Origin of the sequence: Bacillus altitudinis 41KF2b (assembly GCF_000691145.1) — a bacterium.
Taxonomy (GTDB): Bacteria; Bacillota; Bacilli; order Bacillales; family Bacillaceae; genus Bacillus; species Bacillus altitudinis.
The window spans coordinates 517,780-575,450 of the sequence record NZ_ASJC01000001.1; the positions used below are offsets into that span (position 1 = coordinate 517,780).

Consider the following 57,671-nt stretch of genomic DNA (forward strand, 5'->3'; position numbering starts at 1 on the left):
GAGCAAAAGAAATGTATCATCTGACGCTATCGCCGGATGAAGCAAGAAAACGCGTGAAATTGATCAAACTAGCCATTGAAGAGCTTGGAACAGTGAACTTAGGCAGCATTGACGAGTATGAACGTGTGAATGAACGTTTTCTCTTCTTAACTGAACAGCGCAATGATCTGACAGAAGCGAAAAATACGTTATTCCAAGTCATTGAAGAAATGGATCAGGAGATGACGAAACGTTTCTCTGAGACATTCTCTCAAATCCGCGGGCATTTTGAATCTGTTTTCCAAGCATTATTTGGCGGAGGAAGAGCAGACCTTAAGCTCACAGATCCAAACGATTTACTAAACTCAGGTGTCGATATTGTGGCGCAGCCGCCGGGGAAAAAGCTGCAAAATCTAAGCCTGCTTTCAGGCGGAGAAAGAGCATTAACAGCCATTGCTTTATTATTCTCGATCTTAAAAGTGAGACCAGTTCCATTCTGTGTGCTAGATGAGGTAGAAGCAGCGCTTGATGAAGCAAATGTGTTCCGCTTTGCCCAGTATTTAAAGAAATATAGCCAAGAAACACAGTTTATTGTTATTACACACCGAAAAGGAACCATGGAAGAAGCAGATGTTCTGTACGGTGTCACGATGCAGGAGTCAGGTGTCTCAAAACTGGTATCTGTCAAACTAGAGGAAACGAAAGAGCTTGTCCAGTAATTAAAGGAGGTTTTTGAACCAATGAGCTTTTTTAAGAAATTAAAAGAAAAATTTACGCAGCAAACCGATTCAGTATCAGAAAAGTTTAAAGATGGACTTGAAAAAACGAGAAATTCGTTTCAGGGAAAAGTAAATGAACTCATTTCTCGCTATCGTAAAGTGGATGAAGACTTTTTTGAAGAACTAGAAGAAGTGTTAATCGGTGCTGATGTTGGTTTCACGACTGTGATGGAACTGATTGATGAGCTGAAAAAAGAAGTGAAATTAAGAAACATTCAAGACCCAAGTGAAGTACAAGCAGTCATCTCTGAAAAACTCGTGGAGATTTACAATAGCGGTGAGGAACAAATCTCTGAACTGAACATTGAAGACGGCCGTTTAAATATTATTTTATTCGTAGGCGTGAACGGTGTCGGTAAAACCACAACCATTGGTAAGCTGGCAAACAAGCTAAAAAATGAAGGGAAATCCGTCATTTTAGCAGCAGGTGATACGTTCCGTGCGGGGGCGATTGAGCAGCTTGAAGTATGGGGCGAGCGCTCTGGTGTTCCTGTCGTTAAACAAACAGCAGGCTCTGACCCGGCAGCGGTCATCTATGATGCCGTTCAATCAGCTAAAGCCAAAAAAGCAGATGTCTTGATCTGTGATACAGCAGGCAGACTGCAAAACAAAGTCAACTTGATGAAAGAGCTAGAGAAGGTCAAGAGAGTCATTGAACGCGAAGTGCCCGATGCACCGCACGAAGTACTGCTTGCCCTTGATGCGACAACGGGTCAAAATGCGATGGCGCAAGCGAAGGAATTTTCTAAAGCGACAAACGTGACAGGTATCGCTTTAACAAAGCTTGACGGTACTGCAAAAGGCGGGATTGTTCTTGCCATTCGCAATGAGCTCAACATCCCTGTAAAACTTGTCGGATTAGGTGAAAAAGTAGACGATCTGCAAGAGTTCGATGCTGAATCGTATGTGTACGGATTATTCTCAGACATCATTGATCAAGAAGACTAATCAAGATGCCGACAAAACTGCCGGCATTCAGCGTGTAGACAAACCCTTGCATTCTTTGTCAGTCCTGCGTGCTGGTGCTCACGAATGTGACATTCGCTCCGCGCCAGTACTCGTCCTTCCTAGACTTCAAAGGTTTTCTATCACGCTGAAAAGAAGACAAAGTGCTAAAATCAAGTTCATTTTAGCCCTTTGTCAACAATCTGGGGATGCCGGCAAAATTGCCGGCATTTTTATTTATATATCGCCGCAGGAAGTGACAAGATAAAAACTTGACACATAGATCAGAACCGTGTAAACTTAGTTGTTGTAAAGGGAATGAACTTAACAAAGGGGAGAGAGCCCATGACGCTTGAAAAGACAACGAGAATGAACTACTTGTTTGATTTCTATCAATCGTTGTTGACCGCAAAACAAAAGAGCTACATGTCGCTTTACTACCTAGACGATTTTTCCCTCGGTGAAATTGCGGATGAATATGAAGTATCAAGACAGGCTGTTTATGATAATATTAAACGGACTGAAGCGATGCTTGAACAATATGAAGAAAAGCTGCTCTTGTTTAAGAAATTTAAAGAGCGTAAAGAACTTCTCACAAAAATGAGAGAGCTTGTAGCAGATTCCGCGCAAAAGGAAGAAGCAGAAGCTTTAATTGAATCGCTTGAGAAATTAGATTAGGAGGCGGCACAGTATGGCATTTGAAGGATTAGCCGACCGACTGCAGCAGACGATTTCAAAAATCCGCGGCAAAGGAAAAGTGTCAGAGCAAGATGTAAAAGAAATGATGCGCGAGGTACGCCTTGCCCTTCTTGAAGCTGACGTCAATTTTAAAGTAGTCAAAGACTTTGTGAAAAAAGTAAGCGAGCGGGCAGTTGGACAAGAGGTCATGCAAAGTCTTACCCCAGGACAACAGGTCATTAAAGTTGTAAAAGAAGAACTCACTGAATTAATGGGCGGGGAAGAGAGTAAAATCGCTGTAGCGAAAAAATCTCCAACTGTCATTATGATGGTTGGTCTTCAAGGGGCAGGTAAAACGACCACAACTGGAAAGCTTGCCAACTTACTTCGCAAAAAACATAATCGCAAGCCGATGATGGTGGCCGCTGATATTTACAGACCAGCAGCGATCCAGCAGCTTCAAACGCTTGGGAAACAGCTTGATATGCCCGTATTCTCATTAGGTGATCAAGTTAGTCCTGTCGAAATTGCCAAACAGGCAATTGAAAAAGCGAAAGAAGAACATCATGATTATGTCATTTTAGATACAGCAGGACGTCTTCATATTGATGAAGACTTAATGGATGAACTTCAGAAAGTAAAAGAAGTCGCAAATCCAGAAGAGATTTTCCTCGTTGTTGACTCGATGACTGGTCAAGATGCTGTCAATGTCGCAAAAAGCTTTAATGAACAGCTTGGTTTAACAGGTGTCATTCTGACAAAACTAGACGGTGATACGCGAGGCGGGGCAGCACTTTCAATTCGTGCAGTCACAAATACGCCGATTAAATTCGCCGCACTAGGTGAAAAGCTTGATGCAATTGAACCATTCCATCCAGAGCGGATGGCATCAAGAATTCTTGGCATGGGAGATGTGCTCACGCTTATTGAAAAAGCACAAGCAAACGTTGACCAAGATAAAGCGAAAGAGCTTGAACAAAAAATGCGGACAATGAGCTTCACGCTCGATGATTTCCTCGAGCAACTTGGGCAGGTTCGCAACATGGGTCCACTTGATGAACTGATCCAAATGATGCCGGGAGCCGGTAAAATGAAAGGGCTCAAAAACGTCCAAGTAGACGAAAAGCAGCTCAATCACATCGAAGCGATCATTAAATCAATGACGACCGAAGAAAAAGAACAGCCAGAGGTCATCAATGCAAGCCGAAGAAAACGGATTGCAAAAGGAAGCGGAACATCTGTACAGGAAGTCAATCGCCTTTTAAAACAATTTGACGAAATGAAAAAGATGATGAAGCAAATGACCAACATGTCCAAAGGAAAGAAAAAAGGCGGCTTTAAATTACCATTTATGTAATTGGTTATACATGATAAAACCGTTGTTAAGAAAAAACACTTTACAAACCCTTTTATCATTGTTAATATACTATCTTGTTGAAATATTTTCGGAGGTGCTAGTAAAATGGCAGTAAAAATTCGTTTAAAACGTATGGGAGCAAAAAAATCTCCTTTCTATCGTATTGTTGTAGCAGATTCTCGTTCACCACGTGACGGTCGTTTCATCGAAACAGTTGGAACTTACAACCCAGTGGTATCACCAGCTGAGGTGAAAATCAACGAAGAATTAGCGCTTAAATGGCTTCAAAATGGTGCGAAACCATCTGATACAGTTCGTAACCTTTTCTCAAGCCAAGGAATTCTTGAAAAATTTCATAATGCGAAAAACAGCAAATAATGAATGAGCTGTCCTTGGAAGAATTGATTGTGTCCATCGTCGAGCCACTTGTTGATTTCCCTGAAGATATTCACGTATCTTCATTAGAAAAAGATGAGCAGGTCATTTACACACTGTCTGTCAATGCTGAAGATACCGGAAAAGTGATCGGAAAGCAGGGACGTACAGCTAAAGCGATACGAACAGTCATGTTTGCAGCAAGTGCAGAGTCTTCTAAGAAAGTTCAACTTGAGATTGCTGACTAAAAAGGGAGAGGGCTTAGGACCTCCCCTTTTTTTACACGTTTAAATCTATTTTTCGTTATACTGTAGAGGACAAATGCCTTCGGATAGGGGGACAAAAAGGAAGATGCAGATCATTCAACATGTCACCGTCATGCAAGTATTAACTGAAAGCAGTAAGGACAAACTGTTAACGACTTTTTTGGAGAAAAAAGAAAGACTAGAACGTGAATGCAATCAACTATATTTTCAACTAAAAAAGCATGAAAAAGAACCACATCAGCAAGAAGCCATCCCTCAATTTCAAAAAGCCATTGAAAAAAGACAAGAGAAAATGAGGCAAATTGATTTTCAAGTCGAGCAGCTGCATATCTTGCCTCTTGGCAGTGAAATGAAAGAAACAGAAGTGGATGCGCTGATTGAAGTAAAAATAGGTGATAAATGGGATGACAAAATGCAAGACAATGTCATCGTCGTGAAAGACGGCACCATTGTGGAAATACGTCAGGGGTGATTGAGAACATGGAGCTAGAATGGTTGAATGTCGGAAAGATCGTCAATACACATGGAGTGCGCGGAGAAGTACGTGTTGTGTCAAAGACTGATTTCCCAGAAGAACGCTACAAAAAAGGCAGCGTCCTTTATATTTTCAAACAAAATCAAAAAGAACCGCTAAAAGTGACTGTCGCATCACATAGACAGCACAAACAATTTGATTTACTGACATTTGAAGAAGTCGGCTCGTTAAATGAAGCTGAGCAATTAAAAGAGTCGATTTTAAAAGTAGAAAAAGAACATCTTGGTTCATTAGATGAAGGGGAATTCTATTTCCACGAAATCATCGGCTGTGAAGTATACGATGAAGAGGACAAACTGATTGGTCAAATCAAAGAAATTTTAACGCCAGGGGCAAATGATGTATGGGTGGTTGGAAGAAAAGGCAAAAAAGATGCCCTCATCCCTTATATTCCATCTGTCGTCAAAACAGTTGATATTTCATCCAAGAAAGTACACATTGAAGTGATGGAAGGACTCATTGACGAATGAAAATTGACTTTTTAACACTGTTTCCTGAAATGTTCGAAGGAGTGCTTCACTCATCGATCTTAAAAAAAGCTCAGGAAAAAGATGCGGTCTCATTTGATGTCGTGAATTTTAGGGAGTATTCCGATCATAAACATAAAACAGTGGATGACTATCCGTATGGCGGCGGTGCTGGCATGGTTCTGAAAGCACAGCCTGTATTTGATGCGGTAGAAGATTTAACGAAAAAAGCAAACAAGAAGCCCCGCATTATTCTTGTTTGTCCTCAAGGAGAAAGATATACACAAAAGAAAGCAGAAGAGCTTGCAAAAGAAGAGCATCTTATGTTCATTTGCGGCCACTATGAAGGCTACGATGAGCGCATCAGGGAGCATCTTGTCACAGATGAAATTTCAATCGGAGATTTCGTTCTCACAGGCGGAGAGCTGCCGGCGATGATGATTGCAGACAGTGTGGTCAGGCTTTTGCCTCATGTGCTTGGAAAAGAAGCGTCTCATATCGAAGATTCATTTAGTACAGGTCTGCTTGAGCATCCGCACTATACAAGACCAGCTGATTATAAAGGATTGAAAGTACCAGATGTGCTTCTCTCTGGAAATCATGCCAAAATTGAAGAGTGGCGGCGTAAAGAATCGTTGAAGCGAACCTATACAAGACGGCCAGATTTGATCGATTCTTGCAAAACATTAACGGATGAAGAAAAAAGATGGCTTTGGCAGCTTCATAATGACTAGATTGTATTGCACAAGGTATACAGGTGTGGTATGATACTACTTGTGACTTGGACGGCTTGCCGATTCAAGTTTGAAAACGATGTTCCGCTGCAATGAAGAAAGAGGACATGAGCATCTGTTGGAAGGAGTTGAAAACGATGCAACAATTGATTGAAGAAATCACAAAAGAACAATTACGCACTGATCTTCCTGCGTTCCGTCCTGGTGACACTTTACGTGTACACGTGAAAGTTGTCGAGGGTACTCGTGAGCGTATCCAGATCTTTGAAGGTGTTGTAATTAAGCGTCGTGGTGGTGGAATCAGCGAAACTTTCACAGTTCGTAAGATCTCTTACGGTGTAGGCGTTGAGCGTACATTCCCTGTACACACACCAAAAATCGCTAAGATCGAAGTTGTACGTCACGGTAAGGTACGTCGTGCGAAACTTTACTACCTACGTGAACTTCGCGGTAAAGCGGCTCGTATCAAAGAAATCAGACGATAATGATATCAAAGGAAAGAGCTTGTTACCTGTAACAGGCTCTTTTTTTGTACAATGTATAGAGAGACAACCGTTAGAAGAGAGAAGGTGCACATATGACAATTCAATGGTTTCCAGGCCATATGGCAAAAGCAAGACGGGAAGTCACAGAAAAATTAAAGCTCATCGACATCGTATTTGAATTAACCGATGCAAGGATTCCGATGTCCTCTAGAAACCCAATGATTGAAGAAATCCTCCAAAACAAACCGAAAATTATGCTTTTGAACAAAGCAGATAAAGCAGATCCTCGTATGACAAAAGAGTGGCAGGCACACTTTGAAGCGCAAGGTGTACGGTCGCTTGCCATTAATTCTGTCGATGGACAAGGGTTAAATCAAATCATTACGACATCAAAAGAAATCTTAAAAGAAAAGTTCGATCGAATGAAAGCAAAAGGTGTTAAGCCGCGTGCCATTCGAGCTTTGATTATCGGAATTCCCAATGTCGGCAAATCAACGCTGATCAATCGGTTGGCAAAGAAAAATATTGCGAAAACAGGAGATCGACCTGGTATTACGACGTCACAGCAATGGGTGAAGGTAGGAAAAGAACTTGAACTGCTCGATACCCCCGGAATTCTCTGGCCGAAATTTGAAGATGAACAAGTAGGTCTTAGGCTGGCCGTCACCGGAGCGATTAAAGACTCAATCATCAACTTGCAGGATGTCGCCGTTTATGCGCTACGCTTTTTAGAAGAGCACTATCCAGAGCGATTAAAAAAACGCTATGATCTAGCAGAAATACCTGAAGATACAGTTGAGCTGTTTGATGCCATTGGCACAAAACGCGGCTGTCTGATGAGTGGAGGATTCATTAATTACGACAAAACGACCGAAATCATCATTCGGGATATTCGAACGGAAAAATTTGGTCCCCTCACTTTTGAGAAGCCTGAAAGCTAAAAGACACGCAGCTCATGCGGGTCTTTATTTTTTGCGAAAAACTGCCGATATAAAGAAGGAGGCTGCGGAAAAGCCAATGTACACGGTCAAACAAATAAAAGCATTAATAGAACAACATGCTGACGACGAGTCATACATTCGTGAACTATTGAAAGACGATACAAGAAAAAGTGTCCAGAAGCTGATGGACAAATGGAACAAAGAGAGAGAAAAGCAGCAAGAACTACATGCAGCATGGAAGCAAATGCTGCAATTTGAAACCAAAGCAAGAGCGCAAGGATACACTTATATTGCGGGCATAGATGAAGCAGGAAGAGGACCACTCGCTGGTCCAGTTGTTGCGGCAGCTGTGATATTAAAAGAAGATACCATCCTACTCGGTTTAAATGATTCAAAACAGCTATCTGAGAAAAAAAGAATGACCTATTATGAGCTCATTCAAAAGGAAGCACTCGATATCGGCATCGGCATTGTTGATGCGGCAACGATTGACGAAATCAATATATACGAAGCATCAAGACTGGCGATGGTGAGGGCTGTAAAGCAGCTCACTCACACACCTGATTATCTACTCATAGATGCGATGACGCTCCCGCTTCCTACTCAACAGGAGAATATCATCAAAGGAGATGCTAAAAGCGCATCCATCGCAGCTGGTGCATGTATTGCCAAAGTGACAAGGGACCAAATGATGGAAGAGTATGGACGCCAGTACCCTGAGTATCAATTTGAAAAACATAAAGGGTATGGAACGAAAGAGCACCTTGCTGCCATTCAAACACATGGCGCCACACCTATCCACCGGTTATCATTTGCACCAGTGAAATCTGTTATTTCATAAATATTTTGACACAAGGAGGCTGCCTGTGATGACAAGAGTTGAAGATATACATACTGCACTGAATAGTCGGCTGAATACGGCAGAATCTGTTCCGCTTAACACGGAAGGAAAGGAAAATATTCACCGGCTCATACTTGGCAAAGTACTAAAAATGCTTGGTGATGATACAGCGCTTGTTCAAATAGGCGCTACCAAAATAAAAGCGCAGCTAGCGGCTCAGCTCAAAGCCGATTCTTTCTACTGGTTCCAGTTAGAACAAGAAGGTGGAGACAGTCTGAGTAAATTAAGACCTGTTCAGCAATTTGACCAAGATCCAAAAACATTAAAAGATGCCGCAGCTAAACTACTAGAAGGTCTGTCGCTTAAAAATGGACTTGAACAAATGTTAACAGCTACAGCCTTTTTAAAAGAAAAACCGGTCATCAACGAAGCAGAGTTAAAAACGGCAGTAAAATGGATTGAACAACTTCAAGGCGCGGATATCAAAAAAGGTCTGCAAGCACTTCTTTTTGCTTTAAAGAAAGATTTGCCGATTCAACAAGGAGTGCTCCAATCAATATTAGCGATGAAATCCCCCTCTGCACTTCATCAGGATGTGACAGCACTGCTAGATCGATTAACACAGCTTCCGAAGCAATCAGAAGCCACACAGGCTCTTACACAGGCCGTTCGTACGGTTGTAAATGCTGAGACAACTGTTCATGCAGAAAAGCTCTTATCGGTGCTTCTAGGAGCAAAAGAAGGTCAAACGAAGCAAGGAGAAAGCTTGCAGCTGGTGCAGCCTCATGTCAATCCGGCTCAGCAAACAAAGCAGAGCCAGCCCGCCGCTATACAAGGGCGACAGGCGGATACAGTGAATCAGAACAGCGTGCAGCAATTATTAAGTCCAAAACAGCTCCCGCTTCAGCAAATAGAACGCATTCTGACAAGCATCACAAAGCAAGGCACAGACGGACAGCAGCTTGATGTAAAACAACTCACATCACTGGTTCAAGCAGTCCAGCAGGCAGGGCCACAGGCTGACGCAAAGGCAGCCGTGCTTCAAAGGGAATTTCCGTTTCTTTCAAAAACAGAGGCGAACGCATTGGCAAAGGTCATTCAGCAGACTGAACCAGCATTAAGCAATAAAACCGATGTACTCGATTTACTGATGACGATGAAAAAAGCGATAGGTGTACGAGATGAAATTGGGATGCTGAAATTACTGGAAAAGGGCAGCCAAGATGTCAAAAGCCAAGAGCTTCACCAATTAAAGATGGTTTTAAATGATGCAAGGCAAGCTGATGTTCCCGAGCCCGTAAAAAAAGAAGTGGATCAATTATTCCATAGATTAAATGGGCAGTTACTAGTGCATCAGGAAAACCAAACAGTTAGTCAAATGATGGTTTCTTACCCGCTTTTCTCAAAACATAGTGTTCAAGATTTAACCTTTATTCTAAAAGGGCATAAGAAAAAAGATGGCTCTATCGATATTTCTCAGTGCCGTTTAATGTTTTATTTAAACATGGAAAACTTAGAAGAAACGTTAATAGACTGTACGATTCAGCAAAAAGTGATGTCAATTACAGTCGAGACGGCTCACGAACTGCAAGGGACCATTAATCCAATGATTCCAGCTGTTCGAGAGAATTTAAATGCCCTAGGGTATAGTTTGACGGGGATTACAGCGAAAAAGAGAGAAGAGCCAATTGATCCGTCTGACTTTCTAGATGAACACTTTCATAAAATCAGCGAGAAAGGGCTGGACTTACGAGTATGAAAGATTCAAAACCGCTTAGAAGAGCGGTCGCTCTACACTATGATGAAGAAAAACAAAAAGCGCCAAAAGTCGTTGCAACAGGCAGCGGCTATGTGGCTGATCATATTATTGAAGAAGCTCAAAAAGCTGGCGTCCCTATCCAAGAAGACCGTAATTTAGTAGAACTGATGCGCCACTTAACGCTCGATGAGGAAATCCCAGAAGCGTTATACGATACTGTAGCAGAAATATTTTCATTTATCTATCGGTTGGATCAAAAAATGAAAAAATAAGGTAAAATAAGTGTTTTGACTGAAAAATTTATATTTTTAATAAAATAAAAGTTTGAATGTTTAGAAGGATTTTACGATTTTACATAGAACCCTAGACATTCTCTTTTTTATTCTTTAAAATGAAAGCGCAGTCTATTTTATAATTTTTGTTTCTACATATGTTGGGAGGATGGGAAATGAATATCCATGAGTACCAAGGAAAAGAAATCCTAAGAAAATATGGGGTTTCAGTTCCAAATGGTAAAGTAGCATTTACACCTGATGAAGCAGTGAAAGCATCAGAAGAGCTAGGAAGCTCTGTATATGTCGTAAAAGCACAGATTCATGCAGGCGGCCGTGGTAAAGCAGGTGGGGTAAAAATTGCAAAAACAAAAGATGAAGTGAAAGGGTTTGCAGAGGAATTGCTCGGCAAGACACTTGTCACACATCAAACAGGGCCTGAAGGGCGCGAAATAAAACGCTTACTTATTGAAGAAGGCTGCGATATTCAAAAAGAGTACTATGTAGGACTCGTTTTGGATAGAGCGACATCAAGAATTGTTTTGATGGCTTCTGAAGAAGGCGGTACTGAAATTGAAGAAGTAGCAGAAAAAACGCCAGAAAAAATCGTGAAAGTGGTCATCGACCCAGCGATTGGTCTCCAAGCCTATCAGGCGAGAGAAGTTGCGTTTAAAATTAATATTCCAACAAAATTAGTTGGTCAAGCTGTTAAGTTTATGACAAGCCTTTACAATGCGTTTATTGAAAAGGATTGTTCAATTGCCGAGATAAATCCTCTTGTTGTAACAGGTGATGGAAAAGTCATGGCACTTGACGCAAAATTAAACTTTGATAGCAATGCCTTATATAGACAAAAAGATATATTAGAATACCGTGACCTTGATGAAGAAGATCCAAAAGAGATTGAAGCATCTAAATATGACCTAAGCTACATTTCTCTAGACGGGAATATTGGCTGTATGGTGAATGGAGCAGGCCTTGCGATGTCTACAATGGATATCATCAAGCATTACGGCGGTGACCCTGCAAACTTCCTTGATGTTGGCGGCGGTGCAACTGCTGAAAAAGTAACGGAAGCATTTAAAATCATCTTATCTGATCAAAATGTCAAAGGGATTTTCGTGAACATTTTTGGCGGCATCATGAAATGTGATGTCATCGCAGAAGGTGTTGTTGAAGCGACGAAACAAGTCGGCTTAACATTACCACTCGTTGTTCGTCTTGAAGGAACAAACGTTGAATTAGGGAAGAAAATTCTGAGTGATTCAGGCTTAAATATCACTTCTGCTGAGTCTATGGCTGACGGGGCAGAAAAGATTGTATCTTTAGTCAAGTAGAGCAGAAAGGCAGGGAACCTAAATGAGTGTATTTATTAATAAAAATACGAGAGTAATTGTTCAGGGGATTACCGGTTCAACCGCATTATTCCATACAAAACAAATGATTGAGTATGGAACAAATATCGTTGGCGGTGTCACACCTGGAAAAGGTGGAACTGAAGTAGAGGGAGTTCCTGTATTTAATACTGTATCTGAAGCAGTACAGACAACTGGAGCAAATGCTTCTGTTATCTATGTACCAGCACCATTTGCAGCAGACGCCATTTTAGAGGCTGTTGATGCGGAAGTGGATCTAGTGATTTGTATCACAGAACACATTCCAGTTCTGGATATGGTTAAAGTGAAACGCTATATGGAAGGTAAGAAGACAAGACTTGTTGGACCGAACTGTCCTGGTGTGATTACACCTGAAGAATGTAAAATTGGCATCATGCCTGGCTACATTCATAAAAAAGGTCATGTTGGTGTTGTGTCTCGTTCTGGAACGCTTACATATGAAGCGGTACATCAGCTTTCAGAGGCTGGTGTTGGTCAATCAACAGCTGTAGGAATTGGCGGAGACCCTGTCAATGGCACGAACTTTATTGATGTATTAAAAGCCTTCAATGAAGATCCTGAAACGCATGCTGTGATCATGATTGGTGAAATCGGTGGTACTGCTGAAGAAGAAGCAGCTGAATGGGTAAAAGCAAATATGACCAAGCCGGTTGTTGGCTTTATTGGCGGTAAAACAGCGCCTCCAGGAAAACGTATGGGACATGCTGGTGCCATTATTTCTGGTGGTAAAGGAACTGCTGATGAAAAAGTAAAAACAATGCGTGAATGTGGAATTGAAGTGGCAGAGACACCATCTGTCATGGGAGAAACCTTAATTAAAGTGTTAAAAGAGAAGAATCTCTTCGAAGCTTGTAAAACGCATTAATGACACAAGAAGACTTGTTCTTTGACAAGTCTTCTTCTTTCTATCTTAAACTGGAGGAATGGTATGTACAACGTGTCCGAAAGAATGATTTTTCACCGCTTAAAAGGCCTCATCTCACCCTCTTTGTTAACAAAATGGTGGAAAGTCGATCCTGAGCTATATATAAATGAAGAAACACATCATTTCAAACAGGATCGATCATTACAAAAGATCGACTTTACCCGCTTACAACAAGCTGAAGAAAATGAATTCCCCATTTTTCAACACATCGTTCAAGCCTATTTAAAGCAAAATATTCACATGGTTCCCATCACATCACCTTTATATCCCAGCTCACTAAAACACATTTATGATCCTCCCCCAGTATTATTCCTAAAAGGAAACGTTACCTATTTAAATGAAGAAAAAAGTTTAGGTGTAGTAGGTACACGAGTGCCATCCTCTTATGGAGAAGCGTGCGTGAAGAAAATTGTTGGAGAACTTGTAGAGGAAGATTGGATGATTGTGAGTGGTTTAGCAAAAGGAATTGATGGACTTGCACACAAAGAGTGCATAAGAAAAAAAGGAAAAACGATTGGTGTTGTAGCTGGCGGCTTTCAACATGTATATCCAAAAGAACATGTGCAAATGGCTCAATATATGGGAGAACATCATTTACTGTTGTCAGAGCATCCGCCTTATATCAAACCAGAAAAATGGCATTTTCCAATGAGAAACCGATTAATTAGTGCCCTGACAAGAGGAACCATCGTGGTCCAGTGCAAAGAAAAGAGCGGTTCGCTTATTACAGCCTACCAGGCATTAGAGCAAGGAAAAGAAGTGTTTGCTGTTGCAGGATCGATCTTTGATTCTAATTCTATAGGTCCAGCTAGACTGATTCAGCAAGGTGCCAAGCTTGTTCATTCAACGAAGGATATTTTAGAGGAATTCTCCTTGAGTGGTGTTCAATATACTGAACTCCCATAAAAATATCGTTTGACAAAAGACATCGGAATATTTAATAATAGTGAGGATTTAAGTTTACACTTTGTTTTTCGTGTTTATAATGATGTTCATCATAAAGAATTTTTAACGATTGCCTGTTAGATAGGTGCAATTAACATAAATATAAATTTGTGAAATGGATAAAGAGAGAACACCTCTTAAGGGGGATTTTGAGTATGGCTGATTATTTAGTCATCGTTGAGTCGCCAGCAAAGGCGAAAACGATTGAGCGTTATTTAGGAAAAAAGTATAAAGTAAAGGCTTCAATGGGGCATGTAAGGGATTTACCGAAAAGTCAGCTTGGTGTTGACACTGATCATGACTTCGAACCGAGATATATTACGATTCGAGGAAAAGGTCCAGTCTTAAAAGAATTAAAAACAGCAGCGAAGAAAGCAAAAAAAGTATATCTCGCAGCTGACCCCGACAGAGAGGGAGAAGCGATTGCTTGGCATTTAGCCCACAGCCTTGACCTTGACCTCTCTTCAGATTGCCGGGTTGTCTTTAACGAGATTACAAAAGATGCAATTAAAGATTCCTTTAAACATCCACGTATGATCGATATGGACTTGGTTGATGCGCAGCAGGCAAGACGAATCTTAGATCGTCTCGTTGGATATAAAATCAGCCCAATTTTATGGAAGAAAGTCAAAAAGGGCTTAAGCGCCGGTCGTGTTCAATCAGTTGCACTCCGCCTGATTATTGACCGCGAGAATGAAATTAATGAATTCAAACCAGAAGAATACTGGACAATTGATGGTACCTTCCTAAAAGGGAAAGAAAGCTTTGAAGCGAGTTTCTTTGGCGTAAATGGCAAAAAACATCCGCTAAAAACAAAAGAAGATGTAAAAGAAATCCTTTCGAAATTAAAAGGAAGCAAATTTTCTGTTGAAAAAGTGACGAAAAAAGAACGTAAACGCAACCCAGCTGTTCCGTTTACAACATCTACCTTACAACAAGAGGCAGCGAGAAAACTAAACTTCCGTGCGAAGAAAACGATGATGATTGCACAGCAATTATATGAAGGGATTGATCTTGGTAAAGAAGGTACAGTAGGTCTCATTACATATATGAGAACGGACTCAACACGTATTTCCAATACGGCAATTGAAGAAGTATCTGCTTTCATTGATCAAACGTATGGCAAGAATTTCTTGAATACAACAAAACGAACTGCCAAAAAGAACGAAAATGCACAGGATGCTCACGAAGCCATCCGTCCGACTTCTACGCTAAGAAAACCAGCAGATGTCAAACACGTGCTAAGCAGAGATCAGCTTCGTCTTTATAAATTGATCTGGGAACGTTTTGTGGCAAGCCAAATGGCACCAGCTGTTCTTGATACAATGAGTGTGGATCTTGAAAATAACGGGCTTACTTTCCGTGCAAATGGAAGTAAGGTGAAATTCCCTGGATTTATGAAAGTATATGTTGAAGGGAAGGACGACCAGTTAGAAGAAAAGGACAAAATGCTTCCTGATCTGAAAGAGGGGGATACCGTTCTTTCAAAAGATATTGAACCAGAGCAGCACTTCACGCAGCCGCCTCCACGTTACACTGAGGCAAGACTTGTCAAAACCCTTGAAGAGCTAGGTATCGGCCGCCCATCGACGTATGCACCAACATTAGATACTATTCAAAAGCGCGGCTACGTGGCACTTGATAACAAACGGTTTATTCCAACAGAGCTTGGAGAGATTGTGCTCAACTTAATTATTGAATTCTTCCCTGAAATCATTAACGTAGAATTTACTGCGAAAATGGAAAAAGAACTTGATAGCGTTGAAGAAGGTACAATTGAATGGGTACGCATTATCGACAGTTTCTATCAAGATTTTGCAAAACGGGTAGAAAAAGCAGAAGCAGAGATGCAGGAAGTTGAGATCGAGCCTGAATACGCCGGAGTTGATTGCGAAGAGTGTGGTCATCCAATGGTGTACAAAATGGGGAGATACGGTAAGTTCATGGCATGCTCTAATTTCCCTGACTGCCGTAACACAAAACCAATTGTCAAAGATATTGGTGTCAAATGCCCGACTTGTCACGAAGGAAATATCGTTGAACGGAAATCTAAGAAGCGCCGCATTTTTTACGGTTGCGATCGTTTTCCAGAGTGTGAATTCGTCTCTTGGGACAAACCAATTGAAAGAAAGTGTCCAAAATGCGAAAATATGCTTGTAGAGAAAAAGCTGAAAAAAGGCATTCAAGTTCAATGTGTGAACTGTGATTATAAAGAGGAACAACAAAAATAGCGGTGAGCAGCCTTGTTCACCTGCTTTTTTATGTCATCAAATAGAACTTACGAAATAGGAGAGTTGTACAATGAGTCAATTTGTAAATGTGATCGGAGCAGGTTTAGCAGGAAGTGAAGCGGCATGGCAAATTGCCAAGCGCGGAATTAAAGTCCATCTGTATGAAATGAGACCTGTCAAACAAACACCAGCTCACCACACTGATAAATTTGCGGAGCTCGTATGCAGTAACTCATTGCGTGCGAACGCTTTAACAAACGCAGTAGGTGTACTAAAGGAAGAAATGCGTCATTTAGACTCAGCAATCATCGCAGCAGCAGATGAAAGCTCGGTTCCTGCTGGTGGAGCGCTTGCAGTAGATCGTCATGAATTTGCAGCGAACGTCACAGACCGCGTGAAAAATCACCCGAATGTGACGGTCTTTCAAGAAGAAGTGCAAAGCATTCCAGAAGGTCCGACGATTATCGCAACGGGTCCTCTTACATCAGAAGCACTTTCAAAAGAATTGAAATCCTTAACAGGTGAAGAGTATTTATATTTCTACGATGCAGCAGCGCCGATCCTCGAGAAAGACAGCATCGATATGGATAAAGTGTACTTGAAATCACGTTATGATAAAGGGGAAGCGGCTTATTTAAACTGTCCGATGACAGAAGAAGAATTCGATCGTTTTTATGAGGCGCTCATTTCGGCTGAAACTGTGCCGTTAAAAGAGTTTGAAAAAGAAATCTTCTTCGAAGGCTGTATGCCCATTGAAGTCATGGCCAAAAGAGGGAAAAAAACCATGCTCTTTGGACCGATGAAACCAGTTGGACTTGAAGATCCGAAAACAGGAAAAAGACCTTACGCTGTTGTTCAATTAAGACAGGATGATGCAGCAGGTACTTTATATAATATTGTTGGTTTCCAAACACATCTAAAATGGGGCGATCAAAAGGAAGTATTCCGTTTGATCCCAGGTCTTGAAGAGGCAGAGATTGTTCGTTATGGTGTGATGCACCGTAATACATTTATTAACTCGCCAAGCCTTCTAAAACCGACGTATCAATTTAAAAATAGAGACGACTTATTCTTTGCTGGACAAATGACTGGTGTTGAAGGATATGTTGAGTCTGCGGCTTCAGGATTAGTGGCTGGAATCAATGCAGCTCGTTTTGTTAAAGGAGAAGAGCTTGTGACACTTCCAGAAGAAACAGCGATTGGCAGTATGGCTTACTACATCACATCAACAAATAAGAAAAGCTTCCAGCCGATGAATGCAAACTTTGGCTTGCTGAAAGATCTTGGTGTTCGAATTAAAAACAAACAAGAGCGCTATGCAGAGTACGCTAAACGCGCAATCGAAACTATTCAAACTATTTCGAAATCTCTGTAGTAAAACATTGCACGGGAAGCAAGATATGTGATACCATTTAAAAGCCTTAAAGAGGTGTAAAAATGACAGATAAACAGCGTCTTGTCCACTTATTCATTGAATATTTGCAGATTGAAAAGAACTATTCAGCTTTAACGATCTCAGGTTATACTGAGGCGATTGAAGAGTTTGTCAGATTTATGAACATTCAAGGAATAGACGGTTTTGAAGAGGTATCCTATCAAGATACGAGAATTTATTTAACAGAAGCTTATGAAAAAGGCCTTACAAGAAGAACGATTAGTAAGAAAGTCTCTGCACTTCGCAGCTTTTATAAATTTTTATTAAGAGAACAGCTTGTGAAAGAAAATCCTTTTTTACTCGTTAGCTTACCAAAGCAGGATAAGCGAATTCCTTCATTTTTGTATGAAGAGGAACTAAAAGAGCTATTTACAGTTTCTGATGTAAATACACCGCTTGGTCAAAGAAATCAAGCCATTTTAGAACTTCTTTATGCAACAGGTATGAGGGTTAGTGAGTTATGTTCATTAAAAGAATCTGATCTTGATTTATCGATGGATACAGTGCTTGTTCATGGGAAAGGCAGCAAACAGCGGTATGTACCTTTCGGCTCTTATGCACATGAAGCGCTCTCCACATATTTAGAGGATGGAAGGCAGAAGCTGAAAGTGAAGGGAAAGGATCGTGCTGATTCACATGTGTTTTTGAATCAGCGCGGAGCTCCTCTTACAGATAGAGGCGTTCGATTCATTCTCACTGAATTAATGAAAAAGGCGTCTGGCACATTACATATCCATCCACACATGTTAAGGCACACCTTTGCTACGCATCTTTTAAACGAGGGAGCGGATTTAAGAAGTGTTCAAGAACTTCTCGGTCACTCAAATTTATCATCAACACAGGTGTACACGCATGTATCAAAAGATTCTTTAAGAAAAACGTACATGTCTCATCACCCAAGGGCTTTTAAACGATCCTAAAAGGAGGTTTTTTCATGTCATCATTTCATGCAACCACAATCTTTGCCGTTCAACATAAAGGAAAAAGTGCGATGGCTGGAGACGGTCAAGTCACTTTTGGGCAGGCTGTCGTCATGAAACACACAGCAAAAAAAGTGCGCCGTCTTTTCGGAGGCAAAGTACTCGCAGGTTTTGCTGGTTCAGTTGCAGATGCATTTACACTCTTTGAGAAGTTTGAAACGAAGCTTGAAGAATACGGTGGTAACCTAAAACGAGCAGCTGTAGAACTGGCGAAAGAATGGCGGAGTGACAAGATGCTCAGACAGCTTGAGGCCATGCTTATCGTCATGAATAAAGAAAGCATCCTGCTCGTATCTGGAACAGGAGAGGTCATCGAGCCAGACGATGGCATTTTGGCTATCGGGTCAGGCGGCAACTACGCGCTTAGCGCCGGGAGAGCACTCAAAAAACATGCAGGTGACCATCTCTCAGCTCGAGAGATTGCAAAGGCGGCTCTTGAAACGGCCGGAGAAATCTGTGTCTACACGAACGATCAAATCACTTTAGAAGAGCTTGAATAGAAAGGACATGAGACGTATGGAGAAAAAGCCGTTCACCCCAAGAGAGATAGTTGAAAAGCTCGATCAGTACATTATTGGTCAGCTTGATGCGAAAAAAGCAGTGGCGGTGGCTTTAAGAAACCGTTACAGAAGAAGTCTTTTACATGATAAGCTAAAGGATGAAGTCGTTCCTAAAAACATCTTAATGATTGGTCCGACAGGTGTGGGGAAAACAGAAATTGCCCGCAGAATTGCAAGGATTTCTGGTGCACCTTTCATTAAAGTGGAAGCGACGAAGTTTACTGAAGTTGGATATGTCGGACGTGACGTAGAATCAATGGTCAGAGATTTAGTGGAAACAGCAATCAGACTAGTCAAAGAAGAAAAAATGAAGGATGTTCAAGAAGAAGCGGAAAAACAAGCAAACAAACGGCTTGTTCATCTACTTGTTCCTGGAAAGAAAAAAAGTCAGTCTGTGAAAAATCCTTTTGAGATGCTGTTTGGTGGTTCTGATGCTGATGAAAGTGATCGAGATCACTCAAGTGAAGAAGTAGAGCTTGAGTCGACGAGAAAACGCATTGCGCACCAGCTGGCGATGGGTGAACTTGAAGACCATTACGTCACGATTGAAGTTGAAGAGCAGCAGCCTTCCATGTTTGATATGCTTCAAGGCTCGGGTATGGAGCAAATGGGTATGAACATGCAGGATGCGCTTAGCAATCTCATGCCTAAAAAGAAAAAACGCAGAAAGCTGACCGTCAGAGAAGCGAGAAAAGCGTTAACTGCTGAGGAAGCTTCAAAACTGATTGATATGGATGAAGTCGGTCAGGAAGCCGTGCAAAAAGCAGAGCAGCAAGGAATCATCTTTATCGATGAAATCGATAAAATTGCCAAAAGCGGTGGTGCATCGTCTGCAGATGTTTCTCGTGAAGGGGTTCAACGTGATATTTTACCGATTGTAGAAGGTTCCACTGTGATGACGAAGTATGGGGCTGTGAAAACAGATCATGTTCTATTTGTAGCAGCAGGCGCTTTTCATATGGCAAAACCCTCGGATTTGATTCCAGAGCTTCAAGGGCGCTTCCCAATCCGTGTAGAATTAGATAAATTAAGTATAGAAGACTTTGTGAAAATCTTAACGGAACCAGATAACGCGTTATTAAAGCAATATAAGGCTTTACTTGAAACAGAAGGTATATCTCTTGAATTTTCTGACGATGCTATTCATAAGATTGCCGAAGTGGCTTATCATGTCAATCAGGAGACGGATAACATCGGTGCAAGAAGGCTTCACACCATACTTGAGAAGCTGCTAGAAGAGCTCTCATTTGAGGCGCCTGATATTACAATGGAAACAGTGACCATTACCCCTCAGTATGTAGAAGAGAAGCTAGGAAAGATTGCAAATAACAAAGACTTAAGTCAATTTATACTTTAACAAATGAATAAAGTAATCTAGGAGGATCATTATTATGGCGTTACTACAAAAAACAAGGATTATTAACTCGATGCTGCAAGATGCAGCGGGGAAACCGGTTAATTTTAAAGAAATGGCAGAAACATTGAGAGATGTCATTGATTCAAACATTTTCGTATTAAGCAGAAGAGGGAAGCTTCTTGGCTACTCCATTAACCAGCAGATTGAAAATGCACGTATGAAAAAAATGCTGGAAGATCGTCAGTTCCCTGAAGAATATACAAAAAGCTTATTCAATGTCCCTGAAACATCTTCAAACCTTGACATCAACAGTGAGTACACAGCTTTCCCGATTGAGAACCGTGATTTATTCCAATCAGGTTTGACAACGATTGTGCCAATCATCGGAGGCGGGGACCGCTTAGGGACGTTAATCCTTTCTCGTTTGCAAGATACATTCACAGATGATGATTTAATTCTTGCTGAATACGGCGCAACAGTTGTTGGAATGGAGATTCTTCGCGAGAAAGCGGAAGAAATTGAAGAAGAAGCAAGAAGTAAAGCGGTTGTTCAAATGGCGATCAGCTCTCTTTCATACAGTGAACTTGAAGCGATTGAACATATCTTTGAAGAACTTGATGGAAACGAAGGGCTGCTTGTGGCAAGTAAGATTGCTGACCGTGTAGGAATCACTCGTTCAGTGATCGTAAACGCACTTCGTAAATTAGAAAGTGCAGGCGTTATTGAATCTCGTTCTCTTGGAATGAAGGGAACATACATTAAAGTATTAAACAACAAATTTTTAATTGAACTTGAAAATTTAAAATCTCACTAATCAAAAAACCCTTTTCGGCCGAAATAAACGCTGAAAAGGGTTTTTTTGTATAAAAAAAGAGGATTTGTCCGAAAAATGACACTCTTTTTTCCAAGAAACCCCTTACAATTCTGTAGTGCTTTGAATCTAGGTCTTTATACCTATTCGTAAAATAGATATATATTACGAGTTTTTTTTACAATTACATCATAGACTTTAATCCTATTATTTCTTACAATGAACATATGGTTTTACAAATCTCGACATGATTAAATGGAATGAAATACATATGATTGGAGGTATATGGTTTTGGATATATTTTCTGGAACGATAAGCAACCTTGAGAATGCCTTGGGCAGAGCGAATGTTAAGCAAAAAGTCATAAGCAATAATATCGCGAATATAGACACACCGAACTACAAGTCTAAAAAAGTTGCATTCCACGACATGCTAAATGATGCGTCAATCAAATTAGATGCTAAAAAAACATACCAAGGTCACATTGATTTTTCTAAAACAGGGTCTAATTATTCAGTTGTTTCGAGTAACCGTACTTCTTATCAAGAAAACGGAAATAATGTCGATATTGATCAAGAGATGAGTGAACTCGCTAAAAACCAAATTCAGTATAATGCGTTGGTTGAAAGAATGAGCGGAAAGTTCAATTCTCTTAAAACAGTTTTGACAGGAGGTAAGTGATGTCGATTTTTTCAGGCGTTAACGCTTCGGCCTCAGCATTAACAGCACAGAGGCTCAGAATGGACGTTGTATCCTCTAACCTTGCGAATATGGATACAACAAGAGCTAAACAGGTTGATGGCGAGTGGGAGCCTTATAGACGCAAGCTCGTCACATTACAGCCGTCAGGTGAATCATTTTCATCTATATTGAACTCAAGCATGAATTCGAGCGGCAAATTAGGAAACGGCGTCAAAGTAACGAAAATTACTGAAGACGAAACTCCATTCAACCTTCAATATGATCCTACAAATCCCGATGCCAATGAAAATGGATATGTTCAAACACCAAACGTTGATCCATTAAAGGAAATGGTTGATCTCATCAGCAGCTCAAGATCATATGAAGCAAACGTGACTGCGCTGAATGCGAATAAAAGCATGCTGATGAAAGCTTTAGAAATAGGAAAGTAAGGTGAAAAGAATTGGTTAACGCAATATCTCCTTTCCAGCTTCAAACCGCTCAGCAAGCAAGTGAATTGACGAATGCATTGTCTGTGCAGGCGGCTGCACCTAAAAGTCAAACGAATTTCTCTGATGTGCTGAAGAATTCCATTGAGGCATTAAATCAATCACAGCTGAAATCAGACCAGTATACGAATGCTCTCGCACAAGGGAAAGATGTCAATCTCGATGAAGTCATGATTGCTTCACAAAAAGCGAGTGTGACACTCACAGCTGCAACCGAGTTTCGGAATAAAGCAGTCGAAGCGTACCAAGAGATTATGAGAATGCAGATGTAGGAGGTGCTGGTGGACAAAAAATAGACTGAATGGAATGACCGGGGGTTAAGATGAATCGTACTTTAATGCAATTAAGAACAAAAACAGTTGAGTTTTGGCGAAATCGATCAAAATTACAAAAAATACTCATGATTGGCGGCGTAGCTGCCCTAGCAATCATTATTACGGTTGTTAGCATCTTTGCTTCTTCTGAAAAAATGGTTCCGTTGTTTAGAGATTTGTCCGAGGCAGAAGCAGGACAAATCAAACAGGAACTGGATGGCAAAAACGTTAAATCGGAACTTGCAAATAACGGAACGACGATTTTAGTTCCAGAAAAGCAAGCGGACACTTTAAAAGTAACACTTGCATCAGAAGGACTTCCTAAAACGGGGAATATTGACTATTCCTTCTTTGCGAACAATTCCGGCTTCGGTTTAACAGATAATGAATTTGATGTTCTGAAAGTAGACGCAACTCAGACAGAACTATCCAATCTGATCAACACGATTGATGGGATTAAAGATTCAAAGGTTATGATTAACCTGCCAAAAGATTCCGTTTTTGTTGGAGAAGAGCAAAGTAATGCATCAGCATCAATTGTGCTGCAAGTTCAACCAGGCTACACGCTTACTCAGCAACAAGTAAAAGGCCTTTATCATCTTATTTCAAAAAGTGTGCCGAATTTAAAAACAGAAAACATTGTCATTATGGACCAAGATTCCAACTACTATGACTTAAACAGCAGCTCAGATTCCTATGCAAGTGGAATGGATGCACAGCAGCAGAAAAAAGAGGAGATTGAAAAGAATCTTCAACGAAAAATTCAACAGCTGCTTGGAACGATGATGGGTCAAGAGAAAGTTGCCGTATCGGTCACTACAGACATTGATTTTACTGAAGAAAAAAGAAAAGAAGATCTTGTCGAACCAGTTGATCAAGAAAACATGCAAGGAATTGCTGTCAGCGCTGAAAAGATTGCTGAAACTTATTCAGGTAATGGCGCAGCAGCTGGAGGCACCGCTGGAACAGGTGACGATGATGTCACAAATTATCAAGGTGCCGATGGAACGAATGGAAGCGGAGATTACGAAAAGAGCGAAGATCGTATCAATTATGAAGTCAACCGCATTCATAAAGATATCAAAGAAAGTCCTTATAAAATCAGAGACGTTGGCATTCAGGCACTGGTTGAACCGCCTACTGCAAACGATCCGAACTCATTAACTGCTGAAAGGCAGGATGATATCAAAAAAATTCTTTCAACCATCATCAGTACATCGATTGATAAAGAATACACAAACGGTCAAGCGCTCACTCAAGCTGACTTAGATAACAAAATCGTTTTATCTGTATCAAAATTAGACGGTAAACAGCAAACGGCAGCAGAAAACCCTTCAAACAATATTCCGATTTGGGTTTATATTGTTGGCGGTGTGCTACTACTTGCCATTATCGCTCTCATTATCCTTCTCGTACGTAAGCGAAGAAAAGATGAGGAAGAAGAGTTTGAGTTTGATGAACGTACACCAATTCATGTTCCTGATATCGATACTGAGCCAGAAACAGAAGAAATGGTGAGAAAAAATCAGCTTGAAAAAATGGCAAAAGATAAACCAGAAGACTTTGCTAAATTGCTACGCAGCTGGCTGTCCGAGGATTAGGAGGAATACACATGTCGAGAAAAGATCCAAATCGACTAACAGGCAGACAAAAAGCAGCAATCCTAATGATTTCCTTAGGGCTAGACGTGTCAGCATCTGTATACAAACATCTGTCTGAAGACGAAATAGAAAAATTAACATTAGAAATTTCAAATGTAAGAAGTGTAGATACTGCTAAAAAAGATGAGATCATTGAAGAATTTCACAGCATTGCCATCGCGCAGGACTACATATCACAAGGCGGCCTTATGTACGCAAGACAAGTGCTTGAAAAAGCGCTTGGTGAGGACAAAGCGGACAGCATCTTAAATCGCTTAACATCCTCACTTCAAGTGAAACCATTTGATTTTGCTAGAAAGGCTGACCCAGAGCAAATTTTAAACTTTATCCAGCATGAGCATCCACAAACCATTGCGCTCATTCTTTCCTACCTAGATCCAGTACAGGCTGGACAGATTTTATCTGAGTTAGGCGAGGAAGTACAAACTGAGGTTGCAAGAAGAATTGCTTTAATGGACCGCACATCTCCAGAGATCATCAATGAGGTGGAACGTATTCTTGAACAAAAGCTCTCTTCAACCTTTACGCAAGATTATACCCAAACGGGCGGAGTCGAAGCGGTAGTCGAAGTCCTGAATGGTGTAGACCGTGCAACGGAGAAAACCATTTTAGATACACTAGAAATTCAAGATCCTGAGCTTGCTGATGAAATTAAGAAACGTATGTTTGTCTTTGAAGACATTGTCACTCTTGATAGCAGAGCCATTCAGCGCGTGATTCGAGATGTTGAAAATGACGATTTACTACTTGCACTCAAAGTGGCAAGCGAAGAAGTCAAAGAAATTGTCTTCCGCAACATGTCGCAGCGTATGGTCGAAACGTTCAAAGAAGAAATGGAGTTTATGGGACCTGTCCGGCTTAGAGATGTCGAGGAAGCACAGACTCGTATTGTCAGCATCGTAAGACGACTTGAAGAGGCTGGAGAAATCGTCATAGCTCGAGGTGGAGGAGACGATATCATTGTCTAGGATTATCAAACATGAAACATCTGTTATTCCTGAACAAGGCCGTCAAACCATTCCCTTGCAGCAAGTGGAATTCAAAAGAGAACATCACGAAGAAGAGCTTGTCAACGAAACAGAAGCATCTCAACTTGTATTAAGTGATGCACAAGATGAAGCAAGCCGTATTTTAGAACAAGCAAATCGTGAGCTGGAACAAACAATGGCTGAAATCAATCAGCGGCGAGCTGATTTTGAAGCAGAAAGAGTACAGCTCATTGAAGAAGCGAAACAAACAGGATATCAAGATGGTTTTCAAAAGGGCGAAGCAGATGCGACTTTACAGTATCAATCGATTCTTGATCAAGCGAATGACATTGTCAGCCTTGCAAAGCAGGACTATGAAGCAAAAATTGAAAGCTCTGCTGAAGAAATTGTCGAACTTGCCTTTGAGCTCGCTAAACGAGTATGGAATGCAGCTGAGGACACAAAAGAACAATTTTTAACGCTAGTCAAGCAGGTCATTTCAGAAGTGAAAGAATATGACGATATTTCCATCTATGTCGACCCTGCACATTACGAACATGTGATGGAATATAAAGATGAATTAAATAGAATCCTTCAAAAGAATACACATCTTGCCATTTACTCGGATGAAAAAGCACCAAAAGGTACTTGTTACGTCGAAACAAGCTTTGGAAAAGTGGAAGCGAGTGTTGATACCCAAATGAATCAGTTAAAAGAAAAGTTATTAGAAGTCATTGATTCAGGTGATCACAAATGAACATAGATGTGCTAAAAGAAACGATTGAAACCGCCGATCCTTATAAACGTTTTGGTAAAGTCAATCGAGTTGTTGGACTGATGATCGAGTCGAAGGGGCCAGAAAGCTCAATCGGTGATGTATGTCTGATTCACAAAAAAGGGAGTAAGAATCATCCGATCAAAGCAGAAGTCGTTGGTTTTAAAGATGAAAACATTCTGCTCATGCCCTATGTAGAAGCCTCTAACATCTCACCAGGCAGTCTTGTTGAAGCAACAGGTGAGTCGTTAAAGGTCAAAGTAGGAACTGGTTTAATCGGGCAGGTTGTTGATGCCTTCGGTGATCCACTGGATGGCAGCATGCTTCCTAAAGGACTTGCACCTGTCTCAACAGAACAATCTCCTCCAAACCCGATGGACAGACCGCCTATTCGTGAAAAAATGGGCGTTGGTGTCAGAGTGATCGACAGCTTACTCACAGTCGGCACTGGTCAAAGAATTGGCATATTCGCAGGAAGCGGTGTTGGTAAAAGTACCTTGATGGGGATGATTGCCAAACAGACAGAAGCGGATCTCAATGTCATTGCACTTGTTGGAGAGCGTGGACGTGAAGTTCGCGAGTTTATCGAAAAAGATTTAGGAGCTGAAGGACTGAAGCGTTCGATTGTTGTTGTCGCAACTTCAGATCAGCCCGCACTGACAAGATTAAAAGCAGCCTATACTGCAACAGCTATTGCCGAATATTTCAGAGACAGAGGCAAAAATGTCATGTTTATGATGGATTCTGTCACAAGGGTCGCCATGGCACAGCGGGAAATAGGACTTGCAACCGGTGAACCGCCAACAACAAAAGGATATACGCCTTCAGTGTTCGCTATACTGCCAAAATTGCTAGAACGAACTGGTACAAATCAACTTGGTTCCATCACAGCGTTTTACACAGTGCTTGTTGATGGTGACGATATGAATGAGCCGATCGCTGATACAGTGCGGGGGATTTTAGATGGCCACATAGTACTTGATCGTGCATTGGCCAACAAAGGACAGTTTCCAGCTGTCAATATTCTGAAAAGTATCAGTCGTGTCATGAGTAATATCGCAAGTCATGATCACAAGGAAGCGGCTAACCGGTTCCGCCAGCTTTTATCCACATATCAAAACGCTGAAGACCTCATTAACATTGGAGCATATAAAAAAGGCTCCTCTAAAGATATTGATGAGGCCATGCAAGCTTACCCACAACTAATTTCATTTTTGAAGCAGGACGTTGAAGAGGCTGTATCGATTGAAGACAGCGTGAGGATATTGCTCAGTTTGATGAATAGAGAGGATTGACAAAAACAGTGAGATATCAATACAAATTTCAAAAGCTCTTAGAATTGAAAGAAAGTGAAAAAGACAAATCACTCGCAGCGTATCAACAATCCGTTTCAGCATTTGAGCAAGCCGCTGAAAAACTCTATGAAAATATGAGTAAAAAAGAGCTAATGGAAAAGAGCAAAGAAGAAAAGCTGAGAAGTGGGATGAGTGTTCAAGAAATGCGTCATTATCAGCAATTTGTGACGAACTTAGATAACACCATTCATCATTATCAGCAGCTTGTGATCATGAAACGCCATCAAATGAATGAAAAACAATCTGATTTAACAGAAAAAAATATTGAGTTTAAAAAGTTTGAAAAAATGAAAGAAAAGCAATTTGAAAAGTTCTCCCTTGAACATAAGGCAATTGAAATGAAAGAAATGGATGATATCTCTATCAGCCAATTCATGTTTCAAGGACATTAGGAGTCGAGATGAATGCCTAAGAAGGAAAAAACAAAGGAATCAAGCGGCGGCGGTAAATTTCAATGGATCTTGTTTATTGTCATTATCCCATTGGTTGTGCTTGTGATTGTAACGGGCACAATCCTTTATATGGCAGGTTATGATCTAAAGAAACCGCTCCAAAACATTCCGGGGATTAGCAGCTTGGTTGGATCAGATGACACATCAAAAACGTCATCTTCAAATAACGATCAACGTGATACAGAGTTGAAAGCGTTGAAAAAGACGATTAAAGAACAAGAGAATGAACTTGAAATTGCTCAAAAAGACTTGAAGACAAGTGATGAAGAGATTAAACGATTGAATCAAAAAATCAATTCACTTGAAAAAACATCTGATAAAGAGAACACGTCAGCAAGTGACAGTTCATCAAACAGTACATCATCAAGTAATAACGCATCAGGATCTTCAACTGATTCGTCAGCATCTTCTAATCAGCAATCAAAAGGAAAGGTCGCCAGCATTTATGAAAGCATGGATGCAGGGAAATCTGCCAAAATTCTATCAGAGCTAAGTGATAAAGAAGCTTTGAAGATCCTTGAAGAGCTGAGTAAAAATAAGCTGACGGACATATTAGCAAAACTGACACCTCAGAAGGCAGCAACGTTCACGAAGGAGCTTGCCAAAAAAGAAGAAAGTGAAAATGGAGGTGGACAATAAGTGAAGCTATTGGACATTGGAGCCTTACAGCAATCTTCCCAAGGTCTCTCGGGACTAAAGGTAGAGGGGGCAGTATCTGCTCGCGGCCTGTTTAAACAATTGTTAAATGGCGCAGGTATTCAAAGTGGTCCAGCTATTTCTCAGCCGGCGGAAACCAATCTATCCATGAATGATGCGATGCAAATCATTGAAAAATGGATGCAATCACCTGAAGAAGGAATAGATGGAGATCTTCTTGCTGCACTTCAGGCGCTGCAAGGTCAAAAGCTTGAGGGGGCTGACTTAAAGTCACTTGAAGAGCTATTTCAAAAGATGGAATCGGTTATCTATGGCGATCAGGATGAGAAGCCAGTTGCTGAACATAGTGAACAGCTCATACAAGTCCACTTTTTCTTATATCAAATACTGAATCAGCAGCCGGTGAGCTTTGATGCAAAACTTGTACAGGATATTCAAGCAAAAGGTGAAGATTTCATCAAGTTTCTAACGAAAAACGGAGCAGATGAAAAGCTCATTCAACAAGTAAAAGAGCAGTTCTTCTCGCAAGGATCGGCACCTAAGCTGAATAATATGTCGCAAAGCGAGCTGAAACACTTTAATCAGTTAATCGATCATATGATGGCGAATGCGAAAGGGTCAGATAAAGAATGGAAAATTTCCTTAGGAGAGTTAAAAGAAATGGTTGCTCCAAGGCAAGAATCTTCCTTCTCATCTCCAGCAAAAGGTGCTGCCTCACTTGAATGGCTTATGAAGAAAGAAGTCATCAAAGGTCAAGGCACTGCGGCACCTGCTTCTGAAAAAACAATCACCCATACGCTGCTTCCAGGGCATAAACAGTTTTTCCAACTGCAATCAGCTGCTCCTATGCAGCAGACGCAAACAACTGACGAAAAGCCAGGCACGGTTGATCAGCAGATTTTAAATACGTGGAAACAAATGAAGTTCACACCATTTGGCAATTCAAGCGGACGGTTTACCGTACGATTAAATCCAGAAAATCTCGGGTTTATTACCATCCAGCTAACGAAACAAAACGGGATGTATGCGAGTAAAATTACAGCTTCAACGCAAGCAGCTAAAGAGCTGCTCGAGCATCATCTGCCGCAACTCAAGCAGGCGCTACCGAATATGTCGGTTCAAGTTGACCGTTTCCATATACCGCTTCAGTCAAATGAGCAGCCGTCTTTTGGACAATTTAATGAGGAAGGCAAGCAGCAGCCATCAAAAGGACAAAGTTTCCAGCAGCCTGATGAACAGGAAGCTGAATTCCAAGATGTACTAGATGCGCTTGTTGGATCAGAAGAAGAAGAAGAGGAGGAGATCTAATGGCAACTGTTGATGCGACGAATAGAACAGCCGCACAAGCGGACACTTCTTCAAACGCAGCAAAGAAAACAGATACACTTGGCCGAGATCAGTTCTTGAAAATCTTGCTTACGCAGCTTCAAAACCAAGATCCGACAAACCCGATTGATGACCGTGAGTTTGTCACACAGCTTGCAACATTTTCTTCTTTAGAACAGCAAATGAATATGAATGAATCAATCACCAAAATGAATCAGATCATGTCTACATTTGTTGCACACCAAGATCCATTTACGACATATGTAGGCTGGATTGGTAAAGAAGTAGCGGGTAAACAAGATGATAAAGACATATCTGGCACTGTGAAGTCTGTGAAAAACATAAACAATGAATACTTCCTATATTTAGAAGATGGAACGAAAATCAGCCCTTGGGACGTTACAACTGTTGGAGAAAAATCGTAAGCAAATCGAGGAGGAAAATAAATGTTACGCTCACTTTACTCAGGAATTAGTGGAATGAAAAACTTCCAATCAAAATTAGATGTTGTAGCCAACAACGTAGCCAACGTCAACACACACGGATACAAAAAAAGCCGTATCACTTTTAAAGATATGGTCAGCCAAACCATTGGAAGTTCTGGTGGGCCAACGAACAACTCTGGTTCAATCAACTCAAAGCAAATTGGTTTAGGGTCATCTTTTTCTTCAATCGATAAAATCATGTCAGCGGGATCTTCTCAAAATACAAATGAACCTTACGACTTCTATATCAATGGAGATGGGTTTTTCCGTATTGAAGTTCAAGGAGAAGTTCTTTATACAAGAACAGGAAATTTCGACACTGATTCAGAGGGAAGCTTAGTCACCCCTGATGGAAATTATCTACTTGGAATGAATGGACAAAAGATAACGATTCCAGACGGTGTTTCAAGTGTAAGTGTTGGTCCAGATGGAACGATTTCGGTTGTTGAAAACAATGTATCAAGAACCGTTGGTCAAATATCACTCGTATCTTTCCGTAACGCAGGAGGGCTAGACAAAGTTGGTGACAACCTTTACCGCCAAACGTTAAGCTCAGGTGCTCCAAGTAATCCAATCGTACCAGGTGAACAAGGAACGGGCGTCGTCCAAACAGGTAAACTTGAAATGTCAAACGTTGATTTAACAGATGAGTTTACAGAAATGATTATCGCACAGCGTGGATTCCAATCGAATGCAAAGACGATCACAACATCTGATGAAATTCTGCAAGAACTTGTGAATCTGAAACGATAGGAGGTAGGAGGAGCGGTTTATCGCTTCTCTGCTTAATATGATTGAAGTGACAAGATTAAATGGCAAAGGATTTATGCTCAACGCTCTCCATATCGAGCAAATCGAAAGCTTTCCAGACACGACCATTACACTCGCCAATGGAAAGAAATTCGTTGTGAAAGAAGATGAAGAGCAGCTTCAGGAGAAAATCATTTCTTTCTATAGAAAAATCCAAGTCATTTCATTGAATCAAGGAATAGAGGAGTTTGAATGAAGAAGAAATTAGTCGTAGTAATGCTAATCATGATTATTGCTATCGTCGGAATTGGAGCAGGTATTGTCTTTCTGGTGAATGGGTCAGACGAAGCAAAAGCAGAAAAAGAGCCAACAGCAGATGAAGTCGTAAAAGCTTCTGTTGAAATTCCTGAGATTGTGACCAATTTAAAATCTGAAGGAAATGCGGTCAAACTTGTACTAAATATTGAAACAGATTCAGAAAAAGCCAAAGAAGAGCTTGAAAAAAGAAGCTTCCAAGTGAAAGATGCTGTGATCGACATTTTATCAGACACGAATGCAGATGAACTTGATGGCAAAAAAGGCAGAGAACATTTTAAAACACAGGTCAAAAACAAAGTGAATAACTATTTGCAAGATGGCAAGGTGAAAGAAGTTTATATAACCTCCTTTAATCTGCAATAGAGGCGATTAATTGACACGATGGAGGTGAAGAAATGTCAGGAGAAGTGCTTTCCCAGAATGAGATCGATGCATTATTATCCGCCATATCAACAGGCGAAATGGATGCAGAAGAGCTGAAAAAAGAAGAAACGACGAAAAAAGTGAAAGTGTACGACTTTAAACGTGCACTGCGCTTTTCAAAAGACCAGATTCGAAGTTTAACAAGAATTCATGATAACTTCGCTAGACTGCTTACCACACACTTTTCAGCGCAGCTAAGATCATATATTCAAATTTCTGTCAGCTCGGTTGACCAAGTGCCATATGAAGAATTTATTCGTTCGATTCCTAATATGACATTATTAAACTTATTTTACGTCAGCCCGCTTGAAGGAAGAATCATGCTTGAAGTGAACCCAACGATTGGCTATGCCATGATGGATAGGCTGATGGGTGGGATTGGCATTAGTCATAATAAGACAGAATCACTGACAGAAATCGAAACAAAGATTATCTCAAACATGTTTGAGGGAGCTTTGGAAAACTACAGAGAAGCGTGGCAGTCCATAACCGACATCGAGCCAGAAATGGCAGATTTCGAGGTAAATCCCCAGTTTGTTCAAATGGTGTCACCAAACGAAACAGTTGTCGTCATTTCTCTTAATACACAAATTGGTGAGGTAAGCGGGGTTATTAACCTCTGTATTCCTCACGTAGTATTAGAGCCTATTATTCCGAAGCTGTCTGTACACTACTGGATGCAATCGGAACGAAATGAACCGAAACAAGAAGAAACAAAGGCCATTGAAAAACGGATTATGACGGCGAAAATACCGGTAGTCGCAGAGCTTGGACAATCGGAAATGACGGTGGAAGAGTTTTTGAATTTGGAAATTGGTGATTGTATTGCCTTGGACAAACCAGTAAATGCGCCTCTTACTGTTATGGTCGGAAATAAACCGAAATTCTTGGGACAGGCCGGCCGCGTGAATCGGAAACAGGCGATTCAAATTCTAGATCACGACATAAGAGGTGAAGAAGATGGAGAATAACGGAAGTAAATTATCACAAGATGAAATCGATGCGCTCCTTAAAGGAGGCAGCAATGACGATATAGAGCCTGATACACTCCTTTCTGCAATGGAACAAGATGCCATTGGGGAAATCGGAAATATATCATTTGGAAGCTCTGCAACAGCACTTTCAACCCTATTAAGTCAAAAAGTGGAGATTACAACTCCAACTGTCACAGTGATTCAAAAAAGCAAGCTGAATGAGGAATTTCCTCATCCGTATGTCGCGATTGAAGTGAATTATACGGAAGGCTTCAGCGCTAGTAACCTGCTTGTCATCCAACAAACCGATGCGGCAGTCATTGCGGATTTAATGATGGGCGGAGATGGAACAAATGCTGACCCGTCGTTAAGTGAAATTCACTTAAGTGCAGTACAAGAAGCGATGAACCAAATGATGGGTTCAGCCGCGACGTCCATGTCAACAGTCTTTAATAAAAAGATTGATATTTCTCCGCCTCGCGTTGAGCTGCTTGATGTGAAAGAAGGAGAAGGCACAGACCGCATTCCAGCTGAAGAGATGCTTGTTAAAGTGTCCTTTAGATTAACGATAGGTGAACTCATAGATTCAAATATTATGCAGCTTTACCCTATTACGTTTGCGAAAGATTTGATTGCAGAATTAACAGACCCAGCGGAAGAAGAGCCGGTTCAAGAAGCACCTCAGAGTGCACTTGAACCACAGCAGGCTGCTCCGCAAGCACAATCTGCTCCTATGCAGCAATCGGCACCGCCGAAAAGACAGGCGAAGCCAAAGCCGGCAGAACCTGTCAATGTGGCGCCAGTTGAATTTGAGGCATTCAGTGAGCCTCAGCATACAACAAGTCAGCTCGGTAATCTTGATATGCTGATGGATATTCCACTTTCCATTACAGTGGAGCTTGGAAGAACGCAGCGCAGTGTGAAAGAAGTACTTGAACTTTCCGCTGGAAGTATCATTGAACTGGACAAACTTGCAGGTGAGCCAGTCGACATTCTGGTCAACAAACGAATCGTCGCCAAAGGAGAAGTTGTTGTCATTGATGAGAACTTTGGTGTACGTGTGACTGACATTTTAAGTCAGTCTGAAAGACTTTCTAATTTAAAATAAACAAACATATAGGGAGAGAATAAGTAAATGGCTACTAAGGTATTAATCGTAGATGATGCAGCATTCATGAGAATGATGATTAAGGATATTCTTGTAAAAAATGGATTTGATGTAGTAGGAGAAGCAGAAAACGGCGCACAAGCTGTTGAAAAATATAAAGAAACATCTCCTGATCTAGTCACAATGGATATCACAATGCCAGAAATGGACGGGATCACAGCATTAAAAGAAATTAAACAAATCGATGCTTCGGCAAAAATCATTATGTGCTCAGCGATGGGACAACAATCAATGGTTATTGATGCCATTCAAGCAGGTGCAAAAGACTTTATCGTGAAGCCATTCCAGGCAGACCGTGTACTTGAAGCAATTAATAAAACGTTAGGCTAAAAAAGGGTGTAAGACTTGTTGAAAAAACGTTTGATATGTATAGCAATGATCAGTTTTATGCTTTTCTTGACAGCGCAGCCCGCCTCACTGTTTGCTGAAACAAAAGATCCTGAAAATGGCACAGTGAATGACTGGCTCAAAGATGAGAAAGAAAGCAAAAAGGATACAGAAAAGAAAACCACTGACAATCAAACGAATCCGGCAGAAGAAGTTCCCCCTTCTTCTGTCTCCATTATGGATTTTGTCAAAATGATTGGTGCCTTACTTTTTGTCATCCTGCTCATTTACGGATTGGTGAGATTTGTTGGAAAGCAAAACCGCTTACTCAAGCCATTTCGCTATGTTGAAAATATTGGCGGAACGACGGTTGGTCAAAATCGTTCAGTTCAGCTGATCAAAGTGGGCAAACGAGTGTTAGTTGTTGGTGTAGCAGACTCAATCCATCTGCTAAAAGAAATCGATGATGAACAAGAATGCGAAGCGATTGTGAAACAATACGAAGAAGCGATGGAAAGTAAGACTGACTTACCGAAAATGATGCAAAAATTGACATCGCAAGTGAAGAAACACGATCAGCCGACCACTTCTTCTTTTTCAGCCAATTTAAAGGCGCAGCTAGCCGAATTGAAAAAGACCCAATCAGAAGTCAGAAAGAAAGGCCCGAAACAAAATGAATGAGTTTATCGATTTATTTAATTCCAGTGGCGCAGGGAATATTAGCACATCTGTCCGTCTTCTTTTATTGTTAACTGTATTTTCAGTTGCACCAGGCATTCTGATTTTAATGACCTGTTTTACACGGATTGTGATTGTTCTTTCGTTCGTCAGAACATCACTTGCAACCAACTCAATGCCGCCAAACCAAGTGCTTGTAGGACTTGCTTTGTTTCTCACATTTTTTATTATGGCACCCACGTTCTCAGAGATTAATAAAGAGGCACTCACGCCGCTTTTAAATGATGATATTACGTTAAATCAGGCCTATGAAAAAGCCGAAGTGCCAATTAAAGAGTTTATGAGTAAACATACGAGACAGAAAGATTTGGCTTTATTTCTTAGTTACGCAAAAATGGATACCCCTGAATCGATTAAAGATATTCCCTTAACGGCAATGGTACCAGCATTTGCAATTTCAGAATTAAAGACGGCATTTCAAATTGGTTTTATGATTTTTATTCCATTTTTAATTATTGACATGGTGGTCGCAAGTGTCCTGATGTCGATGGGGATGATGATGCTTCCGCCGGTTATGATATCGCTCCCTTTCAAAATATTGTTATTTGTATTAGTTGATGGATGGTATTTGATTGTTAAATCTTTGCTGCAAAGCTTTTAGAGTAGGTGCTTAAAACATGAGTTCAGAATTTGTCATTACGATGGCTGAAAGGTCAGTGTATGTTGTTTTACTTGTCAGCGGGCCGCTTCTTGCGCTCGCACTAATCGTGGGACTAATTGTCAGTGTGTTTCAGGCGACAACCCAAATCCAAGAACAGACGCTTGCGTTCATTCCAAAAATTGTTGCAGTGCTCATTGGACTTGTTGTGTTTGGTCCGTGGATGCTTTCAACAATTGTGTCATTTACAACAGAGCTGTTCTCTAATTTAGATCGATTTGCAGGTTAATCAGAGATGTCAATCATAGAATTATTTCCTGCCTTTCTTCTCGTTTTCATTCGGATCACCGCTTTTTTTGTGACAGTGCCGCTATTAGCGCATCGAACGATACCAGCAGTTCACAGAGTTGGTTTTTCACTGTTTTTGGCTGTCATTAGTTTTAGCACCATTAAAGAACCGCCAGCACTCGATATCGACGGTCTTTACATGATGCTTGCCGTGAAAGAAGCAATGGTCGGACTTCTTCTTGGACTGATTGCATATATCATGGTGTCCGCAGTTCAAATTGCCGGCTCATTCATCGATTTTCAAATGGGTTTTGCGATCGCCAATATTATTGATCCACATACAGGGGCGCAAACGCCGCTGATGGGGCAGTTTTTTTATACGGTGACCTTGCTGCTGATGCTGGCAACAAATGCACATCATTTGCTGCTTGATGGAATCTATTACAGTTTTCAATATATTCAAGTTGATCAGTATGCGCTGAACTTCGGTAGTGAATCCTTTGCTTACTTTATTGCAAAGAGCTTCAACCAAATGTTCATCATAGCCTTTCAAATCTCAGCACCTGTTGTGGCTAGTTTGTTTTTAGTCGATTTGGCATTAGGAATTGTGGCACGTACAGTTCCGCAAATGAACGTATTTGTCGTTGGACTTCCCATTAAAATGGGCGTGAGTTTTATTATGATCATCATTTGTATGGGTGTCATCTTCGGGGTCGTCCAAAATACATTTGAAACGATTGTGCTCACCATGAGGAATTTCTTAGCATTGGTCGGTGGTTCGTCATGACGACAAGACTTAGACTCGACTTGCAATTTTTCGCAGGTGAAAAAACAGAAAAAGCAACACCGAAAAAGAGACGGGATTCACGTAAAAAAGGACAGGTTGCCAAAAGTACCGACGTCAATACAGCCATCTCATTTCTATTAATCTTTTTATCATTCTTTTTTATTGGGCCTTTTATGAAAGAGCGTATTATTGCGCTCATTGAACGTTTTTATTCAACAACGATGCTAATGAAGGTTAGCACATCTAATATTCACCAGTTATTCTTGGAATTGCTTCAAGAGACAGGTCTCCTCCTCATGCCAATTCTTGGTGTTGGGATGCTTGCAGGGATCATTAGTAACTATTTACAAGTTGGATTTCTCTTTTCAACTGAAGTGATCAAGCCCAAATTAGAAAAGCTTGATCCAATCAAAGGGTTTAAACGAATATACAGTATTCGAGCACTCGTTGAGCTATTAAAATCCATTTTAAAAATTGGTTTTGTTGGTTTTGCAACATTTATCGCTCTATGGATGCACTTTGACGAAATCTTGCGGCTCCCTCTACTCACTGCAGAGGAAACCCTTCATTTCGTGGCAAATATGACCTTGATTATGGGGTTATATGCAGCAGGTGCTCTTCTGATCTTAGCCGGGCTTGACTACATGTATCAGAAATTTGATTATGAAAAAAACTTACGGATGTCTAAACAAGACATCAAAGATGAGTATAAAAAATCAGAGGGTGACCCGCTCATAAAATCAAAAATTAAACAGCGGCAAAGGGAAATGGCCATGAGACGGATGATGCAGGAAGTCCCAAAAGCGGACGTCATCATTACAAACCCGACCCACTACGCAATTGCCTTGAAATATGACGAAGAAAAGATGGACGCGCCGTTTGTTGTGGCAAAGGGAACAGATATTTTGGCTTTGAAAATTAGAACAATTGCGAAAGAACACGATGTTATGACTGTAGAGAACCGGCCGCTCGCCCGTGCCCTCTATGATCAAGTGGATATCAACCAAGCGGTGCCGGAAGAATATTTTAAGGCGATCGCAGAAATTTTGGCTTACGTATATAAAACGAAACAAAAGATTTTATGAATTTTTGGTTTTAAAAGGAGAGAACAGGCATGTCAGCAAGAGATTTATCTGTTTTATTCAGTGTTATTTTAATCGTGGCGATGCTGGTCATACCGTTTCCGCCCGTCCTATTAAGTATTTTAATCATTATTAATATTTCTCTTGCGCTTATCGTGCTTCTCACCACAATGAACATGCAAGAACCACTGCAATTTTCCATTTTTCCATCGTTACTTTTGCTCTTAACACTGTTTCGTTTAGGGCTTAACATCTCTACAACCCGTTCTATTTTATCAACTGGAGATGCTGGTAAGGTTGTCGAAACGTTTGGATCATTTGTTGTTGGGGGCAATATACTTGTTGGTCTGGTTGTCTTCCTTATTCTGATCATCATTCAGTTTGTTGTCATCACCAAAGGGGCAGAGCGTGTATCAGAGGTTGCGGCCAGATTTACACTCGATGCGATGCCAGGTAAACAGATGAGTATTGACGCAGATTTGAATGCAGGAATGCTGACAGAAAGTGAAGCTAGAAATCGCCGTGAAAAAGTAGCAAGAGAAGCAGACTTTTATGGTGCAATGGATGGTGCAAGTAAGTTCGTTAAAGGGGATGCCATCGCAGGTATTATCATCGTTATTATCAATATTATTTTTGGCATCATTATTGGGATGATTCAGCAAGGAATGTCAATTCAAGAATCAGCTTCCCACTTTACTCTTTTAACAGTGGGGGACGGAATTGTGTCGCAAATCCCTGCACTTCTCATCTCAACAGCGACAGGGATTGTTGTCACGAGAGCGGCTTCTAACGGAAACCTTGGTTCAGACATTACGGGTCAGCTCTTTGCCTTCCCTGCCATGCTTTACGTCACAGCAGGCACGATCTTCCTGCTTGGATTGTTTACACCAATTGGCGTACTTTTGACAGGGCCGATCGCAGGTTTACTTGCACTCGGTGCGTACATGATGTCGAAAAACAAACAGGATCAAGAAGAGATTGAAGAAGTACTGGAAGAACAGGCAGAGGTAGAAGAGATGAAAAGTCCAGAAAGCGTCATTCATCTCCTGCAAATGGATGCCATTGAATTTGAATTTGGCTACGGGTTGATCCCGCTTGCAGATGCCAATCAAGGCGGAGACCTGCTAGACCGAATTGTCATGATCAGAAGGCAGCTTGCTCTTGAACTAGGTCTTGTCATTCCAGTTGTCCGTATTCGAGACAACATTGCGCTGAACCCGAATGAATACAGGCTCAAAATAAAAGGGAACGAAGTGGCAAAAGGAGAGCTGCTGCTCGATCATTACTTAGCGATGTCCCCAACGCCTGATGATGATCCGATTGAAGGAATTGAAACAATCGAACCATCCTTTGGTCTGCCGGCAAAATGGATATCAGAAGCAGAAAAAGATCAGGCTGAAATGCTTGGGTATACAGTGGTCGATCCAGCATCTGTTGTGTCTACCCACATCACAGAGAAGATTAGACAAAACACCCATGAACTGCTTGGACGCCAAGAAACGAAGCAATTAATCGATCATCTGAAAGAAAGTTATCCAGTTCTAGTAGATGAGGTAACACCGAATCCACTAGCGGTCGGGGATATCCAAAAAGTACTTGCAAAGCTTCTGAAAGAAAAGGTCTCCATTCGAAACCTTGTGACCATTTTTGAGACCCTTGCAGACTACGGAAAATTAACGACGGATACAGACTTGCTAACAGAGTATGTTAGACAGGCACTTGCAAGACAGATTACTGCACAGTATGCAAGAGAAAATGAATCACTGAAAGTCGTGACATGCTCAGGCCGAGTCGAAAAGGTGATTGCAGACAGCGTGCAGCAAACGGAGCATGGGAACTACTTATCGTTAGATCCAGAATCCTCTGAAAGTGTGATTCAATCAGTGGCGAGAGAAATTGAACAGCTTTCGCTTCGTCAGGAAACGCCGGTTCTATTATGCTCACCTCCTATAAGAATGTACGTCAAACAGTTGTTAGAAAGATATTTCCCAGATTTACCGGTACTATCTTATAACGAACTAGAAGCAAATGTGGAAGTACAGAGCATCGGAGTGGTGGATATCTAATGAAAATGAAAAAAATCACAGCGAATTCTATGCAGGAGGCAACGATCCAAATCAGGCAGCAGCTTGGGAAGGATGCCGTCATATTAAATTCGAAAACCGTTGTCAAACGAAAGCTGTTCGGTTTAAAGAAACAGCAAATGGTCGAAGTGATTGCAGTGCTGGATCAAGATTTTGAAGAAAGAGCCGGTAAAGGATTACAACCAGCAGCTGCGCCTATCCCGGTGTTACCGAAAAAGGAGCAGATTCAACATCTTACGCAAGAGCTGCCGGCTGCCGCTCAAGCCGTTAAAGCAGCGCCTTCTCATTCTCAGCCTTTAGAATATGCAAGAAACGAACGCCATGCCGGGATCTTGCCGGATTCTCTCATGAAAATGGATCAAAAGCTAAAGGATCAAGGTCTTGATGATGAGATTCGAGATGAGTGCTTAAAGGGTCTTTTAACAAAAGGTGCTGTGAAAGAAGAGCAGATTGAAAAAGAACTTGAAAAACTACTCACAGGGATGCTGCCGGCTCACACTTCTGATGAGCCGATGATTCGTTCGAAATACATTGTGTTGTTTGGTTCAACTGGTGCTGGTAAAACGACAACGATTGCAAAGCTTGCTGCGAAAACAGCCATTCAGCAGCAAAAGAAAATTGCTTTTATCACAACAGATACGTACCGGATTGCAGCGATTGAACAACTAAAAACATATGCTGAACTGCTGAATGCACCTCTTGAAGTTTGTTATTCAAGAGAGGACTTTGTGAAAGCACAGCAGACCTTTAAAGACTATGATCATATTTTCATCGATACAGCAGGCCGTAATTTTAAAGAAGAGGCGTATATTAAAGAGCTGACGGATATCATTCCATTTGATGAAAGCATTCAAAGCTTTCTTGTCATGAGTGCGACGTCGAAGTATCAGGATATGAGAGCTATGGTCAAACGTTTTGAACCTGTTCCAATCGATCAATTTATTTTTACAAAAGTTGATGAAACAGACACGATGGGAACGATCTTTCAAATCATTGCAGAATCTCAAATCGGGCTCGGGTTTTTAACAAATGGCCAAAATGTGCCTGAGGATATTCTTGAGAGTTCTCCCCTTGATTTGACAAGGATGGTCTTACAATGATGAAGCCTGACCAAGCCGAAGGTTTAAGAAAGCTTGTTCAGCAGAATCAACTGATTGTACCGAACTCTCTTCGTGCGAATGGACAGGCGAAAACCATTGCTGTCATGAGCGGTAAAGGCGGAGTAGGTAAATCGAATTTGACGCTGAATATGGCACTGTCTATCGCAAGTACGGGCAAGCAAGTGCTCATTATTGATCTCGACTTTGGCATGGGGAATATTGATATTTTACTAGGGAAAACATCGACCAGCTCTATATTAGACGTGCTTGTTAGAAAAAAATCCTTCCAAGCGGCTATGACAAAAGGAACGGACAATTTGTATTACATTTCTGGCGGAAGCGGGCTTGAACAGCTGTTTTCTTTAGACAAAGATCAATGGTCGTTCTTTTTAGAAGAGATGGAGAAAATATTGAATGACTTTGATTGTATATTCTTTGATATGGGTGCAGGATTGTCAAAAGATCAACTCCCTTTTGTCTTATCGGCAGGTGAGGTGGTCGTTGTGACAACGCCAGAACCAACATCCATCATGGATGCCTACAGCGCAATTAAGCACTTAGCCATTCATCAGTTTGAACAGTCTGTTCAAATCATTGTCAACCGGTGTAAAACCCCTTCGGAAGGATCTGAAACGTACCGGAAATTAGCGGGAGTGGTGACGTCATTTCTACACCGAAAGCTTGTGTTTGCTGGTGCGGTACCTGATGATCCTGCTGTTCCTAAAGCAGTCACTGAACAAATACCATTTTATATGAAGCAGCCTCATTCAAGGCTAAGTAAAACCATTAAAATGTTGGCTGAAACACTTTATCATCAGCAGATAAGAGAGGCACAGAGAGAGCAGCATACGTTTATAGATAAGTTGTCCTCTTTTTTTAAAAGGAGGAAAGTGGACTCATGATTAGAGTGCTTGTAGTAGATGACTCGGCTTTTATGAGAAAACTCATCAGTGATTTCCTAAGTGCCGAGCAAGAAATTGAAGTCGTCGGAACGGCGAGAAATGGAGAAGATGCCTTAAAACGGATTAAGGAATTGAATCCAGATGTTGTCACACTTGATGTGGAAATGCCTGTTCTAAATGGAACAGAAGCATTAAAACAAATTCTGGCTGAACACGACCTTGCTGTGATTATGGTGTCAAGCCAGACGAAGCAAGGGAAGGAATTAACCATCCATTGCTTAGAACTCGGTGCTTTTGACTTTGTGACAAAGCCTTCAGGAAGTATTTCGCTCGATTTACACAAAGTAAGAGGTCAAATTGTAGAGCGGGTACTTGCGGCAGGCCTGTCTAGAAAACGTACTGAGAAACAAGTTTCTCCTAAGCCGTTCATGAAGCCGCCAAGTCCAATTCCAGCGGCCGCTCCTCGTCTGCAAGAAGTAAGAAGCGGCTCATCACTCCGAAAGATTATTTCAATCGGAACTTCTACGGGAGGGCCTAGGGCGCTTCAACGAGTCGTCACGAAGCTGCCAAAAGACATAGAGGCGCCGATTTTGATTGTGCAGCATATGCCGGCAGGATTTACGGCATCGCTGGCTACTAGATTAGATTATTTATCACAAATTACGATCAAAGAAGCTCAAGATGGAGACATCGCTAAAAATGGAGTGGCTTACATAGCTCCTGGTGGATTGAATATGTCACTTCATGAACAAGGGGCAGCTTTAGTGATCAGGCTGTCCCCAGAAGACACTGACAGCCGTCACAAACCTTCTGTTAACTATTTATTTGAATCCATCAGCAACATAAAAGGTTACGAGAAAATCGCTGTCATTATGACAGGAATGGGTAGTGACGGCACAGAAGGTGTCAAAAAAATGGTCGCAAGCGGTCATACAAAAGTCATTGCAGAAAAAGAAGAATCATGTGTTGTTTTCGGAATGCCTAAATCAGTCATTAAAGCAGGCCTTGCACATGAAACAAGGCATGTGGATGACATCGCACATGCAATTATAAGCTCCATGAAAAAAGAGAGGGCGTGAACACGTTGGATGTAAACCAATACTTAGATATCTTTTTAGATGAAAGCAGAGAACACTTACAAACTTGTAATGAAAAACTTCTTGAATTAGAAAAGAACCCAACAGACTTGCAGCTAGTGAATGATATATTCAGAGCCGCTCATACACTGAAAGGCATGAGTGCAACGATGGGCTATGATGATATGGCTCAATTAACACATCATTTAGAAAACATGTTTGATGCCATCAGAAACGAACAAATGATTGTCACTCCTGAATCAATGGATACGATGTTTGAAGCACTCGATCACCTTGAAGCAATGGTTCAATCGATTGCAGAGGGCGGGGATGGAAAACGTGATGTCACGGAGATTAGTAAAAAACTAGATGTGACAGGAAGCCATGCAGAAACAGCATCTGCCGTTGAGACTGCTGAAGCATCATCAGCTGCAAGCGACCTAGACTATAACGAATTTGAACGAACAGTTCTTGATGAAGCGAGAGAACAAGGCTTTAAATGTTATGAGCTGAACGTGACATTAAGTGACGCATGCTTATTAAAAGCCGTTCGTGTCTATATGATTTTTGAAAGACTGAACGAAGCAGGAGAAGTTGTCAAAACGGTTCCGAATGCAGAACTTTTAGAATCAGAAGATTTTGAATCTGAATTCAGCATTTCTTACTTATCGAAACAGCCGATGGAAGAAGTGAAAAAAATCGTGACAGCGATCTCAGAGGTTGAACAAGTGGAGATTTCTGAAGTCTCTGCCTTTGAAGAAGTGGCTCCGGCTGAAACAAAAGCAGAGAAACCTGAGCAGAAAAACGAAGAAGTCGCAGCTCCTGCTGCTAAAGCGCCAGCAAACGATGCGCCAAAAGCAAATGGCAATAACGGTGCAGCTGCTGGCGGAACGAAAACGATCCGTGTCAACATCGATCGTCTGGATTCACTTATGAACCTGTTTGAAGAGCTTGTCATTGATAGAGGACGTTTAGAACAAATTGCCAAAGAACTTGAAAACAACGAACTCACGGATACAGTGGAAAGAATGTCCCGTATTTCTGGAGACCTGCAATCGATCATCTTGAACATGAGAATGGTGCCTGTAGAAACGGTGTTTAACAGATTCCCACGTATGATTCGTCAATTGACGAAAGAGCTCAATAAGAAAATTGAACTGATCATTGAAGGTGCTGAGACAGAGCTTGATCGAACAGTGATCGATGAAATTGGCGATCCGCTCTTACACTTACTTAGAAACAGTCTCGATCACGGGATTGAATCACCAGAAGAACGTGTGAAAAAAGGCAAACCAGAAAAAGGAACTGTTCTTTTAAAAGCATATCATAGCGGAAACCATGTCTTCATTGAAGTCGAAGATGATGGCGGCGGGATTAACCGTAAAAAGGTCCTTGAAAAAGCATTAGAGCGCGGGGTTATTACAGAAAGAGAAGCGGAAACGCTTGAAGATCACCAAATTGATTCATTGATCTTTGCAGCAGGGTTCTCTACAGCTGATACGATTTCTGATATCTCGGGCCGAGGTGTAGGTCTTGATGTTGTGAAAAACAAGCTGGAATCATTAGGTGGTTCTGTGAGTATTAACTCAACAGAAGGTCAAGGCTCACTGTTCTCAATTCAGCTTCCACTCACATTATCGATCATTTCCGTACTTCTTGTGAAACTAGAGGAAGAAACATTTGCTATTCCGATTTCTTCTATTATAGAAACGGCTGTCATTAAGAAGAGTGACATCCTTCAAACGCATGATCGTGAAGTCATTGATTTCCGTGGATTTATCGTACCGGTTGTGTACTTGAAGAAACAGTTCAACGTACCAAATGCGAATGATTTAGAAGAAGAACTGCACATTATTGTTGTCCGTAAAGGAGACAAGCTAACAGCATTTGTGGTCGATTCGTTTATCGGTCAGCAAGAGGTTGTATTGAAATCACTTGGAGATTACCTACCAAACGTATTTGCGATATCAGGCGCAACAATCTTAGGTGACGGTCAGGTTGCACTCATCGTTGACTGTAATGCACTGATCAAGTAAAAAACAATAGAGGAGCGGTCTGAAATGAGTACAGATATCAAAACTGGCGAAAAGATGATTGTGTTTATCGTAAACAAAAAAGAATACGCCATTTCAGTATCAGAAGTAAAGTCCATTGAAAAATGGCAGCAGCCGACAAGAGTTCCTGGCGTTGCCCCTTATATATGCGGTGTCATTAATCTACGCGGTGTCGTGACACCTGTCATTGACCTTAGAGTGAGACTTGGATCAACTGACAACGAGATTACAGACGAAACAAGAATGATTATTGTACAAGTTGGTGACATTGAAGTCGGCTGGATTGTTGATGAAGCAAATGATGTCATTACTGTTCATCAGGAAGAGGTAGAATCTTCTACTGATACAGCTGAAAAAGAAGGACTGTCATGGGTGACAGGAATTATTAAGCATGATCAGCGTCTATTCAATATCATTCATGCTGGTGCGGTCCTCGACAAGAGCGTGCAAGATGCACCTGTTCATTAAGGGGGATGTGAGATGAGCATTTTCAATGAAATTAAAGATGAACAGCTAGATATATTAAGCGAGGTTGGGAATATCGGAGCAGGCCATGCAGCGTCTGCTCTTGCCAGCCTATTGAATCGCAAAATTGATATGGCTGTTCCTTTTGTCAAAGTTCTCTCGTTTGAAGATTTAATGGATTTCTTTGGTGGAGCAGACCTTCCAGTTGCCAGTATCTTTTTGCGAATGGAGGGTGATCTTACCGGTTCAATCTTTTTCATTATGCCGTTTGAACAAGCTGAACAATTTGTAAGAGAGCTTGTTCAGGACCCAGCATTTGATATTGATACGATTCATGAACACATGCTAGGAACATCAGCGCTTCATGAGCTAGGAAATATTTTAGCAGGCTCTTATTTATCAGCACTTGCCGATTTAACAAAACTGCAGCTTCACCCAAGCGTTCCAGATGTCACGCTAGACATGTTTGGGGCTGTCATTAGTGAAGGATTAATGCAGTTTAGCCCTCTCGGCGATCAGGCGATTGTGATTGATACATCGATTTTCGATGATCAAAACCAGCAAGAGCTGAAAGGAAATATGTTTCTATTACCAGACTTTGAATCGTTTGAAAAACTGTTCAAAGCATTAGGTAACCTATAATGAACGTGCAGATTCCGGCAGTTGTAAAGGTTGGTATAGCGGATGTTCAGCTTGTGAAAACACCGGACCGTATTCGGACATCCGGTCTCGGTTCTTGCGTAGGACTTGTCCTTTTTGACCAAGAAAAAAAACTGGCAGGACTTGTCCATGTCATGCTTCCAGACTCCTCTCTTTCAAAAGGAGCGGTAGAGAACTTGGCTAAGTATGCAGATACAGGTGTCAAGCATACAATTGATCTGCTCTTAAAAGAAGGAGCGCGCAAACATGCGCTAAAAGCGAAGCTTGCTGGCGGCGCAGAAATGTTTAAATTTAAGTCAACCAATGATCTGATGAGAATTGGACCTAGAAATGTATCAGCTGTAAAAGAACATCTGTCTCTTCATCATATCCCGATCATTAGTGAGGACACGGGCGGAAACAATGGACGCACGATTGAATTCGATCCGCTTACAACAGAACTTGAGATCCGCACTGTGAAACAAGGCATTATGAAGATATAACTAAGGAAGTATAGGGGGAGAAAGATGCAATCCTTAAATTACGAAGATCAGGCGCTATGGGCTAGATGGAAAGAGTGGAAGGACCCAGCTGCTGGAGATGATCTTATGCGCCGCTATATGCCGCTCGTCACATATCATGTTGGAAGAATTTCCATCGGTCTCCCGAAGTCAGTGCACAAAGAAGACTTGATCAGTCTAGGGATGCTCGGTTTATATGATGCCCTTGAAAAATTTGACCCCGGAAGAGATCTGAAGTTTGATACATATGCATCCTTCAGAATTCGCGGGGCCATCATCGACGGTCTTCGTAAAGAGGACTGGCTGCCTCGTACATCAAGAGAAAAAACAAAAAAAGTAGAAGCGGCAATTGAAAAGCTTGAACAGCGATATTTACGAAATGTGACACCAACAGAGGTTGCTGAAGAACTCGGCATGAGTGAACAAGATGTGGTCACAACGATGAATGAAGGGTTCTTTGCGAATTTGCTCTCGATTGATGAGAAGCTGCATGATCAAGAAGACGGAGAAAACGTTCAAGTCATGATTCGCGACGAAAAGACTGTGACACCTGAAGAGAAAATGCTGAAAGATGAATTAATTGAACAGCTTGCCGAAAAAATGACAGAGCTTTCGGAAAAAGAAAAGCTTGTGATTAGTCTTTTCTATAAAGAGGAATTGACGTTAACGGAAATTGGTCAAGTGCTTAATTTATCGACCTCCCGCATTTCGCAAATTCATTCAAAGGCATTGTTCAAGCTTAAGCATCTGCTTGATAAAGCCATTCAATCTTAAAGAGTTAGTGAGTGAAAAAATATGCTATGGCTGATTAGCTTTATGCTTCATGCTGCACTTATTTATTTTGTGATCATTTTATACACGAGAATGAATTCGCTGAAGGCAACAGAACAAAAGCAGCGAGAGCTTTTAGAAGAAACGGAAAATACCCTGGCTGCATTTTTGATGGAAGTCAAAGAAGAGAATGAAAAACTATCAAAAGCTGCAGCCACTTCCCCTGATTTTTCTGCTGAAGAGCTGAAATCGGATCTTCAGACACCAAAGCAGCCACAACCACCAATTGAATCCCAGCAATCGGTAGAAAGTGAAGATCCAGTTCCAGAGCACCTGTCGACTCTCCTTAGCGAAGTTGAGGTGCAGGAAGAGAAGGTAAACGAACCCGTTTCAAGTCTCGAAACAGAAGTTTCTGCGCCTTCTGAAAGTGAAATAGAAGAAACATTTGAGGATCAAGTAAAGGCCTTATATGATCAAGGGCTATCATTAGAAGAAATAGCGAAAGAATTAAAAACGGGCAAGACAGAAATCGAGCTTTTATTAAAATTTAGCGGAAAGCTGTAAAGGATTCTTGATTGTCAGTCCATCATGTGTTATATTATTTCTTGGTGTTAAATACACACGCTTAATGATTCGTATGAAGGTGCTGCCGTGGCGCAGTTTTATGTGAACATGACTTAAGCGGAGGAAAAAAAACCATTATATTAGGAGGCAACAACATGTCAGTTATTTCTATGAAACAATTGCTAGAAGCTGGTGTTCACTTCGGTCACCAAACACGCCGTTGGAACCCAAAAATGAAGCGTTACATCTTTACAGAGCGTAACGGTATCTACATCATCGATCTTCAAAAAACGGTGAAAAAAGTAGAGGAAGCTTACAACTTCACGAAAAACCTTGCTGCTGACGGAGGAAAAATCCTTTTCGTTGGTACGAAAAAGCAAGCACAAGATTCAGTGAAAGAAGAAGCAATCCGTTCTGGTATGTTCTATGTAAACCAACGCTGGCTTGGTGGAACGTTAACAAACTTTGAAACAATCCAAAAACGTATCAAACGTTTAAAAGATATCGAAAAAATGCAAGAAAACGGTACGTTCGAAGTTCTTCCTAAGAAAGAAGTCGTTCAACTGAAAAAAGAATTAGAACGTCTTGAAAAATTCCTAGGCGGAATCAAAGACATGAAGGGTCTTCCAGATGCACTTTTCATTATCGACCCTCGTAAAGAGCGTATTGCAGTTGCAGAAGCTCGTAAATTGAATATCCCAATTATCGGTATCGTTGACACAAACTGTGATCCAGACGAAATTGATGTTGTGATCCCTGCAAACGATGATGCAATCCGTGCTGTAAAACTTCTAACTGCTAAAATGGCAGATGCGATTCTTGAGTCTAAACAAGGCGAAGAAGAAGCTGTTGTAGAAGAAACGACAGAAACTGAAACAACAACTGCGTAACCTATTCAAAAGGTGATAAGAGGGAACTGCCTTTTATCACCTTTTTTTCACCTAGTAATCCGTGTTTTAACATAGAAGGAGGAAATGTAAAATGGCAATTACTGCTCAATTAGTAAAAGAACTGCGTCAAAAAACTGGTGCAGGTATGATGGACTGTAAAAAAGCGTTAACAGAAACTGATGGTGACATCGACAAAGCAATCGATCTTCTAAGAGAAAAAGGGATCGCAAAAGCTGCGAAAAAAGCAGACCGTATTGCGGCAGAAGGATTAACTCTTATTAAAACTGACGGCAACACTGGTGTTATCCTAGAAGTGAACTCTGAGACTGATTTCGTTGCGAAAAACGAAGGATTCCAAAATCTTCTTAACGAACTTGCTGATCATTTACTTGCTGCGAAACCTGCAACAATTGAAGAAGCACATGCTTCTAAAATGGAAAATGGTTCAACAGTTGAAGAACATATTACTTCTGCAATTGCGAAAATCGGAGAAAAAATTACGCTTCGCCGTTTCTCAGTCATCACAAAAGAAGATAACGCTGCATTCGGTTCTTACTTACACATGGGCGGACGCATCGGTGTATTAGCGGTTCTTAACGGAACAACTGATGAAGAGCTTGCGAGAGACATCGCAATGCACGTTGCTGCTGTAAACCCTAAATACATTTCTCGTGACCAAGTGTCTGAAGAAGAAGCAAACCGTGAGCGTGAAGTATTAACACAACAAGCGCTTCAAGAAGGAAAGCCTGAAAATATCGTTGCTAAAATGGTAGAAGGCCGTCTAAACAAATTCTTCGAAGAAATTTGCTTACTTGACCAAGCATTCGTTAAAAACCCAGATGAAAAAGTGAAACAAGTTGTAGGTGCGAAAAACGCAACTGTTCAAACTTATGTTCGCTATGAAGTGGGCGAAGGTATCGAAAAACGTCAAGACAACTTTGCTGAAGAAGTTATGAGCCAAGTGAAAAAATAATGTTTGAAAAGCTCTCTGGGGCTTTTTTAGGGAGCACAAGCACTGTGTTCCCTATTTTTTAGAGGATATTGATTTACAAAAGGCGGTTTCTTACGCATAATAAGAGACGGTATAGTTTACACTTGGAGGTTATCATGAGCAAACCGAAATATAATCGCATTGTACTGAAGCTAAGTGGAGAAGCACTAGCTGGTGATGCTGGAAATGGAATTAACCCAACTGTCATTCAATCAATTGCAAAGCAAGTAAAAGAAATTGCAGAACTTGATGTTGAAGTTGCAGTCGTTGTAGGTGGAGGAAACCTTTGGCGTGGTAAGACAGGCAGTGACTTAGGAATGGACCGGGCAACAGCAGACTATATGGGGATGCTTGCAACAGTGATGAATTCATTGGCATTACAAGACAGCCTAGAAACGCTTGGCATTCAGTCTAGAGTACAAACCTCTATCGAGATGAGACAGGTTGCAGAGCCATACATAAGAAGAAAAGCGATCCGTCACCTTGAGAAGAAACGTGTCGTGATTTTTGCTGCAGGTACTGGTAACCCTTATTTCTCTACTGATACAACAGCAGCACTTCGTGCAGCTGAAATTGAAGCAGATGTCATTTTAATGGCGAAAAACAATGTAGACGGTGTCTACAGTGCTGATCCTCGTACAGATGCGGATGCAGTAAAATATGATAAGCTTTCATATCTTGATGTACTAAAAGAAGGGCTTGCTGTAATGGATTCTACTGCGTCCTCATTATGTATGGACAATGACATTCCATTAATCGTCTTCTCTATTATGGAAGAAGGTAATATTAAACGTGCCGTCAATGGCGAATCAATCGGAACGATCGTGAGGGGGAAATAACGTGTCAAAAGAAGTGTTGAACCAAACAAAAGAAAAAATGGAAAAAGCCGTTCAAGCATACGGACGTGAACTAGCAACTGTCCGTGCGGGCAGAGCAAATGCTTCCCTTTTAGACAAAGTAACAGTGGATTACTATGGTGCGCAAACACCACTAAACCAAATTGCGTCAATTACAGTGCCAGAAGCACGTATGCTGATTATCACACCTTACGATAAAACAGCGATCGGTGATATCGAAAAGGCGATCCAAAAGTCTGATCTTGGTATCACACCAACAAGTGACGGAAACGTGATCCGTATTGCGATCCCAGCACTAACAGAAGAAAGACGTAAAGAACTTGTAAAAGTTGTGAGAAAATACTCAGAAGAAGCAAAAGTAGCTGTTCGTAACGTTCGTCGTGATGCAAACGATGAATTGAAAAAGCTAGAGAAAAATGGGGAGATCACTGAAGATGAATTAAGATCATCTACAGAGGATGTTCAAAAATTGACAGATGAATATGTCGCTAAAATTGATGAAGTGACAAAAGATAAAGAAAAAGAAATCATGGAAGTTTAAGAAAAAACTATGTACAATAGATAATAGTGAAAAGACCCTCTTCATGTTTACAGGGGGTTTTTTTGTTAATACTGTTGAGGACTATATTATTAGCGGGAACGCAACCTTTTTGGGTGATGGAGGAATCTCATGCTCAATATACTCAAAAATTGGAAGAATCAGCAAACAGCAGCTTCCAACTTAGAAAGCCTGACAAAAGAAGACATATTAAATGGAGAAATTCCTGAACATATCGCCATTATCATGGATGGGAATGGAAGATGGGCGAAGAAACGTGCGCTTCCACGGGTAGCAGGACATCATGAAGGAATGAAAGTTGTCAAGCGCATGACCAAGCTTGCAAATGAGCTGAATGTCAAAGTGCTGACTTTGTATGCTTTCTCTACAGAAAATTGGAAACGTCCAAAACTAGAAGTAGACTTTTTAATGAAGCTTCCTGAAGAGTTTCTAAACATCTATCTGCCTGAACTCATCGAGGAAAATGTCCGTGTACGTTTAACAGGTGATCCAGACGGCCTCCCGCAGCATACGAAAAAAGCGGTAGAGAACGCAGTGAAGAGTACGGCGAATAATGACGGACTCATTTTAAATTTTGCGCTCAATTATGGAGGACGGACAGAAATTATTTCTGCATGCAGACAAATTTCTGAAAAAGTCAAAGAAGGCAAGCTTCGAGCAGAAGACATCACAGAAGAGATGTTTTCAGCTTATTTAATGACAGAATCTCTTCAAGATCCGGATTTGCTTATTCGTACGAGTGGAGAAATTAGATTAAGCAACTTTATGCTTTGGCAAATTGCATACAGCGAGTTTGTCTTTACGGATGTGCTTTGGCCTGACTTTTCTGATGAGCATCTCATAGGCGCTATCGGAGAGTACCAGCGCCGCGGCCGGAGGTTCGGTGGAATTTAGAGGGTGGTGCAGATGAAACAAAGAATTTTGACGGGTGTTCTGGCAGCTGCAGTGTTTTTACTTGCAGTGATTTATGGACAAATGCCATTTACCCTGCTGATTTATTTAATGGGAAGTGTCGCTCTCTTTGAGCTTCTTAGAATGAAAAAGATTTCGATTTTCAGCTTTCCTGGCATTGTCAGCTTAATATTGCTTTGGCTTTTAATGGGCGGAGAAAATAGCTTCTTCCCGAACGTAGACGCATCAAAAATGCAGATTGCTTTATTTGCAGTCTTAATCCTTTTAACTTATACAGTTCTGAGTAAAAACTCTTTCACATTCGATGAGGTTGCTTTTGTTATATTAGCCACATTATATATTGGCGTTAGTTTCTATTATTTTATTCAAATTAGAGGCTTGTATGGCATGAGTGCGATCTTCTTCGCAGCGGTGATTATTTGGTCCACTGACTCAGGTGCCTATTTTATTGGGAAATCTATGGGGAAACGAAAGCTTTGGCCAGAGATTAGCCCAAACAAAACAGTAGAAGGATTTATCGGCGGAATCGTCACAGCGGTCGTGCTGTCACTTGTGTTCCAGGCGGTTACAGGATTTTTGCCATCATATCTGCTTGTTATGTTTATTACTCTTTTGCTCAGTATTTTTGGACAGCTTGGCGACCTTGTGGAATCTGCTTTAAAGCGTCATTACCATGTGAAGGATTCAGGGACAATACTCCCAGGTCATGGCGGAATTTTGGACAGGTTTGACAGCTTTTTATTCGTTCTGCCGTTTTTATATTTATTGCTGGCCACGTTTGCTAGCTAACCTCATAGAAACTAATTGAACGAGAGAAGGAGTGGCAATTTGAAATATATTTCGCTATTAGGCGCAACAGGATCGATTGGAGAACAAACATTAGATGTGATCAGGCAGCATCCAGACAAATTCAAGTTGAAAGCGATGACGTTTGGCAGAAATATAGACAAGGCCATCCCTATCATTGAACAATTTCAGCCTGAATTTGTTGGATGTGTAGACGAAGCGACCTATCGCACGTTAAAAGGTCATTCATTTCAATACGATGTTAAAATGGCTGCGGGTGATGAAGCGAACATCGAAGCAGCGACCTATGATGCAGTGGATGTTGTGGTCAATGCACTGGTAGGAAGTGTCGGACTTGTGCCGACATTAAAAGCCATTGAACAAAAAAAGACGATCGCACTTGCAAATAAGGAAACACTTGTGACAGCTGGTCATATAGTAAAAGAGTACGCCAAAAAGTATGACGTGCCTTTACTTCCTGTCGATAGTGAACACTCCGCTATTTTTCAATCCTTGCAAGGTGAACAAGCTAAAAACATTGAACGCTTAATCGTCACAGCTTCAGGCGGCAGTTTTCGAGATAAAAAACGCACGGAGCTTGAAGGTGTAACGGTTGAAGAAGCGCTGAATCATCCGAACTGGTCCATGGGCGCAAAAATCACGATTGATTCAGCGACCATGATGAATAAGGGGCTTGAGGTGATTGAGGCGCATTGGCTGTTTGATATCCCATACGATCAAATTGATGTGCTGTTACATAAAGAGAGCATCATCCATTCCATGGTGGAATTCCATGACAAAAGTGTCATGGCTCAGTTAGGTACACCTGACATGAGGGTTCCGATTCAATACGCGCTCACTTACCCTGATAGAGCGCCATTAAAAGAAGCGAAATCATTAAACCTTTGGGAGATTGGACAATTAAATTTCCAAAAAGCGGATTTTGACAGGTATCGCTGCTTACATTTTGCTTATGAATCAGGTAAAATAGGAGGGACAATGCCTACTGTGCTTAATGCAGCCAATGAAATAGCTGTTGATGCATTTCTAAAAGGCAAAGTAACGTTCCTGCAAATTGAAGAATTGATTGAAAAGGCACTGAACAGACATCATGTGATTTCAACGCCTAGTTTGCAAGATATCCATGAAGTGGACAAAGATACACGAGACTTTGTTCAATCAATCCTCGCATAAGGTGGTATGTTCGTGAATACAGTGATTGCGTTTATTATTATTTTTGGAACGCTCGTTTTTTTCCACGAGCTTGGCCATTTAATTATGGCGCAGCGCGCAGGCATTTTATGCCGCGAGTTCGCAATTGGTTTTGGACCGAAGATTTTCTCCTTTAAACGAAAAGAAACCGTCTATACCATCAGACTTCTGCCAATCGGCGGATTTGTTAAAATGGCTGGAGAAGACCCTGAAGTCATTGAAATTAAACCGGGTCATACAGTGGGGCTCTTATTCAATGAGCAAAATGAAGTAGAAAAAATCATTTTAAATGATAAAGAGAAATATCCTGATGCACTTGTCATTGAAGTTGAACAAATTGATTTAGATCATGCGATGAGAATTTCAGGATATGAGGCTGGAAATGAAGACATTCTGACTGGCTACAATGTAAGCCAAACAAGCTTCTATATTGCAGATGGTGAAGAAATTCAAATTGCGCCATACAACCGTCAGTTTGGTTCAAAAACAGTATGGCAGCGTATTAAAGCCATTGCAGCTGGACCGATTATGAACTTTATCCTGGCATATGTGATTCTAGTGGCTTTAGGATTTATTCAAGGTGTAACCGTGGATGATCCTGTACTTGGTAAGCTGACAAAAGACGGCCGGGCAGCGCAAGCTGGGCTTATGCAGGGAGATCATATCGTTTCAATTAATGGGGATAAAATGAATTCTTGGACAGATGTTGTTCAAACGGTTCAAAAGAACCCAGATAAAAAAATGAATGTCGTCATTGACCGAGATGGCAAAGAAAGCACCATTCAAGTTGTACCGGAAGCTGTGAAGGCCGAAGGAAAAACCATTGGCCGTTTTGGTTCTTATCCGCCAACGGAAAATGGCTTTCTCAAAGTCATTTCATCCTCAGGCACTACAGTGATATCTACAGCAGGTCTCATCTTAACGAACTTGCAAAAGATTGTCACAGGGCAATTTTCATTAGATATGCTTGCAGGTCCTGTTGGAATATATGACATGACAGGAGAAGTAGCGAAACAAGGTGTGTTAACATTAATGCAGTTTGCTGCGTTTCTTAGTATCAACTTAGGGATCGTGAATTTATTACCGATTCCTGCATTAGACGGAGGAAGATTACTTTTCCTATTCGTTGAAGCCATTCGCGGCAAACCAATTAATCGTGAGAAAGAGGCACTTGTTGTCTTCATTGGTGTTGCGTTCCTCATGCTATTAATGCTAGTAGTGACATGGAATGACATCCAGCGATTATTTTTATAAAAACCATTGTCTCTTGTTTCTCATTATGGGAAACAAGAGTTTTTGTGAGAAGTCCTATTTCTTAAATGAGGTGTAACGACATGAGACAATCCCTGACTTTCATTCCAACTCTTCGAGAGGTGCCGGCAGATGCTGAGGCAAAAAGTCATCAGCTATTAGTAAGAGCTGGATTTATTAGACAAAACACGAGCGGTATCTATCATTATTTGCCGCTAGCACATAAAGTGATTCAGCACATTCAAGCCATTGTTCGCAAGGAAATGGAAAAGGCGGGAGCAGCTGAGCTGTTAATGCCAGTGCTGCAGCAAGCAGAAATGTGGCAAGAGTCAGGAAGATGGTATACATACGGTCCAGAACTCATGCGTATGAAAGATCGTCACGGCCGCGAGTTTGCACTTGGCCCAACACACGAAGAAGTGATCACATCACTCGTACGCAGTGAAGTCAAATCGTATAAAAAGCTTCCTTTGACACTGTATCAAATCCAATCTAAATTCCGTGATGAACAAAGACCTCGCTTTGGGTTATTGCGCGGACGTGAATTTATTATGAAGGACGCCTATTCATTCCACTCTTCACCAGAGAGCCTTGATGACACATACAACAAAATGTTTACAGCTTACTCGAATGTCTTTTCAAAAGTAGGTCTTAACTTTAGACCCGTCATTGCCGATTCTGGGGCAATGGGAGGAAAAGATACACATGAGTTTATGGCACTTTCAGAAGTAGGAGAAGATACAATCGCATACTCTGACACATCTTCCTACGCTGCGAACATTGAAATGGCTGAGGCTGTGTATCACGGAGAAGAAGCAAACCCTGCGGACTTCAAAGAACTCGAGAAAGTACACACGCCTCAGGTGAAGACGATACAAGATGTTGCGGCATTCTTAGAAGTGGCTCCTTCTACATGTATCAAATCTGTCTTGTTTAAAGCGGACGATGCGTATGTACTTGTCCTGACAAGAGGCGATCATGAAGTAAATGATGTAAAAGTGAAAAACTTAGTTGGAGCACAGCTTGTAGAGCTTGCTTCACGTGAGGAAGTACTAGACGTGATTGGAACAGAACCAGGATTTGTTGGACCAGTGAAGCTTGAAGCGGAAGTAACGATTTATGCAGACCACGCTGTAAAAGGAATGACAAATGCAGTTGCAGGTGCAAATGAATCGGATTATCACTATGTCAATGTTAATCCTGCTCGTGATCTGTCAGTGAAGGAATATACAGATCTTCGCTTGATTCAAGAAGGGGACGTTTCTCCAGATGGAGAAGGCACGATCCAGTTCGCAAAAGGAATTGAAGTAGGACAAGTCTTTAAGCTAGGCACGCGTTATTCAGAGGCAATGGATGCAACATACCTCGATGAAAATGGACGTGCGCAGCCAATGATCATGGGCTGCTATGGCATCGGAATTTCTAGAACCCTTTCTGCGATTGTTGAACAACATCATGATGACAAGGGGATTATCTGGCCAGAAACAGTTGCGCCATATGATCTTCATCTACTTGCCTTAAATATGAAAAACGATGCACAAAAGGAACTGGCTGAAACGCTGTATGAGCGTTTACAGGAAGAGGGCTATGAAGTCCTTTTCGATGACCGCCAAGAGCGTGCAGGCGTCAAATTTGCCGACAGTGACTTAATTGGACTGCCAATTCGCATTAGCTGCGGGAAACGTTCAGAAGAAGGTATTGTCGAAGTGAAATTCAGAAAATCAGGTGAATCACACGAAGTATCTGTTGATGAACTGATTTCATTTATACGCCAAGCATAAAAAACGAACAAAAAAATGAAGGTACCTCCTGCAAAAAAGAGGTACCTTTCTGATTTACAAAAGGAGGGTCCTGTCTTGGATGAACAATTACCGATTACCCGGCGGCAATTTCATATATTACTCAATCAGATTCAAATGACAGATGATGACCTCAGTCGTTACTTTGAAGAAGGTGAGATCGTCAAATTGACGGTGCATAAGGCGGCAAAAACATGGCATTTCCATTTTAAATTTAAGGCGCTTTTGCCTTACCAAGTATATGCAATGTTTTTAAGCAGGCTGACAAATGCATTTTCTCATATCGCACAAGTCACTTGTACGATTGAAGTCAATGATCCGCACATATCTGAAGAGCTCGTTCAATCGTATTGGTCCCATTGTGTGGAGGAGCTTCAAGGGATTTCTCCCCCAATCATCAGCTTGCTTCAACAGCAAAAACCAGCGCTGTCTGGACATAAGATCATCATCAAAACAAAAAGCGAAACTGAGGCTCTGGCCATCAAGAAGAAATATAGCCCAATGCTTCAGGCTGCATTTAAACAAGTTGGTTTTCCAGAACTTCAATT

At 41.2% G+C, this 57,671-nt stretch carries 65 protein-coding genes (2 of these 65 only partly in view); all 65 read left to right on the plus strand.

Translation table 11 applies throughout. The features are described from left to right. Positions 1–698, plus strand: partial view of a chromosome segregation protein SMC gene (gene smc, locus BA79_RS02650; protein WP_035700731.1) — the final stretch only. It extends 2,863 nt beyond the left edge of the window; only the last 698 of its 3,561 coding nucleotides appear in the window; the start codon falls outside the window, past its left edge; it ends in the stop codon at positions 696–698. Positions 699–719: 21 nt separating this feature from the next. Beyond that, positions 720–1,706, plus strand: coding sequence for a signal recognition particle-docking protein FtsY (ftsY, locus tag BA79_RS02655; protein ID WP_007499644.1), 987 nt, complete (start codon positions 720–722; stop codon positions 1,704–1,706). Between the two features lie 342 nt (positions 1,707–2,048). Next, positions 2,049–2,381, plus strand: coding sequence for a putative DNA-binding protein (locus BA79_RS02660; RefSeq protein ID WP_008344844.1), 333 nt, complete (start codon positions 2,049–2,051; stop codon positions 2,379–2,381). Positions 2,382–2,394: 13 nt separating this feature from the next. Then, the gene (gene ffh / locus BA79_RS02665; protein WP_007499640.1) at positions 2,395–3,738 is read left to right on the plus strand and encodes a signal recognition particle protein; all 1,344 of its coding nucleotides are present in this window, start codon (positions 2,395–2,397) and stop codon (positions 3,736–3,738) included. A gap of 105 nt (positions 3,739–3,843) precedes the next feature. Beyond that, the gene (gene rpsP, locus BA79_RS02670) at positions 3,844–4,116 is read left to right on the plus strand and encodes a 30S ribosomal protein S16 (RefSeq protein ID WP_008344841.1); all 273 of its coding nucleotides are present in this window, start codon (positions 3,844–3,846) and stop codon (positions 4,114–4,116) included. Then, entirely contained in the window at positions 4,116–4,361 is a 246-nt protein-coding gene (locus BA79_RS02675; RefSeq protein ID WP_012009937.1) for a KH domain-containing protein, read from the plus strand. Before rpsP ends, BA79_RS02675 begins: the two co-directional genes overlap by 1 nt. 103 nt (positions 4,362–4,464) lie before the next feature. Further along, positions 4,465–4,851 (plus strand): YlqD family protein, encoded by a 387-nt coding sequence (locus tag BA79_RS02680; protein WP_008344839.1) that lies wholly within the window; start codon positions 4,465–4,467, stop codon positions 4,849–4,851. Positions 4,852–4,859: 8 nt separating this feature from the next. Beyond that, positions 4,860–5,384, plus strand: a complete 525-nt coding sequence (rimM, locus tag BA79_RS02685) for a ribosome maturation factor RimM (protein ID WP_007499637.1) — start codon at positions 4,860–4,862, stop codon at positions 5,382–5,384. Then, on the plus strand, positions 5,381–6,115 hold the full coding sequence (gene trmD, locus BA79_RS02690; RefSeq protein ID WP_007499635.1) for a tRNA (guanosine(37)-N1)-methyltransferase TrmD: 735 nt from the start codon (positions 5,381–5,383) through the stop codon (positions 6,113–6,115). The genes rimM and trmD overlap by 4 nt, the downstream gene beginning before the upstream one ends. A 137-nt stretch (positions 6,116–6,252) precedes the next feature. Further along, positions 6,253–6,600, plus strand: coding sequence for a 50S ribosomal protein L19 (rplS, locus tag BA79_RS02695; protein ID WP_008344834.1), 348 nt, complete (start codon positions 6,253–6,255; stop codon positions 6,598–6,600). Positions 6,601–6,692: 92 nt separating this feature from the next. Continuing rightward, positions 6,693–7,541 carry a ribosome biogenesis GTPase YlqF gene (gene ylqF / locus BA79_RS02700; protein ID WP_007499632.1) on the plus strand — a complete coding sequence of 283 codons (849 nt, stop codon included), beginning with the start codon at positions 6,693–6,695 and terminating at the stop codon, positions 7,539–7,541. Positions 7,542–7,617: 76 nt separating this feature from the next. Next, entirely contained in the window at positions 7,618–8,382 is a 765-nt protein-coding gene (locus BA79_RS02705; protein ID WP_035700734.1) for a ribonuclease HII, read from the plus strand. Positions 8,383–8,410: 28 nt separating this feature from the next. After that, on the plus strand, positions 8,411–10,141 hold the full coding sequence (locus tag BA79_RS02710) for a hypothetical protein (RefSeq protein ID WP_035700737.1): 1,731 nt from the start codon (positions 8,411–8,413) through the stop codon (positions 10,139–10,141). Continuing rightward, positions 10,138–10,413: a FlhB-like flagellar biosynthesis protein gene (locus tag BA79_RS02715; RefSeq protein WP_008344827.1), complete on the plus strand. Its 276-nt coding sequence runs from the start codon at positions 10,138–10,140 to the stop codon at positions 10,411–10,413. The genes BA79_RS02710 and BA79_RS02715 overlap by 4 nt, the downstream gene beginning before the upstream one ends. A gap of 176 nt (positions 10,414–10,589) precedes the next feature. Then, positions 10,590–11,750, plus strand: a complete 1,161-nt coding sequence (gene sucC, locus BA79_RS02720; protein WP_008344824.1) for an ADP-forming succinate--CoA ligase subunit beta — start codon at positions 10,590–10,592, stop codon at positions 11,748–11,750. 22 nt (positions 11,751–11,772) lie between these two features. Then, a complete protein-coding gene (sucD, locus tag BA79_RS02725; protein WP_007499624.1) occupies positions 11,773–12,675 on the plus strand; it encodes a succinate--CoA ligase subunit alpha in 903 nt (300 codons plus the stop codon). A gap of 63 nt (positions 12,676–12,738) precedes the next feature. Further along, on the plus strand, positions 12,739–13,641 hold the full coding sequence (gene dprA / locus BA79_RS02730; protein ID WP_035700738.1) for a DNA-processing protein DprA: 903 nt from the start codon (positions 12,739–12,741) through the stop codon (positions 13,639–13,641). A 194-nt stretch (positions 13,642–13,835) separates the two neighbouring features. After that, a complete protein-coding gene (gene topA / locus BA79_RS02735; RefSeq protein ID WP_035700740.1) occupies positions 13,836–15,911 on the plus strand; it encodes a type I DNA topoisomerase in 2,076 nt (691 codons plus the stop codon). Between the two features lie 70 nt (positions 15,912–15,981). Beyond that, the gene (trmFO, locus tag BA79_RS02740) at positions 15,982–17,286 is read left to right on the plus strand and encodes an FADH(2)-oxidizing methylenetetrahydrofolate--tRNA-(uracil(54)-C(5))-methyltransferase TrmFO (protein WP_007499618.1); all 1,305 of its coding nucleotides are present in this window, start codon (positions 15,982–15,984) and stop codon (positions 17,284–17,286) included. A 62-nt stretch (positions 17,287–17,348) separates the two neighbouring features. Further along, positions 17,349–18,266: a tyrosine recombinase XerC gene (gene xerC, locus BA79_RS02745; protein ID WP_007499616.1), complete on the plus strand. Its 918-nt coding sequence runs from the start codon at positions 17,349–17,351 to the stop codon at positions 18,264–18,266. A gap of 14 nt (positions 18,267–18,280) precedes the next feature. Next, positions 18,281–18,826 carry an ATP-dependent protease subunit HslV gene (gene hslV, locus BA79_RS02750; RefSeq protein WP_007499614.1) on the plus strand — a complete coding sequence of 182 codons (546 nt, stop codon included), beginning with the start codon at positions 18,281–18,283 and terminating at the stop codon, positions 18,824–18,826. 16 nt (positions 18,827–18,842) lie between these two features. Continuing rightward, complete coding sequence (gene hslU, locus BA79_RS02755) at positions 18,843–20,243, plus strand: ATP-dependent protease ATPase subunit HslU (protein WP_008344818.1); 1,401 nt, start codon at positions 18,843–18,845, stop codon at positions 20,241–20,243. A 34-nt stretch (positions 20,244–20,277) separates the two neighbouring features. Beyond that, entirely contained in the window at positions 20,278–21,057 is a 780-nt protein-coding gene (gene codY / locus BA79_RS02760) for a GTP-sensing pleiotropic transcriptional regulator CodY (RefSeq protein WP_007499612.1), read from the plus strand. 288 nt (positions 21,058–21,345) lie between these two features. Then, positions 21,346–21,735, plus strand: coding sequence for a flagellar basal body rod protein FlgB (gene flgB, locus BA79_RS02765; RefSeq protein ID WP_017359092.1), 390 nt, complete (start codon positions 21,346–21,348; stop codon positions 21,733–21,735). Continuing rightward, positions 21,735–22,187 carry a flagellar basal body rod protein FlgC gene (gene flgC / locus BA79_RS02770; protein ID WP_008344813.1) on the plus strand — a complete coding sequence of 151 codons (453 nt, stop codon included), beginning with the start codon at positions 21,735–21,737 and terminating at the stop codon, positions 22,185–22,187. Before flgB ends, flgC begins: the two co-directional genes overlap by 1 nt. An 11-nt stretch (positions 22,188–22,198) precedes the next feature. Beyond that, entirely contained in the window at positions 22,199–22,516 is a 318-nt protein-coding gene (fliE, locus tag BA79_RS02775) for a flagellar hook-basal body complex protein FliE (protein WP_035700742.1), read from the plus strand. Positions 22,517–22,566: 50 nt separating this feature from the next. Next, positions 22,567–24,159 (plus strand): flagellar basal-body MS-ring/collar protein FliF, encoded by a 1,593-nt coding sequence (gene fliF, locus BA79_RS02780; protein ID WP_024720350.1) that lies wholly within the window; start codon positions 22,567–22,569, stop codon positions 24,157–24,159. Positions 24,160–24,170: 11 nt separating this feature from the next. After that, a complete protein-coding gene (fliG, locus tag BA79_RS02785) occupies positions 24,171–25,187 on the plus strand; it encodes a flagellar motor switch protein FliG (protein WP_008344808.1) in 1,017 nt (338 codons plus the stop codon). After that, on the plus strand, positions 25,180–25,944 hold the full coding sequence (fliH, locus tag BA79_RS02790) for a flagellar assembly protein FliH (RefSeq protein ID WP_017359090.1): 765 nt from the start codon (positions 25,180–25,182) through the stop codon (positions 25,942–25,944). The genes fliG and fliH overlap by 8 nt, the downstream gene beginning before the upstream one ends. Then, positions 25,941–27,257 carry a flagellar protein export ATPase FliI gene (gene fliI / locus BA79_RS02795; protein WP_008344803.1) on the plus strand — a complete coding sequence of 439 codons (1,317 nt, stop codon included), beginning with the start codon at positions 25,941–25,943 and terminating at the stop codon, positions 27,255–27,257. Before fliH ends, fliI begins: the two co-directional genes overlap by 4 nt. Positions 27,258–27,265: 8 nt before the next feature. Beyond that, on the plus strand, positions 27,266–27,709 hold the full coding sequence (gene fliJ / locus BA79_RS02800; protein WP_024720352.1) for a flagellar export protein FliJ: 444 nt from the start codon (positions 27,266–27,268) through the stop codon (positions 27,707–27,709). Positions 27,710–27,721: 12 nt separating this feature from the next. Next, entirely contained in the window at positions 27,722–28,408 is a 687-nt protein-coding gene (locus tag BA79_RS02805) for a MotE family protein (RefSeq protein WP_007499599.1), read from the plus strand. Next, positions 28,409–29,734: a flagellar hook-length control protein FliK gene (locus tag BA79_RS02810; RefSeq protein ID WP_035700744.1), complete on the plus strand. Its 1,326-nt coding sequence runs from the start codon at positions 28,409–28,411 to the stop codon at positions 29,732–29,734. Further along, positions 29,734–30,177, plus strand: a complete 444-nt coding sequence (flgD, locus tag BA79_RS02815) for a flagellar hook assembly protein FlgD (protein WP_017359087.1) — start codon at positions 29,734–29,736, stop codon at positions 30,175–30,177. The genes BA79_RS02810 and flgD overlap by 1 nt, the downstream gene beginning before the upstream one ends. A 21-nt stretch (positions 30,178–30,198) precedes the next feature. After that, the gene (gene flgG / locus BA79_RS02820) at positions 30,199–30,990 is read left to right on the plus strand and encodes a flagellar basal body rod protein FlgG (protein WP_035700746.1); all 792 of its coding nucleotides are present in this window, start codon (positions 30,199–30,201) and stop codon (positions 30,988–30,990) included. A gap of 37 nt (positions 30,991–31,027) precedes the next feature. Then, positions 31,028–31,243, plus strand: a complete 216-nt coding sequence (swrD, locus tag BA79_RS02825) for a swarming motility protein SwrD (protein WP_008344794.1) — start codon at positions 31,028–31,030, stop codon at positions 31,241–31,243. After that, positions 31,240–31,668, plus strand: coding sequence for a flagellar basal body-associated protein FliL (gene fliL, locus BA79_RS02830; protein WP_007499592.1), 429 nt, complete (start codon positions 31,240–31,242; stop codon positions 31,666–31,668). Before swrD ends, fliL begins: the two co-directional genes overlap by 4 nt. A 32-nt stretch (positions 31,669–31,700) precedes the next feature. Next, positions 31,701–32,699, plus strand: coding sequence for a flagellar motor switch protein FliM (gene fliM / locus BA79_RS02835; RefSeq protein ID WP_008354483.1), 999 nt, complete (start codon positions 31,701–31,703; stop codon positions 32,697–32,699). Next, positions 32,689–33,810, plus strand: coding sequence for a flagellar motor switch phosphatase FliY (gene fliY / locus BA79_RS02840; RefSeq protein ID WP_035700748.1), 1,122 nt, complete (start codon positions 32,689–32,691; stop codon positions 33,808–33,810). The genes fliM and fliY overlap by 11 nt, the downstream gene beginning before the upstream one ends. A 27-nt stretch (positions 33,811–33,837) precedes the next feature. Then, positions 33,838–34,200: a chemotaxis protein CheY gene (gene cheY, locus BA79_RS02845; protein WP_007499584.1), complete on the plus strand. Its 363-nt coding sequence runs from the start codon at positions 33,838–33,840 to the stop codon at positions 34,198–34,200. An 18-nt stretch (positions 34,201–34,218) separates the two neighbouring features. Then, on the plus strand, positions 34,219–34,878 hold the full coding sequence (fliZ, locus tag BA79_RS02850) for a flagella biosynthesis regulatory protein FliZ (protein ID WP_035700749.1): 660 nt from the start codon (positions 34,219–34,221) through the stop codon (positions 34,876–34,878). Next, positions 34,871–35,536 carry a flagellar type III secretion system pore protein FliP gene (gene fliP, locus BA79_RS02855; RefSeq protein ID WP_007499580.1) on the plus strand — a complete coding sequence of 222 codons (666 nt, stop codon included), beginning with the start codon at positions 34,871–34,873 and terminating at the stop codon, positions 35,534–35,536. Before fliZ ends, fliP begins: the two co-directional genes overlap by 8 nt. A 16-nt stretch (positions 35,537–35,552) precedes the next feature. Next, positions 35,553–35,822: a flagellar biosynthesis protein FliQ gene (gene fliQ, locus BA79_RS02860; RefSeq protein WP_003211206.1), complete on the plus strand. Its 270-nt coding sequence runs from the start codon at positions 35,553–35,555 to the stop codon at positions 35,820–35,822. Positions 35,823–35,828: 6 nt separating this feature from the next. Next, a complete protein-coding gene (gene fliR, locus BA79_RS02865; RefSeq protein WP_035700752.1) occupies positions 35,829–36,608 on the plus strand; it encodes a flagellar biosynthetic protein FliR in 780 nt (259 codons plus the stop codon). Next, positions 36,605–37,693, plus strand: coding sequence for a flagellar biosynthesis protein FlhB (flhB, locus tag BA79_RS02870; RefSeq protein WP_007499576.1), 1,089 nt, complete (start codon positions 36,605–36,607; stop codon positions 37,691–37,693). Before fliR ends, flhB begins: the two co-directional genes overlap by 4 nt. 29 nt (positions 37,694–37,722) lie before the next feature. Continuing rightward, positions 37,723–39,756: a flagellar biosynthesis protein FlhA gene (gene flhA, locus BA79_RS02875; RefSeq protein WP_007499573.1), complete on the plus strand. Its 2,034-nt coding sequence runs from the start codon at positions 37,723–37,725 to the stop codon at positions 39,754–39,756. Then, complete coding sequence (flhF, locus tag BA79_RS02880; protein WP_035700755.1) at positions 39,756–40,874, plus strand: flagellar biosynthesis GTPase FlhF; 1,119 nt, start codon at positions 39,756–39,758, stop codon at positions 40,872–40,874. The genes flhA and flhF overlap by 1 nt, the downstream gene beginning before the upstream one ends. Further along, the gene (locus BA79_RS02885) at positions 40,871–41,776 is read left to right on the plus strand and encodes a MinD/ParA family protein (protein WP_017359082.1); all 906 of its coding nucleotides are present in this window, start codon (positions 40,871–40,873) and stop codon (positions 41,774–41,776) included. Before flhF ends, BA79_RS02885 begins: the two co-directional genes overlap by 4 nt. Beyond that, complete coding sequence (locus BA79_RS02890) at positions 41,773–42,855, plus strand: protein-glutamate methylesterase/protein-glutamine glutaminase (RefSeq protein ID WP_035700758.1); 1,083 nt, start codon at positions 41,773–41,775, stop codon at positions 42,853–42,855. Before BA79_RS02885 ends, BA79_RS02890 begins: the two co-directional genes overlap by 4 nt. A 5-nt stretch (positions 42,856–42,860) precedes the next feature. After that, positions 42,861–44,888, plus strand: coding sequence for a chemotaxis protein CheA (locus tag BA79_RS02895; RefSeq protein WP_035700761.1), 2,028 nt, complete (start codon positions 42,861–42,863; stop codon positions 44,886–44,888). 24 nt (positions 44,889–44,912) lie between these two features. Further along, a complete protein-coding gene (locus BA79_RS02900) occupies positions 44,913–45,374 on the plus strand; it encodes a chemotaxis protein CheW (protein WP_007499568.1) in 462 nt (153 codons plus the stop codon). A 12-nt stretch (positions 45,375–45,386) separates the two neighbouring features. Further along, the gene (locus BA79_RS02905; protein WP_007499567.1) at positions 45,387–46,013 is read left to right on the plus strand and encodes a chemotaxis protein CheC; all 627 of its coding nucleotides are present in this window, start codon (positions 45,387–45,389) and stop codon (positions 46,011–46,013) included. Beyond that, on the plus strand, positions 46,013–46,513 hold the full coding sequence (locus BA79_RS02910) for a chemotaxis protein CheD (protein WP_007499566.1): 501 nt from the start codon (positions 46,013–46,015) through the stop codon (positions 46,511–46,513). Before BA79_RS02905 ends, BA79_RS02910 begins: the two co-directional genes overlap by 1 nt. A 24-nt stretch (positions 46,514–46,537) precedes the next feature. Next, positions 46,538–47,305, plus strand: a complete 768-nt coding sequence (locus BA79_RS02915) for a FliA/WhiG family RNA polymerase sigma factor (RefSeq protein WP_007499565.1) — start codon at positions 46,538–46,540, stop codon at positions 47,303–47,305. Between the two features lie 21 nt (positions 47,306–47,326). After that, positions 47,327–47,866, plus strand: a complete 540-nt coding sequence (locus BA79_RS02920; protein ID WP_035700765.1) for a hypothetical protein — start codon at positions 47,327–47,329, stop codon at positions 47,864–47,866. Positions 47,867–48,021: 155 nt separating this feature from the next. Beyond that, positions 48,022–48,756: a 30S ribosomal protein S2 gene (gene rpsB, locus BA79_RS02925; protein WP_007499561.1), complete on the plus strand. Its 735-nt coding sequence runs from the start codon at positions 48,022–48,024 to the stop codon at positions 48,754–48,756. A 91-nt stretch (positions 48,757–48,847) separates the two neighbouring features. Continuing rightward, complete coding sequence (gene tsf, locus BA79_RS02930) at positions 48,848–49,729, plus strand: translation elongation factor Ts (RefSeq protein ID WP_007499558.1); 882 nt, start codon at positions 48,848–48,850, stop codon at positions 49,727–49,729. A gap of 134 nt (positions 49,730–49,863) precedes the next feature. Beyond that, positions 49,864–50,586: a UMP kinase gene (gene pyrH / locus BA79_RS02935; protein ID WP_008344767.1), complete on the plus strand. Its 723-nt coding sequence runs from the start codon at positions 49,864–49,866 to the stop codon at positions 50,584–50,586. A gap of 1 nt (position 50,587) precedes the next feature. Further along, a complete protein-coding gene (gene frr, locus BA79_RS02940; RefSeq protein WP_008344764.1) occupies positions 50,588–51,145 on the plus strand; it encodes a ribosome recycling factor in 558 nt (185 codons plus the stop codon). Between the two features lie 129 nt (positions 51,146–51,274). Further along, positions 51,275–52,057, plus strand: a complete 783-nt coding sequence (gene uppS / locus BA79_RS02945; protein ID WP_007499552.1) for an undecaprenyl pyrophosphate synthase — start codon at positions 51,275–51,277, stop codon at positions 52,055–52,057. A gap of 12 nt (positions 52,058–52,069) precedes the next feature. Then, positions 52,070–52,864, plus strand: a complete 795-nt coding sequence (locus tag BA79_RS02950; protein WP_007499550.1) for a phosphatidate cytidylyltransferase — start codon at positions 52,070–52,072, stop codon at positions 52,862–52,864. A gap of 39 nt (positions 52,865–52,903) precedes the next feature. Further along, positions 52,904–54,055, plus strand: coding sequence for a 1-deoxy-D-xylulose-5-phosphate reductoisomerase (dxr, locus tag BA79_RS02955; RefSeq protein WP_017359078.1), 1,152 nt, complete (start codon positions 52,904–52,906; stop codon positions 54,053–54,055). 6 nt (positions 54,056–54,061) lie between these two features. Continuing rightward, a complete protein-coding gene (gene rseP, locus BA79_RS02960) occupies positions 54,062–55,327 on the plus strand; it encodes an RIP metalloprotease RseP (RefSeq protein ID WP_007499546.1) in 1,266 nt (421 codons plus the stop codon). A gap of 80 nt (positions 55,328–55,407) precedes the next feature. Next, complete coding sequence (locus BA79_RS02965) at positions 55,408–57,105, plus strand: proline--tRNA ligase (RefSeq protein ID WP_017359077.1); 1,698 nt, start codon at positions 55,408–55,410, stop codon at positions 57,103–57,105. A 75-nt stretch (positions 57,106–57,180) separates the two neighbouring features. Beyond that, positions 57,181–57,671: the 5' portion of a PolC-type DNA polymerase III gene (locus BA79_RS02970; RefSeq protein WP_035700769.1), read on the plus strand. The gene runs 3,823 nt beyond the window's last position; the window shows 491 of its 4,314 coding nt (coding positions 1–491); its start codon is at positions 57,181–57,183; its stop codon lies beyond the right edge, outside the window.

Coding starts and splice junctions, on each gene's coding strand:
- ftsY (WP_007499644.1), top strand. CDS start 720: ATGAGCTTTTTTAAGAAATTAAAAGAAAAATTTACGCAGCAAACCGAT.
- BA79_RS02660 (WP_008344844.1), top strand. CDS start 2,049: ATGACGCTTGAAAAGACAACGAGAATGAACTACTTGTTTGATTTCTAT.
- ffh (WP_007499640.1), top strand. CDS start 2,395: ATGGCATTTGAAGGATTAGCCGACCGACTGCAGCAGACGATTTCAAAA.
- rpsP (WP_008344841.1), top strand. CDS start 3,844: ATGGCAGTAAAAATTCGTTTAAAACGTATGGGAGCAAAAAAATCTCCT.
- BA79_RS02675 (WP_012009937.1), top strand. CDS start 4,116: ATGAATGAGCTGTCCTTGGAAGAATTGATTGTGTCCATCGTCGAGCCA.
- BA79_RS02680 (WP_008344839.1), top strand. CDS start 4,465: ATGCAGATCATTCAACATGTCACCGTCATGCAAGTATTAACTGAAAGC.
- rimM (WP_007499637.1), top strand. CDS start 4,860: ATGGAGCTAGAATGGTTGAATGTCGGAAAGATCGTCAATACACATGGA.
- trmD (WP_007499635.1), top strand. CDS start 5,381: ATGAAAATTGACTTTTTAACACTGTTTCCTGAAATGTTCGAAGGAGTG.
- rplS (WP_008344834.1), top strand. CDS start 6,253: ATGCAACAATTGATTGAAGAAATCACAAAAGAACAATTACGCACTGAT.
- ylqF (WP_007499632.1), top strand. CDS start 6,693: ATGACAATTCAATGGTTTCCAGGCCATATGGCAAAAGCAAGACGGGAA.
- BA79_RS02705 (WP_035700734.1), top strand. CDS start 7,618: ATGTACACGGTCAAACAAATAAAAGCATTAATAGAACAACATGCTGAC.
- BA79_RS02710 (WP_035700737.1), top strand. CDS start 8,411: ATGACAAGAGTTGAAGATATACATACTGCACTGAATAGTCGGCTGAAT.
- BA79_RS02715 (WP_008344827.1), top strand. CDS start 10,138: ATGAAAGATTCAAAACCGCTTAGAAGAGCGGTCGCTCTACACTATGAT.
- sucC (WP_008344824.1), top strand. CDS start 10,590: ATGAATATCCATGAGTACCAAGGAAAAGAAATCCTAAGAAAATATGGG.
- sucD (WP_007499624.1), top strand. CDS start 11,773: ATGAGTGTATTTATTAATAAAAATACGAGAGTAATTGTTCAGGGGATT.
- dprA (WP_035700738.1), top strand. CDS start 12,739: ATGTACAACGTGTCCGAAAGAATGATTTTTCACCGCTTAAAAGGCCTC.
- topA (WP_035700740.1), top strand. CDS start 13,836: ATGGCTGATTATTTAGTCATCGTTGAGTCGCCAGCAAAGGCGAAAACG.
- trmFO (WP_007499618.1), top strand. CDS start 15,982: ATGAGTCAATTTGTAAATGTGATCGGAGCAGGTTTAGCAGGAAGTGAA.
- xerC (WP_007499616.1), top strand. CDS start 17,349: ATGACAGATAAACAGCGTCTTGTCCACTTATTCATTGAATATTTGCAG.
- hslV (WP_007499614.1), top strand. CDS start 18,281: ATGTCATCATTTCATGCAACCACAATCTTTGCCGTTCAACATAAAGGA.
- hslU (WP_008344818.1), top strand. CDS start 18,843: ATGGAGAAAAAGCCGTTCACCCCAAGAGAGATAGTTGAAAAGCTCGAT.
- codY (WP_007499612.1), top strand. CDS start 20,278: ATGGCGTTACTACAAAAAACAAGGATTATTAACTCGATGCTGCAAGAT.
- flgC (WP_008344813.1), top strand. CDS start 21,735: ATGTCGATTTTTTCAGGCGTTAACGCTTCGGCCTCAGCATTAACAGCA.
- fliF (WP_024720350.1), top strand. CDS start 22,567: ATGAATCGTACTTTAATGCAATTAAGAACAAAAACAGTTGAGTTTTGG.
- fliG (WP_008344808.1), top strand. CDS start 24,171: ATGTCGAGAAAAGATCCAAATCGACTAACAGGCAGACAAAAAGCAGCA.
- fliI (WP_008344803.1), top strand. CDS start 25,941: ATGAACATAGATGTGCTAAAAGAAACGATTGAAACCGCCGATCCTTAT.
- BA79_RS02805 (WP_007499599.1), top strand. CDS start 27,722: ATGCCTAAGAAGGAAAAAACAAAGGAATCAAGCGGCGGCGGTAAATTT.
- flgD (WP_017359087.1), top strand. CDS start 29,734: ATGGCAACTGTTGATGCGACGAATAGAACAGCCGCACAAGCGGACACT.
- flgG (WP_035700746.1), top strand. CDS start 30,199: ATGTTACGCTCACTTTACTCAGGAATTAGTGGAATGAAAAACTTCCAA.
- swrD (WP_008344794.1), top strand. CDS start 31,028: ATGATTGAAGTGACAAGATTAAATGGCAAAGGATTTATGCTCAACGCT.
- fliL (WP_007499592.1), top strand. CDS start 31,240: ATGAAGAAGAAATTAGTCGTAGTAATGCTAATCATGATTATTGCTATC.
- fliM (WP_008354483.1), top strand. CDS start 31,701: ATGTCAGGAGAAGTGCTTTCCCAGAATGAGATCGATGCATTATTATCC.
- fliY (WP_035700748.1), top strand. CDS start 32,689: ATGGAGAATAACGGAAGTAAATTATCACAAGATGAAATCGATGCGCTC.
- cheY (WP_007499584.1), top strand. CDS start 33,838: ATGGCTACTAAGGTATTAATCGTAGATGATGCAGCATTCATGAGAATG.
- fliP (WP_007499580.1), top strand. CDS start 34,871: ATGAATGAGTTTATCGATTTATTTAATTCCAGTGGCGCAGGGAATATT.
- fliQ (WP_003211206.1), top strand. CDS start 35,553: ATGAGTTCAGAATTTGTCATTACGATGGCTGAAAGGTCAGTGTATGTT.
- fliR (WP_035700752.1), top strand. CDS start 35,829: ATGTCAATCATAGAATTATTTCCTGCCTTTCTTCTCGTTTTCATTCGG.
- flhB (WP_007499576.1), top strand. CDS start 36,605: ATGACGACAAGACTTAGACTCGACTTGCAATTTTTCGCAGGTGAAAAA.
- flhA (WP_007499573.1), top strand. CDS start 37,723: ATGTCAGCAAGAGATTTATCTGTTTTATTCAGTGTTATTTTAATCGTG.
- flhF (WP_035700755.1), top strand. CDS start 39,756: ATGAAAATGAAAAAAATCACAGCGAATTCTATGCAGGAGGCAACGATC.
- BA79_RS02885 (WP_017359082.1), top strand. CDS start 40,871: ATGATGAAGCCTGACCAAGCCGAAGGTTTAAGAAAGCTTGTTCAGCAG.
- BA79_RS02890 (WP_035700758.1), top strand. CDS start 41,773: ATGATTAGAGTGCTTGTAGTAGATGACTCGGCTTTTATGAGAAAACTC.
- BA79_RS02900 (WP_007499568.1), top strand. CDS start 44,913: ATGAGTACAGATATCAAAACTGGCGAAAAGATGATTGTGTTTATCGTA.
- BA79_RS02905 (WP_007499567.1), top strand. CDS start 45,387: ATGAGCATTTTCAATGAAATTAAAGATGAACAGCTAGATATATTAAGC.
- BA79_RS02910 (WP_007499566.1), top strand. CDS start 46,013: ATGAACGTGCAGATTCCGGCAGTTGTAAAGGTTGGTATAGCGGATGTT.
- BA79_RS02915 (WP_007499565.1), top strand. CDS start 46,538: ATGCAATCCTTAAATTACGAAGATCAGGCGCTATGGGCTAGATGGAAA.
- BA79_RS02920 (WP_035700765.1), top strand. CDS start 47,327: ATGCTATGGCTGATTAGCTTTATGCTTCATGCTGCACTTATTTATTTT.
- rpsB (WP_007499561.1), top strand. CDS start 48,022: ATGTCAGTTATTTCTATGAAACAATTGCTAGAAGCTGGTGTTCACTTC.
- tsf (WP_007499558.1), top strand. CDS start 48,848: ATGGCAATTACTGCTCAATTAGTAAAAGAACTGCGTCAAAAAACTGGT.
- pyrH (WP_008344767.1), top strand. CDS start 49,864: ATGAGCAAACCGAAATATAATCGCATTGTACTGAAGCTAAGTGGAGAA.
- uppS (WP_007499552.1), top strand. CDS start 51,275: ATGCTCAATATACTCAAAAATTGGAAGAATCAGCAAACAGCAGCTTCC.
- BA79_RS02950 (WP_007499550.1), top strand. CDS start 52,070: ATGAAACAAAGAATTTTGACGGGTGTTCTGGCAGCTGCAGTGTTTTTA.
- rseP (WP_007499546.1), top strand. CDS start 54,062: ATGTTCGTGAATACAGTGATTGCGTTTATTATTATTTTTGGAACGCTC.
- BA79_RS02965 (WP_017359077.1), top strand. CDS start 55,408: ATGAGACAATCCCTGACTTTCATTCCAACTCTTCGAGAGGTGCCGGCA.